Source organism: Kribbella ginsengisoli, from assembly GCF_039537185.1.
Classification (GTDB): domain Bacteria; phylum Actinomycetota; class Actinomycetes; order Propionibacteriales; family Kribbellaceae; genus Kribbella; species Kribbella koreensis.
The window spans coordinates 111,488-165,826 of record NZ_BAABAA010000002.1 but is presented as its reverse complement, the minus strand read 5'-3'; the positions used below and the strand labels follow the sequence as shown (position 1 = coordinate 165,826).

Annotated in this window: 61 protein-coding genes (2 of these 61 only partly in view); 33 read left to right on the top strand and 28 right to left on the bottom strand. The window is 67.8% G+C overall.

Annotation, left to right across the window (positions count from 1 at the left end; all coding sequences use genetic code 11):
• Window positions 1–521: the end of a serine/threonine-protein kinase gene (locus tag ABD768_RS08070; RefSeq protein WP_344839007.1), read on the top strand. It extends 1,549 nt beyond the left edge of the window; only the last 521 of its 2,070 coding nucleotides appear in the window; the start codon falls outside the window, past its left edge; it ends in the stop codon at window positions 519–521.
• Between the two features lie 92 nt (window positions 522–613).
• Window positions 614–1,762: a hypothetical protein gene (locus ABD768_RS08065; RefSeq protein ID WP_344839005.1), complete on the top strand. Its 1,149-nt coding sequence runs from the start codon at window positions 614–616 to the stop codon at window positions 1,760–1,762.
• On the opposite strand, the gene ABD768_RS08060 is transcribed toward ABD768_RS08065, so the two are convergent.
• Window positions 1,759–3,093: an MFS transporter gene (locus ABD768_RS08060; protein WP_344839003.1), complete on the bottom strand. Its 1,335-nt coding sequence runs from the start codon at window positions 3,091–3,093 to the stop codon at window positions 1,759–1,761. The two genes, ABD768_RS08065 and ABD768_RS08060, sit on opposite strands and share 4 nt — an antisense overlap.
• Before the next feature lie 156 nt (window positions 3,094–3,249).
• Between ABD768_RS08060 and ABD768_RS08055 the strand changes: the two genes are divergently transcribed.
• Together ABD768_RS08055 and ABD768_RS08050 are read left to right on the top strand one after the other, a co-directional pair.
• Window positions 3,250–4,272, top strand: coding sequence for an ATP-binding cassette domain-containing protein (locus ABD768_RS08055; protein WP_343982274.1), 1,023 nt, complete (start codon window positions 3,250–3,252; stop codon window positions 4,270–4,272).
• Window positions 4,269–5,108, top strand: a complete 840-nt coding sequence (locus ABD768_RS08050) for an ABC transporter permease (RefSeq protein ID WP_343982277.1) — start codon at window positions 4,269–4,271, stop codon at window positions 5,106–5,108. The genes ABD768_RS08055 and ABD768_RS08050 overlap by 4 nt, the downstream gene beginning before the upstream one ends.
• A 105-nt stretch (window positions 5,109–5,213) precedes the next feature.
• Here ABD768_RS08050 and greA read toward each other — a convergent pair whose 3' ends face one another.
• Window positions 5,214–5,726: a transcription elongation factor GreA gene (greA, locus tag ABD768_RS08045; RefSeq protein ID WP_343982280.1), complete on the bottom strand. Its 513-nt coding sequence runs from the start codon at window positions 5,724–5,726 to the stop codon at window positions 5,214–5,216.
• A gap of 191 nt (window positions 5,727–5,917) precedes the next feature.
• The gene (locus ABD768_RS08040; protein WP_344838999.1) at window positions 5,918–6,406 is read right to left on the bottom strand and encodes a DUF4307 domain-containing protein; all 489 of its coding nucleotides are present in this window, start codon (window positions 6,404–6,406) and stop codon (window positions 5,918–5,920) included.
• A 35-nt stretch (window positions 6,407–6,441) separates the two neighbouring features.
• On the opposite strand from ABD768_RS08040, the gene mca reads away from it, so the two are divergent.
• The 3 genes from mca (at window position 6,442) to ABD768_RS08025 (ending at window position 8,909) form a co-directional block, all read left to right on the top strand.
• Complete coding sequence (gene mca / locus ABD768_RS08035; RefSeq protein WP_344838997.1) at window positions 6,442–7,305, top strand: mycothiol conjugate amidase Mca; 864 nt, start codon at window positions 6,442–6,444, stop codon at window positions 7,303–7,305.
• A 40-nt stretch (window positions 7,306–7,345) separates the two neighbouring features.
• Entirely contained in the window at window positions 7,346–7,636 is a 291-nt protein-coding gene (locus tag ABD768_RS08030) for a hypothetical protein (protein WP_343982288.1), read from the top strand.
• 232 nt (window positions 7,637–7,868) lie between these two features.
• On the top strand, window positions 7,869–8,909 hold the full coding sequence (locus tag ABD768_RS08025; protein WP_343982290.1) for a copper resistance D family protein: 1,041 nt from the start codon (window positions 7,869–7,871) through the stop codon (window positions 8,907–8,909).
• A 14-nt stretch (window positions 8,910–8,923) separates the two neighbouring features.
• Here ABD768_RS08025 and ABD768_RS08020 read toward each other — a convergent pair whose 3' ends face one another.
• Window positions 8,924–9,463, bottom strand: coding sequence for a Uma2 family endonuclease (locus ABD768_RS08020; protein WP_344838995.1), 540 nt, complete (start codon window positions 9,461–9,463; stop codon window positions 8,924–8,926).
• Window positions 9,464–9,476: 13 nt separating this feature from the next.
• Between ABD768_RS08020 and ABD768_RS08015 the strand changes: the two genes are divergently transcribed.
• The 4 genes from ABD768_RS08015 to ABD768_RS08000 all read left to right on the top strand — a co-directional run bounded on the left by ABD768_RS08015 (window position 9,477) and on the right by ABD768_RS08000 (window position 17,071).
• Window positions 9,477–11,519 carry a thioredoxin domain-containing protein gene (locus ABD768_RS08015; protein WP_344838992.1) on the top strand — a complete coding sequence of 681 codons (2,043 nt, stop codon included), beginning with the start codon at window positions 9,477–9,479 and terminating at the stop codon, window positions 11,517–11,519.
• 225 nt (window positions 11,520–11,744) lie between these two features.
• Window positions 11,745–13,808 (top strand): M4 family metallopeptidase, encoded by a 2,064-nt coding sequence (locus ABD768_RS08010; protein ID WP_344838990.1) that lies wholly within the window; start codon window positions 11,745–11,747, stop codon window positions 13,806–13,808.
• A gap of 179 nt (window positions 13,809–13,987) precedes the next feature.
• Window positions 13,988–15,577 carry a M4 family metallopeptidase gene (locus ABD768_RS08005; RefSeq protein ID WP_344838987.1) on the top strand — a complete coding sequence of 530 codons (1,590 nt, stop codon included), beginning with the start codon at window positions 13,988–13,990 and terminating at the stop codon, window positions 15,575–15,577.
• A gap of 75 nt (window positions 15,578–15,652) precedes the next feature.
• Window positions 15,653–17,071 (top strand): M28 family peptidase, encoded by a 1,419-nt coding sequence (locus ABD768_RS08000; RefSeq protein ID WP_344838985.1) that lies wholly within the window; start codon window positions 15,653–15,655, stop codon window positions 17,069–17,071.
• 1 nt (window position 17,072) lies between these two features.
• Here the strand turns inward: ABD768_RS08000 and ABD768_RS07995 are convergent, their stop codons facing one another.
• On the bottom strand, window positions 17,073–17,579 hold the full coding sequence (locus tag ABD768_RS07995; RefSeq protein WP_343982305.1) for a hypothetical protein: 507 nt from the start codon (window positions 17,577–17,579) through the stop codon (window positions 17,073–17,075).
• A gap of 43 nt (window positions 17,580–17,622) precedes the next feature.
• On the opposite strand from ABD768_RS07995, the gene ABD768_RS07990 reads away from it, so the two are divergent.
• Complete coding sequence (locus ABD768_RS07990; protein ID WP_344838983.1) at window positions 17,623–18,096, top strand: nitroreductase family deazaflavin-dependent oxidoreductase; 474 nt, start codon at window positions 17,623–17,625, stop codon at window positions 18,094–18,096.
• On the opposite strand, the gene ABD768_RS07985 is transcribed toward ABD768_RS07990, so the two are convergent.
• The gene (locus ABD768_RS07985) at window positions 18,086–19,273 is read right to left on the bottom strand and encodes a phosphotransferase (RefSeq protein ID WP_344838981.1); all 1,188 of its coding nucleotides are present in this window, start codon (window positions 19,271–19,273) and stop codon (window positions 18,086–18,088) included. The genes ABD768_RS07990 and ABD768_RS07985 overlap by 11 nt on opposite strands.
• Before the next feature lie 121 nt (window positions 19,274–19,394).
• Between ABD768_RS07985 and ABD768_RS07980 the strand changes: the two genes are divergently transcribed.
• Window positions 19,395–19,880 carry a MarR family winged helix-turn-helix transcriptional regulator gene (locus ABD768_RS07980; RefSeq protein WP_343982311.1) on the top strand — a complete coding sequence of 162 codons (486 nt, stop codon included), beginning with the start codon at window positions 19,395–19,397 and terminating at the stop codon, window positions 19,878–19,880.
• Here the strand turns inward: ABD768_RS07980 and trhA are convergent, their stop codons facing one another.
• Window positions 19,881–20,594 (bottom strand): PAQR family membrane homeostasis protein TrhA, encoded by a 714-nt coding sequence (gene trhA, locus ABD768_RS07975; RefSeq protein ID WP_344838977.1) that lies wholly within the window; start codon window positions 20,592–20,594, stop codon window positions 19,881–19,883.
• 221 nt (window positions 20,595–20,815) lie between these two features.
• Here trhA and ABD768_RS07970 point away from each other — a divergent pair, with 221 nt between their 5' ends.
• Window positions 20,816–21,595, top strand: coding sequence for an isoprenyl transferase (locus ABD768_RS07970; RefSeq protein WP_343982315.1), 780 nt, complete (start codon window positions 20,816–20,818; stop codon window positions 21,593–21,595).
• Here ABD768_RS07970 and ABD768_RS07965 read toward each other — a convergent pair.
• A complete protein-coding gene (locus tag ABD768_RS07965; RefSeq protein WP_344838974.1) occupies window positions 21,552–22,637 on the bottom strand; it encodes an NYN domain-containing protein in 1,086 nt (361 codons plus the stop codon). The two genes, ABD768_RS07970 and ABD768_RS07965, sit on opposite strands and share 44 nt — an antisense overlap.
• A 399-nt stretch (window positions 22,638–23,036) precedes the next feature.
• Between ABD768_RS07965 and phoH2 the strand changes: the two genes are divergently transcribed.
• A complete protein-coding gene (gene phoH2 / locus ABD768_RS07960; RefSeq protein WP_328328195.1) occupies window positions 23,037–24,371 on the top strand; it encodes an RNA 5'-3' helicase PhoH2 in 1,335 nt (444 codons plus the stop codon).
• A 161-nt stretch (window positions 24,372–24,532) separates the two neighbouring features.
• Window positions 24,533–25,231, top strand: coding sequence for an aggregation-promoting factor C-terminal-like domain-containing protein (locus ABD768_RS07955; protein ID WP_343982321.1), 699 nt, complete (start codon window positions 24,533–24,535; stop codon window positions 25,229–25,231).
• Between the two features lie 27 nt (window positions 25,232–25,258).
• On the opposite strand, the gene ABD768_RS07950 is transcribed toward ABD768_RS07955, so the two are convergent.
• Window positions 25,259–26,260, bottom strand: a complete 1,002-nt coding sequence (locus tag ABD768_RS07950; protein ID WP_344838970.1) for a hypothetical protein — start codon at window positions 26,258–26,260, stop codon at window positions 25,259–25,261.
• A 140-nt stretch (window positions 26,261–26,400) separates the two neighbouring features.
• Between ABD768_RS07950 and ABD768_RS07945 the strand changes: the two genes are divergently transcribed.
• From ABD768_RS07945 to ABD768_RS07920, 6 genes are all read left to right on the top strand, one after another.
• On the top strand, window positions 26,401–27,045 hold the full coding sequence (locus tag ABD768_RS07945; RefSeq protein WP_344838967.1) for a spermine/spermidine synthase domain-containing protein: 645 nt from the start codon (window positions 26,401–26,403) through the stop codon (window positions 27,043–27,045).
• A 20-nt stretch (window positions 27,046–27,065) separates the two neighbouring features.
• On the top strand, window positions 27,066–28,469 hold the full coding sequence (locus ABD768_RS07940; RefSeq protein ID WP_343982330.1) for a class II fumarate hydratase: 1,404 nt from the start codon (window positions 27,066–27,068) through the stop codon (window positions 28,467–28,469).
• On the top strand, window positions 28,466–29,155 hold the full coding sequence (locus tag ABD768_RS07935; protein ID WP_344838964.1) for a ribonuclease FAU-1 family protein: 690 nt from the start codon (window positions 28,466–28,468) through the stop codon (window positions 29,153–29,155). Before ABD768_RS07940 ends, ABD768_RS07935 begins: the two co-directional genes overlap by 4 nt.
• 341 nt (window positions 29,156–29,496) lie before the next feature.
• A complete protein-coding gene (locus tag ABD768_RS07930; RefSeq protein ID WP_344838961.1) occupies window positions 29,497–30,345 on the top strand; it encodes an SAM-dependent methyltransferase in 849 nt (282 codons plus the stop codon).
• A 9-nt stretch (window positions 30,346–30,354) separates the two neighbouring features.
• The gene (locus ABD768_RS07925; RefSeq protein ID WP_343982338.1) at window positions 30,355–30,816 is read left to right on the top strand and encodes a hypothetical protein; all 462 of its coding nucleotides are present in this window, start codon (window positions 30,355–30,357) and stop codon (window positions 30,814–30,816) included.
• A gap of 72 nt (window positions 30,817–30,888) precedes the next feature.
• On the top strand, window positions 30,889–31,053 hold the full coding sequence (locus ABD768_RS07920) for a hypothetical protein (protein WP_328328179.1): 165 nt from the start codon (window positions 30,889–30,891) through the stop codon (window positions 31,051–31,053).
• A 68-nt stretch (window positions 31,054–31,121) separates the two neighbouring features.
• Here the strand turns inward: ABD768_RS07920 and ABD768_RS07915 are convergent, their stop codons facing one another.
• The 3 genes from ABD768_RS07915 to ABD768_RS07905 all read right to left on the bottom strand — a co-directional run bounded on the left by ABD768_RS07915 (window position 31,122) and on the right by ABD768_RS07905 (window position 33,602).
• Window positions 31,122–31,334: a helix-hairpin-helix domain-containing protein gene (locus ABD768_RS07915; RefSeq protein ID WP_344838956.1), complete on the bottom strand. Its 213-nt coding sequence runs from the start codon at window positions 31,332–31,334 to the stop codon at window positions 31,122–31,124.
• Between the two features lie 2 nt (window positions 31,335–31,336).
• Entirely contained in the window at window positions 31,337–33,007 is a 1,671-nt protein-coding gene (locus ABD768_RS07910) for a fumarate hydratase (protein ID WP_344838953.1), read from the bottom strand.
• A gap of 112 nt (window positions 33,008–33,119) precedes the next feature.
• Window positions 33,120–33,602, bottom strand: coding sequence for a hypothetical protein (locus ABD768_RS07905; RefSeq protein ID WP_343982346.1), 483 nt, complete (start codon window positions 33,600–33,602; stop codon window positions 33,120–33,122).
• Between the two features lie 175 nt (window positions 33,603–33,777).
• On the opposite strand from ABD768_RS07905, the gene ABD768_RS07900 reads away from it, so the two are divergent.
• Window positions 33,778–34,488 (top strand): DUF1707 SHOCT-like domain-containing protein, encoded by a 711-nt coding sequence (locus ABD768_RS07900; RefSeq protein ID WP_344838950.1) that lies wholly within the window; start codon window positions 33,778–33,780, stop codon window positions 34,486–34,488.
• Between the two features lie 75 nt (window positions 34,489–34,563).
• Window positions 34,564–35,052, top strand: coding sequence for a hypothetical protein (locus ABD768_RS07895; protein WP_344838947.1), 489 nt, complete (start codon window positions 34,564–34,566; stop codon window positions 35,050–35,052).
• Here ABD768_RS07895 and ABD768_RS07890 read toward each other — a convergent pair.
• From ABD768_RS07890 to glpX, 3 genes are read right to left on the bottom strand one after another with little or no spacing between them, the layout of a single operon-like run.
• Window positions 35,039–35,557, bottom strand: a complete 519-nt coding sequence (locus tag ABD768_RS07890; protein ID WP_344838944.1) for a hypothetical protein — start codon at window positions 35,555–35,557, stop codon at window positions 35,039–35,041. The genes ABD768_RS07895 and ABD768_RS07890 overlap by 14 nt on opposite strands.
• 4 nt (window positions 35,558–35,561) lie before the next feature.
• Window positions 35,562–36,512: a carbohydrate kinase family protein gene (locus ABD768_RS07885; protein WP_343982355.1), complete on the bottom strand. Its 951-nt coding sequence runs from the start codon at window positions 36,510–36,512 to the stop codon at window positions 35,562–35,564.
• Entirely contained in the window at window positions 36,509–37,543 is a 1,035-nt protein-coding gene (gene glpX, locus ABD768_RS07880) for a class II fructose-bisphosphatase (protein ID WP_344838941.1), read from the bottom strand. The genes ABD768_RS07885 and glpX overlap by 4 nt, the downstream gene beginning before the upstream one ends.
• Before the next feature lie 62 nt (window positions 37,544–37,605).
• On the opposite strand from glpX, the gene ABD768_RS07875 reads away from it, so the two are divergent.
• Together ABD768_RS07875 and ABD768_RS07870 are read left to right on the top strand one after the other, a co-directional pair.
• Window positions 37,606–38,223 carry a DUF4245 domain-containing protein gene (locus ABD768_RS07875; RefSeq protein ID WP_343982360.1) on the top strand — a complete coding sequence of 206 codons (618 nt, stop codon included), beginning with the start codon at window positions 37,606–37,608 and terminating at the stop codon, window positions 38,221–38,223.
• A gap of 120 nt (window positions 38,224–38,343) precedes the next feature.
• Complete coding sequence (locus ABD768_RS07870; RefSeq protein WP_343982363.1) at window positions 38,344–39,018, top strand: nucleotidyltransferase family protein; 675 nt, start codon at window positions 38,344–38,346, stop codon at window positions 39,016–39,018.
• 9 nt (window positions 39,019–39,027) lie between these two features.
• On the opposite strand, the gene ABD768_RS07865 is transcribed toward ABD768_RS07870, so the two are convergent.
• Together ABD768_RS07865 and ABD768_RS07860 are read right to left on the bottom strand one after the other, a co-directional pair.
• Window positions 39,028–39,348 (bottom strand): DMT family transporter, encoded by a 321-nt coding sequence (locus ABD768_RS07865; protein WP_344838938.1) that lies wholly within the window; start codon window positions 39,346–39,348, stop codon window positions 39,028–39,030.
• Complete coding sequence (locus ABD768_RS07860; RefSeq protein WP_343982370.1) at window positions 39,348–39,947, bottom strand: flavodoxin family protein; 600 nt, start codon at window positions 39,945–39,947, stop codon at window positions 39,348–39,350. Before ABD768_RS07860 ends, ABD768_RS07865 begins: the two co-directional genes overlap by 1 nt.
• A 41-nt stretch (window positions 39,948–39,988) precedes the next feature.
• Here ABD768_RS07860 and ABD768_RS07855 point away from each other — a divergent pair, with 41 nt between their 5' ends.
• On the top strand, window positions 39,989–40,615 hold the full coding sequence (locus ABD768_RS07855) for a TetR/AcrR family transcriptional regulator (protein ID WP_343982373.1): 627 nt from the start codon (window positions 39,989–39,991) through the stop codon (window positions 40,613–40,615).
• Here ABD768_RS07855 and ABD768_RS07850 read toward each other — a convergent pair.
• A complete protein-coding gene (locus tag ABD768_RS07850; RefSeq protein ID WP_343982376.1) occupies window positions 40,612–40,842 on the bottom strand; it encodes an exodeoxyribonuclease VII small subunit in 231 nt (76 codons plus the stop codon). The genes ABD768_RS07855 and ABD768_RS07850 overlap by 4 nt on opposite strands.
• Window positions 40,839–42,053: an exodeoxyribonuclease VII large subunit gene (gene xseA / locus ABD768_RS07845; protein ID WP_343982379.1), complete on the bottom strand. Its 1,215-nt coding sequence runs from the start codon at window positions 42,051–42,053 to the stop codon at window positions 40,839–40,841. The genes ABD768_RS07850 and xseA overlap by 4 nt, the downstream gene beginning before the upstream one ends.
• Before the next feature lie 59 nt (window positions 42,054–42,112).
• Here xseA and ABD768_RS07840 point away from each other — a divergent pair, with 59 nt between their 5' ends.
• From ABD768_RS07840 to ABD768_RS07820, 5 genes are all read left to right on the top strand, one after another.
• Complete coding sequence (locus ABD768_RS07840; protein ID WP_344838932.1) at window positions 42,113–42,619, top strand: HAD domain-containing protein; 507 nt, start codon at window positions 42,113–42,115, stop codon at window positions 42,617–42,619.
• 221 nt (window positions 42,620–42,840) lie between these two features.
• A complete protein-coding gene (locus tag ABD768_RS07835; RefSeq protein WP_344838929.1) occupies window positions 42,841–43,248 on the top strand; it encodes a hypothetical protein in 408 nt (135 codons plus the stop codon).
• Between the two features lie 10 nt (window positions 43,249–43,258).
• A complete protein-coding gene (locus tag ABD768_RS07830; protein WP_344838927.1) occupies window positions 43,259–44,488 on the top strand; it encodes a sensor histidine kinase in 1,230 nt (409 codons plus the stop codon).
• Window positions 44,485–45,120, top strand: a complete 636-nt coding sequence (locus tag ABD768_RS07825) for a response regulator (protein WP_344838924.1) — start codon at window positions 44,485–44,487, stop codon at window positions 45,118–45,120. Before ABD768_RS07830 ends, ABD768_RS07825 begins: the two co-directional genes overlap by 4 nt.
• A gap of 42 nt (window positions 45,121–45,162) precedes the next feature.
• Complete coding sequence (locus ABD768_RS07820; protein WP_344838922.1) at window positions 45,163–46,194, top strand: 4-hydroxy-3-methylbut-2-enyl diphosphate reductase; 1,032 nt, start codon at window positions 45,163–45,165, stop codon at window positions 46,192–46,194.
• Here the strand turns inward: ABD768_RS07820 and ABD768_RS07815 are convergent.
• The 3 genes from ABD768_RS07815 to ABD768_RS07805 all read right to left on the bottom strand — a co-directional run bounded on the left by ABD768_RS07815 (window position 46,191) and on the right by ABD768_RS07805 (window position 47,861).
• Window positions 46,191–46,820, bottom strand: coding sequence for a hypothetical protein (locus tag ABD768_RS07815; protein WP_343982398.1), 630 nt, complete (start codon window positions 46,818–46,820; stop codon window positions 46,191–46,193). The genes ABD768_RS07820 and ABD768_RS07815 overlap by 4 nt on opposite strands.
• Window positions 46,810–47,385 (bottom strand): SigE family RNA polymerase sigma factor, encoded by a 576-nt coding sequence (locus ABD768_RS07810; RefSeq protein ID WP_343982401.1) that lies wholly within the window; start codon window positions 47,383–47,385, stop codon window positions 46,810–46,812. The genes ABD768_RS07815 and ABD768_RS07810 overlap by 11 nt, the downstream gene beginning before the upstream one ends.
• Window positions 47,386–47,462: 77 nt before the next feature.
• Window positions 47,463–47,861 carry a winged helix-turn-helix transcriptional regulator gene (locus tag ABD768_RS07805; protein WP_343982404.1) on the bottom strand — a complete coding sequence of 133 codons (399 nt, stop codon included), beginning with the start codon at window positions 47,859–47,861 and terminating at the stop codon, window positions 47,463–47,465.
• Between the two features lie 89 nt (window positions 47,862–47,950).
• On the opposite strand from ABD768_RS07805, the gene ABD768_RS07800 reads away from it, so the two are divergent.
• On the top strand, window positions 47,951–48,559 hold the full coding sequence (locus ABD768_RS07800) for an NAD(P)-dependent oxidoreductase (protein ID WP_344838917.1): 609 nt from the start codon (window positions 47,951–47,953) through the stop codon (window positions 48,557–48,559).
• A gap of 10 nt (window positions 48,560–48,569) precedes the next feature.
• On the opposite strand, the gene ABD768_RS07795 is transcribed toward ABD768_RS07800, so the two are convergent.
• The 6 genes from ABD768_RS07795 to ABD768_RS07770 form a co-directional block, all read right to left on the bottom strand.
• Window positions 48,570–49,619: an aromatic ring-hydroxylating oxygenase subunit alpha gene (locus ABD768_RS07795; protein WP_343982410.1), complete on the bottom strand. Its 1,050-nt coding sequence runs from the start codon at window positions 49,617–49,619 to the stop codon at window positions 48,570–48,572.
• A 73-nt stretch (window positions 49,620–49,692) separates the two neighbouring features.
• The gene (locus ABD768_RS07790; protein ID WP_344838914.1) at window positions 49,693–50,130 is read right to left on the bottom strand and encodes an SRPBCC domain-containing protein; all 438 of its coding nucleotides are present in this window, start codon (window positions 50,128–50,130) and stop codon (window positions 49,693–49,695) included.
• Entirely contained in the window at window positions 50,127–50,453 is a 327-nt protein-coding gene (locus ABD768_RS07785; RefSeq protein WP_344838911.1) for an ArsR/SmtB family transcription factor, read from the bottom strand. The genes ABD768_RS07790 and ABD768_RS07785 overlap by 4 nt, the downstream gene beginning before the upstream one ends.
• Window positions 50,454–50,597: 144 nt before the next feature.
• Complete coding sequence (locus ABD768_RS07780) at window positions 50,598–51,788, bottom strand: glycoside hydrolase family 64 protein (protein ID WP_344838908.1); 1,191 nt, start codon at window positions 51,786–51,788, stop codon at window positions 50,598–50,600.
• Window positions 51,789–52,565: 777 nt separating this feature from the next.
• Window positions 52,566–53,789, bottom strand: coding sequence for a DNA recombination protein RmuC (locus ABD768_RS07775; protein WP_343982420.1), 1,224 nt, complete (start codon window positions 53,787–53,789; stop codon window positions 52,566–52,568).
• Window positions 53,790–53,851: 62 nt separating this feature from the next.
• Window positions 53,852–54,339: the end of an MFS transporter gene (locus tag ABD768_RS07770; RefSeq protein ID WP_344838905.1), read on the bottom strand. 928 nt of this gene lie beyond the right edge of the window; 488 of the gene's 1,416 nt are visible here — the last part of the coding sequence; its start codon lies beyond the right edge, outside the window; its stop codon occupies window positions 53,852–53,854.

Below are 54,339 nucleotides of genomic sequence, written 5' to 3'. Positions count from 1 at the left end.
CGAGCAGTGCGCCCTCGTCGACTTCGGTCCCGCCCAGCCGGTCCACGAAGGCGACCACCCAGCCGACTCGGTCGACGGGCGCTGCGGTACCGGCCGGCTTCGAGCGGCACACGGATTCGACGGGCTTCTCGGTGGCGATACCGAGCAACTGGACCGTGCAGCGCGACGGCGGGCGCGTGTACTTCCGCGAGCCCGGGGGATCGCGCTTCCTCCTCATCGACCAGAGCGATCAACCGAAGCCCGATCCGGTGGCCGACTGGCGTCAGCAGGAGAAGGCGCGACGCGGCGGCTATCCGGAGTACCGGCGGGTCCGGCTCGAGGCGGTCGACTACTTCGAGAAGGCTGCCGACTGGGAGTTCACCTATGCGGTTCGGGGCGGACGGCAGCACGTACTGAACCGCGGGGTCGTCACCAGCCCGCACCAGGCGTACGGGATCTATTGGTCGACCCCGGACGGTCAGTGGGCGTCCAGCCAGACCATGCTGCGCACGATCACCGCCAGCTTCCGTCCGGCCTCCTGACCCCCTGACCGGCACCCGCTCAGGGGGTGGGCGGGGGAGTTGGGGGCGATCCCCGATTGGTTTCGGACCTTCCGGGTGCTGGACTGGGGTACATGAGCGATCAGAGCAGTCAGAGCGACTACGACCGACGGGTCCGAACCATCCTCGACCGAGTCGCCGCCGGCCACCTCACCACCGAAGAAGCCGCGACCCTGATCGCTGCCCTCCCCAGCAACACAGCTCCCACCACTTCCGCGCCCGCCGCCGACTCAGCTCCGAGCGACTCGGCTCCGGCTGACGGGAGTTTCGCCGGCCCAACGGCGGATTCCGCTCCCACCGACTCGGCGGCCGCTGATTCGACTGCTGCGGATGACTCGCCCTCGCCGTCGGTCTGGGCCGAGGTCGTCGACACTCCGACCCCCAACGGGTCGCCGAAGCACGCGGCTGAGCCGGCTGCCGACGCCACTGAGGGCGAGGGCAGTGTGGTGGACGAAGCTGCCGTAGTACCGGATCCCGCACCGGCCGCCGCCGAGCCTGCGCCCGCCGGGCCGTCGGCTGCTTCAGAGCCGGTGCGTGCTCCTGCCGCCGAGCCGGTGGCTGAGGAGGATGTGCTCCACAGTGATCTCGTGGTGCCTTCGGGGGTGCGGCGGGTGACTATTCGTGCGATCGGGCGGCGGGTGCGGTTGATCGGGGAGCCTGCGGTGACCGGGGTTGCTGTTGATGGGCCGCATGTGATCAAGCGCGACGGGGACACCCTGGCGATCAACAGCGAGGGCGACATGGGGGTCTCGATCGACGGGCTGAGCATGTTGCGCAACCCGACGGACCTCAAGTCGCACGTGAACGGCTTCGCCAAGGAGCTGTCGATCCGGGTGAACCCGATGCTCCAGGTGGAGATCGAGGTGACCGGCGGAAGCGTCACCGCCGAGCGTCTGCCGGGTCTGTCCCGGGTCCGCGTCACCGCCGGTACTGCGAAGGTGACCGACGTCGACGGCCCGATCGACCTGCTCGTCCAGGCAGGTACCGCCACCCTCGACGCTCAGATCACCAAGGGCCGCTCCCGCGTCCGGGTCGAGTCCGGCTCCGCCAACGTCACCCTCCGCCGGGGCTCCGACGTCCGCGTCCACACCGAAGCCCAACTCGGCCGGGTCTCCTGGACCGGCGCAGTCTCCGGCCAATCCAAAGACGTCGAGATCGGCCGAGGCCGAGCAGCTCTGGACGTAGAGGTCCTGGTCGGCTCAGCTCAGATCACCTCCGATTAACCGCGTCGCCCCGCCCTCCGGGCGGGACGTATGCGGGCTGCCGCAGCAGCAGGCGCGGAGCGCGGAGCGAGCTGTCGCCGGCTTGGAGCTAGCTGGTGGAGTGGGCGGGGGCTGGGAACGAGCGGAGTCTGCGTAGGGGGAAGTAGCCAGCTTGCGCCGAGCAGGGTGGCTAGGCCGGCTGCGAGGAGGGTGGTGCGTAGGCCGACGGCGGTTGCGGTTAGGCCGCCTAGGAGGCTGCCTATGGGGGCTGCGCCCCAGCTGACGAAGGACATGGTGGCGCTTACTCGGCCTTGAAGGTCCGGTGGGCAGAGGCGTTGGCGGGCGCTGATGGCGACGATGTAGCTGACGATGATGCCGATGGCTGCCAGGAGAGTGCCCAGGACGTACCAAGCCAGGCCCCAGCCAGGAGTGGTCAGCGCCTGCAGGGTGAAGGCGACTCCGATGGCTGCCGAGCCGAGTACTAGCGCCCGGGCGTCGCCGATCCGGGTGCTGAGGCGTTCGGTGAACCAGGAGGCGGCCAGGGCGCCCAGTAGGCCGGTCATGCTGAGTACGCCGATCAGGCTGGGCGACAAGTGGATCTCCCGGACCAGGAACACGATCATCACCGCACCGCTGGCCGCCTGGAACAGCATCGTCGTGGTCTGGTTCAACGCGATCGGCCGCAGCAGCGGATGCGTGAACACGTACCGCAGCCCCTCACCGATCTCGCGCCGCAGGTTCGGCCGCTCAGCCGGGGCCGGCCGCGGTTCCGGCGTACGGATCGAGCGGAGCCAGATCGCCGACCACACGAAGCTGAGCGCGTCGAGCCCGAGTGTGACGGCCGCACTCAACCACTGGACGAGGAACCCGCCCGCACCCGCTCCCAACACCGCAGCGACCGAGTGATTCGCGGCCAGCTTCGCATTGCCCGGCAGCAGCTGCTCAGGCGCGAGCAACCGCGGTGGATACGAGCTGTGCGCAACATCGAACAGCACCGTCAAGAGTCCGGTCAGCGCTAGTACGACGTACAGCTGGGCAAGAGTCAGTACTCCGAACCAGGCAGCGACCGGAATCGACCCGAGCAACACCGCCCGCCCCAAGTCCGCAGCGACAAGCACTGGCAGGCAGCGGACGCGGTCGACCCAGGCGCCGGCGAACAGCCCGAGTACTAGCCAGGCGGCCGTCTCGCTGGTGCGCAGGAGGGAGACCTGGAGCGTGGAGGCGTTCAGGGTGAGGACGGCCAGCAGGGGAGCGGCCATCATGCCGAGGCGGCTGCCGAGCTGGCTCAGCAGGTCCGCGATCCAGAGGCGGCGGAAGTCGGGGTGGCTGAGGATGCCTGGGCTGGAGCTCATCTGGCGACGGTAGAACGCAGACTTGAGCCTTGTCGACTCAATGTCAACAAAGTTGAGTCCCTCAGACTCAAGGTTATGCCAGGCGCTAAACCTCTCGAAATTTGTCGGCCGGCTCCGACAGGATGACCTGCATCACATCTGGAAGGAGCGGCTGCGATGGCTGCAATCGAGGCGACCGGCCTCGTGAAGACGTTCAAATCCCGCAAGAACACGGTCAAAGCGCTCGACGGTATCGACCTCGAGGTCCCCGAAGGCAGCGTGCTCGGCCTGCTCGGGCCGAACGGCGCGGGCAAGACGACGACGGTCCGCGTGCTCACCACCCTGATGCGGCCGGACGCGGGCAGCGCGCGGGTGCTCGGCCATGACGTGGTGAAGGAGGCCGACACCGTCCGCGGCCTGGTCGGGCTCTCGGGGCAGTACGCCGCTGTCGACGAGCTGCTCACCGGCCGGGAGAACCTGTGGATGTTCGGCCGGCTGTACCGGCTGAGCAGTGAGCAGGCCAAGCGGCGGGCCGAGGAGCTGCTCGAGATCTTCGACCTGACCGAGGCGGCCGACCGGATCCTGAAGACGTACTCCGGCGGGATGCGGCGCCGGCTGGACCTGGCCGGGTCGCTGATCGCGCATCCCAAGGTGCTGTTCCTGGACGAGCCGACGACCGGGCTCGATCCGCGCAGCCGGCTCGACCTGTGGCAGATCATCCGCGACCGGGTCAGCGAAGGGGTGACGATCCTGCTGACCACGCAGTACCTGGAAGAGGCCGACGAACTGGCCGACAGCATCGCGGTGGTCGACCACGGCTCGGTGATCGCCCGCGGGACGGCCGACGAGCTGAAGGCGAAGGTGGGCGGCGAGCGGATCGAGGTCGTCGTGCACGAGCCGGACGAGACCTACCGGGCGCTCGAGTTGCTGACGGCGGCGCTGGAGATCACCGATCCGGAGTCGACCACGCTCGACAAGCACAGCAAGCGGCTGACGATGCCGGCGCCGGGTGGTTCGGAGGCGCTGGTCGGGGTGATCCGCACGCTCGACGGGGCCGGGATCCGGATCGCCGACATCGGGCTGCGCCGGCCGACGCTGGACGACGTGTTCCTCAGCCTGACCGGGCACGCGACCGAAGAGGACGGCCGGCCCACGGACGAGGCAGTCGGCAGTACCGATCCGAAGAAGGTGAAGGCATGAGCACGACCGGTACGCCGGTGAAGGTGAGCTCGATCGGACGGGCGGTGACGGACGCGGGCATCCTCGCCTGGCGCAGCCTGAAGCGGATCCCGCGGACGCCGGACATGCTGATCTACGCGACCATCCAGCCGATCATGTTCGTGCTGCTGTTCGCGTACGTCTTCGGCAACGCGATCCCGATCCCGGGCTTCCCCGGGGCGCGGGCGTATCGCGAGTTCCTGATGTCCGGGATCTTCGCCCAGACGATGGCGTTCGCGGTCGCCTCGGCGAGCGTCGGGCTGGCCGACGACATGTCGAAGGGGCTGATCGACCGGTTCCGGTCGCTGCCGATGGCGCGCTCCGGGGTGATCGCCGGGCGGGTGATCGGTGACGTCGTCTTCAACGCGTTCGTCATGCTGGTGATGGTGATCTGCGGCTTCATCGTCGGTTGGCGCTGGCACAACGGGATCGGCAACGCCCTTGCTGCGTTCGCGATCCTGCTGCTGTTCGCCTTCGCCATGCTGTGGGTGGGCGCCTTGATCGGATTGTCGGTGGGCGGTCCGGAGGTCGCCGCCTCGGCCGGCCTGATCTGGCTCTTCCCGCTGACGTTCCTGTCGAACGCCTTCGTCCCCACGCCCAACCTGCCCAGCGGCCTGCAACCGGTCGCCGAGTGGAACCCGATCTCCTCGATCGTGGCCGCCTGCCGTCACCTCTTCGGCAACCCCAGCCCCTTCGCCAGCCCCGACGGCTTCCCGGCCCAGCACCCGGTCTGGCTCTCCCTGATCTGGTGCACCGCCATCATCGCCGTCTTCGCCCCACTGGCGGTCAACAAATACCGCCGGGCCACCGGCCACTGACCCGCCAGAACTGGCGACCTTGAACACGAAACGGCGACCTTGAACAAGCAATACGGTGTTCAAGGTCGCCGCTGGGTGTTCGAGGTCGCTACAGGTGGATCAGGGTCAGCCCTTGAAGGGGACCGCGGCGACGATCTCTACTGTGACCGGCTTGCCGTTGGGGGCTTCGTAGGTGGCTTTTTCGCCCTTTTTCTTGCCCAGGATGGCTGAGCCGAGGGGGGACTGCGGTGAGTAGACGTCGATGTCCACCGAGGAGTCCAGGGCGAGGAGTTCGCGGGAGCCTAGCAGGAACGTCTCGACGTCGTCGTCACCGGCGAACTTGATCGAGACCTTCATGCCGGGCTCGACCTTGCCGCCGGCCTTCGGGGTCTCGCCGACCCGGGCGCGGCGCAGCATGTCCTCGAGCTGGCGGATCCGGGCCTCCATCTTGCCCTGCTCGTCCTTGGCGGCGTGGTAGCCGCCGTTCTCCTTCAGGTCGCCTTCGTCGCGGGCGTCGCTGATCCGCTGGGTGATCTCGGTCCGGCCGGGACCCTTCAGCTCCTCCAGCTCCGCCTTCAGCTGGTCGTAACCATCCTGTGTCAGCCAGACAACGCTGTCCTCGTCGATCTTCTGCGTCATGGCTGCTCCTTTGTCGATGGGATGGGGTGAGAAAAGGCTGAGGCCGCCGTCGTCGACGGCGACCAATCCACTGAGCGTAGCAAGACAGCGCTCAGAACCCCACAGTTCTTCGCTTTCTCAAACACTTGGCAAACGCTTACCGACGCCGGCGAGGCAATCGTTTACCTCGCCTGTGAAACGGGTATACGGGATTAATTCGGCCGATGTGCGTCAGCGGTCGTGCAACCGACCAGTACGACGGCCGTCGCGGCCCGCTGCGTCGTCACTGTGGCGTCGATCGTCTGCTGCCGCGCGGAGTCCGGCGCGACCGTCACGGTCAGCTCGCCGACGATGGAGAAGTCGGCCGCCTTGGCCTGCAACCGGCACTGCGCCTCGACCGATTTGCTCCGGTCGACCTGGAACGTCGCCGTCGCCGTCGTCGCCGACTCGATCTTGAAACCGATCATCCGCGACGAGACCGGCGGGTTCGACGCGATGAAGGCGGCCCACAGCAACCACGCCAGCCCGGCCAGCGCCAGCACACCGACCACGGTGAAGACCAGCACCCGGCGACTGCGCCCGGTCCGGCCGTACCGGGCGTCCAGTGCGGCCAAGGTGCCGGCGTCCGTACCAGTGCCCGTACTGGCCTTCGCGCTGGCGTCGGTACCGGCGGTTCGGACGGCTGGGTGTGGGTCGGTCACTGGTTCTCCTCGGGCTTGGAGGACCATTGTGTCTTGTGACTGAAGATCTTCGCCTACTGCATGTCCACGCACACCCCGACGACGAGTCCAGCAAGGGCGCCGCCTCGACCGCCAAGTACGTCGCCGAGGGCGTCGACGTGATGGTGGCCACCTGTACCGGCGGGGAGCGCGGCTCGATCCTCAACGCCAAGATGGATCGACCCGAAGTACTGGCGAACATCACCGAGATCCGCCGCCAGGAGATGGACGCGGCCCGCGAGATCCTCGGCATCCGGCAGGACTGGCTGGGCTGGGTCGACTCGGGCTTCCCCGAGGGCGACCCGCTGCCGCCGCTGCCGGAGGGCTGCTTCGCCTCGCTCAAGGTCGAGGACGCCGCGGCGCCGCTGGTGAAGCTGATCCGCGAGTTCCGCCCGCAGGTCGTCACGACGTACGACGAGAACGGCGGCTACCCGCACCCCGACCACGTGATGTGCCACCAGATCACGGTGGCCGCGTTCGAGGCGGCCGGCGACCCGGACGCGTACCCGGAGCTCGGTGCGCCGTACCAGCCGCTGAAGCTCTACTACCACCACACCTTCCACCGCGAGCGGATGAAGGCGCTGCACGACGCGATGGTCGCCCGCGGCCTCGAGTCGCCATACGCCGACCGGCTGAAGGACTGGAAGCCGGACCCGGAGAACGAGAAGCGGATCACCACCCGGGTGGAGTGCGCCGAGTACTTCGCGATCCGCGACCGCGCCCTGCTCGCGCACGCGACCCAGATCGACCCCGACGGCGGCTGGTTCACCGTACCGTTGGAGGTGCACCAGCAGGCCTGGCCGACCGAGGACTACGAGCTGGCCCGCAGCCTGGTGGACTCCGAAGTGCCCGAGGACGACCTCTTCGCGGGGTTGCGCTGAGGGCGGGGACAGCCGGTGAGAGACTACAGAGGTGACAGCGATGACCCGACTTCTGACCATCAGCCCGCCGATGACCGAGATCGATCCGAACTCGGTCAAGCCCGGCTGGGTCGCGCTGCTGATCGTCCTGGTGCTTGGTGGCGCCACCGTCCTGCTCTGGCGCAACATGGGCAAACAGCTGAAGAAGATCGACTTCGACCCGGACGCGGGTGCGCGCGACCGAGCACCGTCCGACGTCCCGCCGACCACGGGCAGCTCAGCGGACCGGGCTGGCGCTGCCGGGCCGGCGGCGGCGACGACGAATGCTGCGGCCGAGACGCCGGATAAGTAGGCGCGCCGCAGCCGATCGGTGACGTGGGGTGAGGGGCCTCACGGGTAGATGCCTCTGGCAACGGGTTGGCTGCTGCGCGGGGTGGCGGCGGGAGTCGAGATCGCCGAAAGTCACGGCTGGGCAACCGTTTGGACCCGGCTGGTCACGAGATGGTGTCATGCGGGGACTCTGTTAGATAGCTCACCTATAGTGTGCGCGTGTCCATCCATGAGGCCGAGGGCGGGAACGCTCGGTGACGACGACCCGCGCCACGCGCGTCGCCCGGCATCGCGTGCCTGGCGGCCGGCTGGTCGCGGGAGGCACGCTCGCGGTCGGCGTCGCGGCCGTGACGATGGTGATCGCCCTGTACTCCGCCGGCAGCGAACCGAAAACCGCCGATGACGGGCTCGGCGGTCCGGGCCTGCTGGTCGAGTGGCTGCTGCCGTTCTTCCGGTTGCTCGCCACGATGGCGACCGTCGGCTGCGCCGGTGCGCTGCTGGCCGCGGTCGTGTTGCTGCGTACTGACGGCGGCCCGCTCGGATTGCAGGGCAGACGGGCGATCCGCGACGCCAGCAACTCCGCGGTCATCTGGGCCGTCAGCTCCTTCGTCGGCGCGGTCCTCACCGCGGCGATCCTGCTGGCCACCCCGGTCAACCTGCTCCGCCTGCGGTTGGACGACGCGCTCGCCGTCCCCGAGGTGAAGTCGCTGCTGATCACCGGCATCCTCGTCGTCGCGCTGGCCATAGGCATCCGCCGCGCCGAGACCGCCTCCGCCGCAGGACTCGGCGTACTGGTCGCGATCGCAGCCCTGGTCCCCAATGCGCTGACAGCCTTCCCGCGCAACGAGTCGTACGTCGTTCTCGCGGGCGCGGCCCTGGTCATCCACGTCATCGCCGCAACCACCTGGGTAGGCGGCCTCGCAGGCCTGGTCCGCTACGGCCGAGCCAGCCGCACCGGCCTCCCGCTGGTCCTCGAACGCTTCAGCCAGGTAGCCCTGCTGTCGTCGATCGCAGTCCTCCTCAGCGGCCTCATCAGCGCCGCCGGCCGCCTGGCAGCCAAAGGCGGTGGCTTCGACAAAGCCCTCGACGTCCTCACCTCAGACGCCTACGGCGCCTTACTCCTCGCCAAAACCGTCGCCTTCCTCATCCTCATCACCGCCGGCTGGTTCCACCGCCGCCACACCATCGCCGACCTGGACACCCCCGGCACCCGCTTCTGGCAGTTGGTAGCCGGCGAACTCCTCCTCATGGCCATAGCCATAGGCCTCTCCATCGCCCTGGCCCAGACCATCTAGCACCGCTGGTGGAATCAGAGCGTGCTGAGGTCGATCTCCACGTGGAACGGGACAGAGGCCTTGATGTTTTCGGTGAAGACCTCGCCGTCGCGGTATGAGCCGCTGGCGGGATCGAGCACGTAGGTGTACACCAACGGGATCCCGGTGGCGGCCTGCTCGACTCGCCAGTAGAAGGCGATTCCGGCCTTCGCGTACTGGTCCAGCTTGACGATCCGATCGGTCGTCTCGGACCCGGGCGACACCACCTCGACGACAAGCAGCACATGCTCCGGCCGGGTGGGTGCGATATCGATCGTATCCGCCCGGTAGACAACGACATCCGGTCGGCGATTGGTCAACGGGACGTCCTGGAACCGGACGTTGAAGTTGGTATCGGCCTTCCACCCCGTACCCGCGGCGAGATCAAGTCCGTTCGCGACGAAGCGAGCCAGTCGGTTGTGCCGGATGGAGGTGCTGGGGTGACTATGACGATCCCGTCTACGACCTCGATGCCGGAGGATTGCTCGGCGGACCAGGAGTCGTACTGCCCTGCGGTGACCTGTGTGTGCATCCACCTAGTGTGGAGTCATGGCCTCCAACGAGCTCGGTAAGTCCACTTCGCCCTATCTGCGGCAGCATGCTGACAATCCTGTGCACTGGCGGGAGTGGTCCGAGGGGGTTTTCGCGGAGGCTGGTGAGCGGGATGTGCCGGTGTTCTTGTCGGTGGGGTATTCGGCTTGTCATTGGTGTCATGTGATGGCGCACGAGTCGTTCGAGGACGAGGTGACGGCTGCTTATCTGAACGAGAACTTCGTTTGTGTGAAGGTGGATCGGGAAGAGCGGCCGGATGTGGATGCGATCTACATGCAGGCGACGGTGGCGATGACCGGGCAGGGTGGGTGGCCGATGTCGGTGTTTCTGACGCCGGCGGGGGAGCCGTTCTTTTGTGGGACGTACTTTCCGAGTGAGCCGCGGCATGGGATGGCGACCTTCAGGCAGGTGCTGGAGTCGCTGGTCGGTGCTTGGCGGACCAAGCGCGAGGACATCGACAAGGTCGGGCGGTCGGTGGTCGAGCAGTTGGGGGCTCGTGGGGCGGTGGCCGAGGGGGCCATGGATGAGGCGACGCTGGAGCGGGCCGTTGCCTTGCTGAAGGTGGATTTCGATCCGGTGGATGCCGGGTTCGGGCGGGCGCCGAAGTTTCCGCCGTCGATGGTGCTCGACTTCTTGTTGCGGAACCATCGGCGGACTGGTTCCACGGAGGCGCTGGAGATGGTGGCGCAGACGTGTGAGCGGATGGCGCGGGGTGGCATGTACGACCAGTTGGCGGGCGGGTTCGCGCGGTACAGCGTCGACGGGCAGTGGGTCATCCCGCACTTCGAGAAGATGCTCTACGACAACGCGCTGCTGCTGGACGTCTACACGCAATGGTGGGCGATCACCGAGGAGCCGCTGGCTGAGCGGATCGCTGTCGAGACGGCTGACTTCCTGCTGGCTGAGTTGCGGACGCCGGAGGGCGGGTTCGCTTCGGCGCTCGACGCTGACACCGAGGGGGAAGAGGGCCGGTACTACGTATGGTCGGCCGCCGAGTTGCATGACTTGCTCGGTGAGGATGCCGACTGGGTTGTAGACCTCTGCGACGTCACCGGGACTTTTGAGCATGGGACGTCGGTGCTGCAGCTCCGTCGGGACCCGGATGATCTGGGTCGGTGGCAGAAGGTTCAGGCGGTACTACGGGACGCGCGGCGCGGTCGGACGTATCCCGGCCGCGACGACAAGGTGGTGGCCGCGTGGAACGGGTTGGCGATCACTGGGCTTGCGCGGGCGGGCGTCGTACTGGACAAGCCGGAGTACGTCGAGGCAGCTGCCGCCGCGGCTGAATTGGTCCGGGATGTGCACCTGGACGGCAACGGGATCTTGCGCCGGACGTCGCGGGATGGAGTGGCCGGGTCGGCGCATGGGGTGCTGGAGGACTACGCGGCGTACGCGCAGGCGTGTCTGACGTTGCTGGGTGTCACGGGGGAGCCGTCGTGGTTGGAGCTCGCGCAAACCCTGCTGGACCGGGTGCTGGAGCAGTTTGTTGCCGATGGCATCTTCTACGACACGGCGGCGGATGCCGAGACGCTGATCTGGCGCCCGCAAGACGCCACTGACAACGCCAGCCCCTCCGGAGTCTCCCTGGCCGCCGAGGCTTTCACCACCCTCGCCTCCCTGACCGGATCGACCCGCTACGAAGCTGCAGCCCAGCAAGCACTACAACTGTCCGCGGCCATCGCAGCTCGAGCTCCCCGCTTCGCGGGGCGAGCTCTGGCAGTAGCCGAAACCATCGCGGCCGGTCCGCTCGAGATCGCCATCATCCGCGGCCCCGCGGGCCGCGTCGATGGAAGTGAAGGCGAGGTGTCGCGAGGTGCGGGGGGAGGCGGGGATTTCGCTGGGCTGTTGCGGGTTGCGGTGAAGGAGTCGCCTTGGGGGACCGCTGTGGCTACTGGTCTGCCTGGGTCTCGGGTGCCGTTGCTCGAAGGGCGCGGGCTGGTGGATGGGCGATCTGCGGCGTTCGTGTGTCAGCGGTTTACCTGCCGGTTGCCGGTTGTGTTGCCGGAAGACCTTCGGGGTGAGTTGAAGACCACGCTCTGAGCCCTTGCAGAAGTGCGGGTTTTCCCTGTCATTTCGGCAGAATCGCTTGACTCCTGCTCCGGCGGAGGACAGAGTCCTCCCTCAGTCGGATGTAACAGAACTCGCATGTACTGACACACAGTGTCACAAGTAGGCAGTGGCACTGCTGGGCCAGAACATCCGGCGTCCCCCCAATGAATTGGTCGTTGCGCCCAAACAGCGACCACACCGTGAGGAGATGTTGTCTTGAAACGACTGACATCAGCAGGGGCGGTGGTCATCGTCGCGGCAGCGGGGCTGGCGATGTCGCCCGCAGGAGCCGCCAACCGTACGGCCCCGCTTCCGGCATCCGGCTTCAACCAGCCGGCCGCTGTCCAGGCAGAGTCGGCGCTGACCGCGCAGACCGCCACCGCTCTCGGTCTGGCCGGCGGTGAGGTACTCAAGGTTCGCGACGTCGTCAAGGACGCCGACGGGAGCGAGTACGTCCGCTACGACCGGACCTTCAACGGCCTCAAGGTGGTCGGCGGCGACCTGATCGTGAAGCGCGACGGCTCCGCGATCAGCCACGTCACCTACAACCGTGGCGCGAAGGCCGTCGGGGTCACCTCGACCAAGCCGACGCTGTCCCAGGCCGCCGCCCTGGCCAAGGGTGCGAAGTCCGCCGACTTCAAGGCCACCAGCAACAAGGGGACGCTGGTCGTCTTCGTCACGCCGACCAAGCCGGTGCTCGCCTACGAGGTCGTCACCACCGGGGTCAAGGCCGACCAGACCCCGTCGGTCCTGCACTCCTTCGTCGACGCCAAGACCGGCGCGGTGCTGGACTCCGACGACGAGATCAAGACCGGTACCGGTAACTCGATGTACTCCGGCACCGTCACCATCGGTACGTCCGGCAGCTCGGGCAACTACTCGATGACCGACACCGGCCGTGGCGGCAACTGGACGACGGACCTCAACGGTGCGACGTCGGGCAACGGCACCACCTTCACCGACCCCGACGACACCTGGGGTAGCGGCACCACCGCGAACCGCCAGACCGCCGGCGTCGACGCCCACTACGGCACGCAGCTGACCTGGGACTACTACAAGAACGTCTACGGCCGGAACGGCATCTTCAACAACGGCCAGGGTTCGCGCTCCCGGGTCCACTACGGCAACGCGTACGTGAACGCGTTCTGGGACGGCACCCAGATGACGTACGGCGACGGCTCGGGCAACACCCGGCCGCTGACCTCGATCGACGTGGCCGGCCACGAGATGAGCCACGGTGTCACCGAGGCGACCGCCAACCTGAACTACTCCGGCGACGCGGGCGGCCTGAACGAGGCGACCTCCGACATCTTCGGCACCTCGGTCGAGTTCTACGCCAACAACGCCTCCGACGTCGGTGACTACCTCATCGGCGAGAAGATCAACATCAACGGCAACGGCACCCCGCTGCGCTACATGGACAAGCCGTCGAAGGACGGTGCCAGCAAGGACTGCTGGACCACCAGCACCGGTGGGCTCGACCCGCACTACTCCTCCGGCCCGCTGAACCACTGGTTCTACCTGGCCTCCGAGGGTTCCGGCGCCAAGACGATCAACGGCGTCTCGTACAACAGCACCACCTGCGACGGCGGGACCGTCACCGGTGTCACCCGCGAGGTGGCGGCCAAGGTCTGGTACCAGACCCTGACCACCAAGCTGACCTCGGGCAGCACCTACAAGGACGCCCGTGAAGGCGCGATCTCGGTCGCCAAGGCCCTCTACGGCGCCAACTCGTCGCAGTGCCTCGGCATCCAGGCCGCGTTCAACGGCATCACCGTCCCGGCCGGTGCCGAGACCTGTGGCGCGGTCATCCCGCCGACCGGTTCCGAGCGCCTCGTGAACGGTGGCTTCGAGTCCGGCACCGCGAGCTGGACCGGTACCTCCGGTGTCATCGTCAACGGTGGCGCCAAGCCGGCTCACGGTGGTACCTGGAAGGCTGTGCTCGGCAACAAGGGCACCACGTCGACCGCGAACATCGGCCAGTCGGTCGCCATCCCGGCCGGCAACTCCTCGGCGCAGCTGTCGCTGTGGCTGCGGATCGACACCGCTGAGACCACCACCTCGACGGTGTACGACAAGCTCCAGGTGCAGATCGTGGACGGCTCGACCATCACGACGCTGGCGACGTACTCGAACCTGAACAAGAACACGACCTACACGCAGAAGACCTTCAATGTCGGCGCCTACTCCGGCAAGACGGTCACCGTGAAGTTCCTCGAGAACGAGGACTCCTCGCTGCAGACCAGCTTCGTCGTCGACGACGTGTCGCTGATCGGCTAGTCAGCACCCTGCTGGTCCCGAATCACCGGTCCGGGGGTGGGCCGCCGCCCTGGTCTGCCCCCGGATCGATCCCAGTTTCCTCCCGTTGCGCGGGAGTGATCCCTGCCGCGAAAGCACGTGTACCAAGCGAAAAACGATCGCTGCGCCCATTCAGCGACGAAACCGTGAGGAGTGCTGTTGTGAAGAGATTGACATCTGTAGGGGCAGTCGCCGTTCTGGCGGCCGCGGGCCTGGCCATCGCGCCGGCCGGCGCGTCTGTCCGCTCCGCCCCGTTGCCCGCGTCCGGCTTCGACCAGCCGGCCGCCGTCCAGTCCGAGCAGACGCTGTCCGCGAAGACCGCGGCCGCGCTCGGCCTGGGCAAGGGTGAGGTGCTCCAGGTCAAGGACGTGGTGAAAGATGCCGACGGCACCGAGTTCGTCCGGTACGAGCGGACCTACAACGGCCTGAAGGTCGCCGGCGGCGACATGATCGTGAAGCGCACTGGTGACGGCGCGATCAGCGGTGTCACCTACAACCGCAACGCGACCGGGGTGGGCGTCAAGTCGACCAAGCCCACGCTGTCGCAGTCGGCGGCGCTGGCCAAGGGTGCGAAGGCGGCCGGCTTCAAGGCCACCGGCAACCAGGGCACGCTGGTCGTGTACGTGACGCCGGCCAAGCCGGTACTGGCCTACGAGGTCGTCACCACCGGGGTCAAGGCCGACCAGACCCCGTCGGTGCTGCACTCGTTCATCGACGCGAACACCGGCGCGCTGCTGGCCTCCGACGACGAGGTCAAGACAGGCACCGGCAAGTCGATGTACGCCGGCACGGTGACGATCGGTACGTCGGGCAGCGCGCCCAACTTCGTCATGAAGGACACCTCCCGTGGCGGCAACTACACCACGGACCTGAACGGCGGCTCGTCCGGCGCCGGCACCACCTTCACCGACGCGGACAACATCTGGGGCACCGGTGCGGCCTCGAACCGGCAGACCGCCGGCGTCGACGCCCACTACGGGTCCCAGCTGACCTGGGACTACTACAAGAATGTCCACGGCCGGAACGGCATCTTCAACAACGGCCAGGGCGCCCGCTCCCGGGTGCACTACGGCAACGCGTACGTGAACGCGTTCTGGGACGGCACCCAGATGACGTACGGCGACGGCTCCGGCAACACGCACCCGCTGACCGCCATCGACGTGGCCGGCCACGAGATGAGCCACGGTGTCACCGAGGCGACCGCCAACCTGAACTACTCCGGCGACGCGGGCGGCCTGAACGAGGCGACCAGCGACATCTTCGGCACCATGGTCGAGTTCTACGCCAACAACGCGAACGACGTCGGCGACTACCTGATCGGCGAGAAGATCAACATCAACGGCAACGGCACGCCGCTGCGCTACATGGACAAGCCGTCCAAGGACGGTCGCAGCAAGGACTGCTGGACCACCAGCACCGGCGGTCTGGACCCGCACTACTCCTCCGGCCCGCTGAACCACTGGTTCTACCTGGCCTCCGAGGGCACCGGCGCCAAGACGATCAACGGCGTCAACTACAACAGCACCTCGTGCAACGGCACCACGTTCGCCGGCGTCGGCCGGGACGTGGCCGCCAAGGTCTGGTACCGCACGCTGAGCACCAAGCTCAGCTCGGGCTCGACCTACAAGGATGCCCGCAACGGAGCGATCAACTCCGCCAAGGAGCTGTACGGCGCTGGATCCGCACAGTGCAAGGGCATTCAGGCCGCGTTCAGCGGCATCTCGGTTCCGGCAGGCTCAGCAGTCTGCTGACACTTGGTCCCGGCGCGGGTCTCATCAGGGCCCGCGCCGGGACCGTTCCTTTGTGAGGCAAAGGAGTATCCGCCCATGCTCAAGTCCCCCCTGTACGGCGTACTCGGCACCGCTCTGGTCGCCACCGCCGTCCTCGTCCCCGGCAGCCCCGCCCAGGCCGTCGACTCACCCGACATCTCCGTCACCAACACCAAGGCGCACCTGGACCAGCTCCAGTCGATCGCCACCGCCAACAGCGGCAACCGCTACACCGGCCGCCCCGGCTACCTCGCCTCGGCCAACTGGGTGAAGTCGAAGCTCGACGCGGCCGGCTTCACTACCACGCTGCAGTCGTTCTCGACCTCGGCCGGTACGTCGTACAACGTGATCGCCGAGTGGCCGCAAGGCGACGCGAACCACGTCGTGATGACCGGCTCGCACCTCGACAGCGTCAGCGCCGGCCCTGGCATCAACGACAACGGCAGCGGCAGCGCGGGTGTCCTGGAGACCGCACTGGCGTACGCCGCGAGCGGCCAGGTGCCCAAGAACCGCCTGCGTTTCGGCTTCTGGGGAGCTGAGGAACTGGGCCTGCTCGGGTCGAAGTACTACGTCAACAACCTGCCGTCGGCCGAGCGCGCCAAGATCGAGTTGTACATGAACTACGACATGATCGCGTCGCCGAACCCGGGTTACTTCATCTACGACGACAACCCGGCCGGCAACGGAGCGCGGGACGATCTGAAGAGCTACTTCACCGGGAAGAGCATCCAGACCGAGTACATCGACGTACAGGGCCGGTCCGACCACGCGGCGTTCCGGTCGCTCGGCATCCCGACCGCCGGGACCTTCTCCGGCGCCGAGGAGATCAAGACGTCGGCCCAGGCGACCAAGTGGGGCGGTACTGCGAACACCGCGTTCGACGCCTGCTACCACCGCTCGTGCGACACCATCAACAACCTCAACCTGACGTCGCTCGACCGGCAGATCGACGCGATCGGCCACATGGTCTGGAACTACGCGCAGAAGGACTACGGCGGCACCGTACCGCCGACCGGCCCGAACCTTATCCAGAACCCCGGCTTCGAGTCGGGCGCGGTGAACTGGACCGGTACGAGCGGGGTCGTCACCAACAGCAGCAGCAAGCCCGCGCACGCCGGCACCTACAAGGCCTGGCTGCAGGGCAACGGCAACACCAGCACCGAGAACATCGGCCAGTCGGTGGCCATCCCGTCGACTGCGACCGCGGCAGCGCTGTCGTTGTGGATCCGGATCGACACCGCCGAGACGACCAGTTCGACGGTGTACGACACGGTGAAGGTGCAGGTGGTCGACGGATCGACGACGACCACGCTGGCGACGTACTCGAACCTGAACAAGAACACGACGTACACCCAGAAGACGTTCGACGTCCTTGCCTACAAGGGCAAAACGGTGACCGTCAAGTTCCTCGGCAACGAGGACTCGTCGCTGCAGACGAGCTTCGTGATCGACGACGTGGCCCTCACCACCGGCTGAGCTAGACCGGCTTGCACAGACCGCCGGGTTTGGTGGCTTCGGTGAGCAACGTGCCCACCGGGGCCACCAGCGGCTTCAGCTTCGGGTCGTCGAGCCGGGCCAGGCCGCCGCTCGCGGAGACCGCGATGATCATGTCGTCGGGGTGCCGGACGGTCGGCTTGGTGACGCCGACGGAGGCCCAGTCGACCTGTTTCACCGCGTCGGTCAGCGTGTTGAGGAAGCCGGTTTCCAGCTTGCACTTGCCGGGCGCCTTGCCCATCGAGCTGACGCTCGCGACGCCGTCGGTGCCGACCACGACCTGATCGTTGAAGCCGGCGAAACCACCTGTCCGGCTGACTGTCAGCGGGAGTCCGTTGCCGGTGGTGGTACTCGGCGATGGCAAGCTCGCGATCGGCGTGCTCGGGTTGGTGGAGGCGGACGGTGTGCCGCCCGCGCTGGAGTCGTCACCGCATCCAGTCATGATCAGACCGGCGGCGGCTGCCAGTAGTACGAACCGAATGTTTTTCACACCCCATGCATACCCAACTTCGGGGTGACGGCAGACTTCGTGCATGGGCTGGTACACGAATGTCATCCGCTCGTTAGGGCATCGGCAGTGGTTCGCGGTGGCAGGCCGCAATTTGGTACCAATAGACCGCTGGCTGCAACGAAAGACGAACGGCCGAATCACCATCCTCGGCCGATCCGCCTTGCCTACTTTGCTTCTGACGACGCGCGGGCGGAAGTCGGGGCTGCCCCGAACCGTCCCGCTGATCTATGCGCCGGACGGCGACGGCTTCGTCGTCACCGCGTCGAACTGGGGCCAGGAGCACCATCCGGCCTGGTCCGCAAACCTGCTCGCCTCCAGCGAGGCGACCATCTCCCTGGAAGGCGGTCGCGACGTCCCGGTCCGCGCCGCCCTCGCGGAAGGAGCGGAGCGGGACCGGGTCTGGCCACTCGTCACCAAGGTCTGGCCTGCTTACGACACGTACGTCGAACGCAGCGGCCGGGCGATCCGCGTCTTCGTGCTGACCCCTACTGGTTGATCGTCGACACCAGGTTGACCAGAGTGCGGGTCAACCGGACCCGTTCCTCGAAGAGCTCGAGCCCGCACTCGCTGTACTTGCCGAGCTCCTCCAACGGCAACGCGGTGAAGGTCGCGCGCGCCATCAGCGAGCCGAGGTAGCCGTACAGGACCTCTTCCTCCGACACAGTCATCCCCTCCGCGGCCACTCCCTCCATGAACGCCGAGACGATGACCGTATGGATGGTCGGCAGCTCCTCCGGCGCGAGCTCGCCGGCGTGCGCGAGGCCGACCAGGAGCTGGCCGAGGTCGAACCCGATCGCCTGCGGGCAGTCGAAGCCCCAGTCGATCACGACGAACTCGTCCTGCTTGTCCTCCGGCACCAGCAGGTTCTGCGGACTCGCATCTCCGTGCTGATACGTCTGCGGCAGCGTGTCCAAGCGATCCAGTACGCCGGGCAGCCGGTTCGCCAGCTCGAGTAGCTCGTCCCGCAGCCCGTGGTCGCCGGTCGAGCAGATCGCCTGGGCCAGCAACGGGTGCTGCCAGGTCTGGTCGTCGGCGAGCAGCGGGACCGCTCCGTTCAGCACGCGGCCGCCCGTGTAGTACCGGAGTCCGATGCCGGGGATCTGGACGTTGCCGCGCGGGAACAGCGGCTCGACCAGGTGCATCTGCCGTCGGGCCGACAGCTGGCCGAGCAGGTACGCGGCGTGCTCGAAACGGCCGAGCGGCCAGCAGCCCGGCGCCTGGTGGACGTTTTCCATCCACAGGGTCGCGCGATCGTCGTCGTACTCGTCGGCCCGGTACAGCGTCGGCAACCGGAGGCCGTCCGGGAGCACGGCCGCGATGTCGCTGCGGTGGACTTTGAGTTCGAGCTGCCAGGGGAGGTTCTGGATGAATGCCTCCTGGAACTCCTCCGGGACCACGTGGAGCATCGGCCAGTGCCGGACCGACGCGAGCTTCTTGACGAAGACGGACCACTCGACGGTCTCGCCGGAGTGCAGCTCGGCGGTGCCGAGGACGCGCAGCAGGGCCTCGGTGCTCGGCGTACCGATCTCGTAGTCGACCGGCTCGACCCGGGCCGAGGTCGGCACGGCGCCGGGCAGGCCGGTGAGGTCGCGGATCAGGCAGGTCAGCGCGCGCTCGTCGGGTGCGTCCCGGCCGAGCTCGCTCAGTCCGTCGCTGACGATGGTGGTGTTCATGGGTCCCCCCGGAGTGTTCGGTTCTCCTTCGAATGCTGCCGTCGACCCTTCAGCTCACCTTAAGATCGCGCCGCGCCGAAGAAGTAAAGCAGCCTTACTACCGAGATAGTAAAGTTGCCTTATGACTTCCGTCAACGCCCTTTCGGGCCACGCTGAGGGCCTTCGTGGGCTGCACATCGCCGGGTTGCTCGGGCTCGCGCTCAAGCGGCTGCGCGAGGAGATCCTGGTCGACGGAGAGCAGCAGTTCCCGGGATTGCGGGTGTCCCACTTCCGGTTGCTGGAGCTGATTCCGGACAGTGGGGCGCGGATCACCGACCTGGCCGAGATCGCCGGCATGACCAAGCAGGGGCTCGGGCAGCACGTCGACTACCTGCAGGAGCGCGGGTACGCCGAATCCGAGCGGGTGGCCGGGGATCGGCGGGTCCGGCTGGTCCGGCGTACCGCTGAAGGGGACCGGGCGATGGAGTTCAGCCGGGCGTCGATCGACCGGGTCGAGCAGGAGTGGAAGCGGCGGCTGGGCGCGGAGAAGTTCGAACTGCTCCGCGAGACGCTGGTCGAGGTCTGCGGGCCCCTCGATGAAGAACTCGAGTGGCTTTCGAGGCCCTAGTCAGCTCCGGTACGTCGCGATGCTGACCGCGACGTAGTGGCAGATGAAGGCCGCCACCGTGCAGGCGTGGAAGATCTCGTGGAAGCCGAACCACAGGGGTGACGGGTTCGGCCGCTTGGTGCCGTAGATGACCGCGCCGATCGAGTAGAGCCCGCCGCCGATCGCCAGCAACGCCACCACGGACGCGCCGCCCAGGTGGTAGAAGTCGCCCATCCAGAAGATCGCGACCCAGCCCAGGGCCAGGTAGATCGGGGTGTAGAGCCAGCGCGGGGCGCCCACCCAGAAGATCCGGAACAGGATGCCGATCAGCGCGCCACCCCAGGCCAGGCTGAGCAGCAGGATCCGGTCGTCGCCACGCAGCAGCACCACGCCCAGTGGGGTGTAGGTGCCGGCGATCAGCAAGAAGATGTTGCTGTGGTCGAGCCGGCGCAGGATCGCCTCGCCGGTCGGGCCCCAGTAGAACCGGTGGTACAGCGCGGAGATGCCGAACAGCAACATCGAGCCGAGCGTGTAGACGGCGGCGGCCCAGCGAGCGCTCGCGCTCGGCGCGAGGCAGATCAGCACGATGCCGGCCGCGGTCGCGAACGGGAAGGTGCCGGCGTGCAGCCAGCCGCGCAGTTTCGGCTTCAGCGGCGCGAGTTTGTCCGCCAGCTTGTGCCCGAGCTCGTGGGAGGCGGCTTCCGTCGGGGTGCTGATCGCAGGCTTGGCCGTCATCGCCATCCTCTCGTGCGGGCGGAGTTGTACCTACGCAACCGTAACCTACGGAACCGTAGGTTCAATCGTCCGGAAGGATGAATGTAGGCCAGATCACCGGCCTTCAGCAGGTGCCCGGAGTGTCCGACGCGCAAACTCCGGTAAAAGTTCGATCACTCTACGGCAGCGGAAATGTCGGCTAGCCTCAGAAGCCGGAGAGCTTTTGAGGAGAGCACCTGCCCATGCGGACACCTGGCAAGGCAAAGCTGCGCGACGTGGTCTACGGGCTGTACGAGCGCCGGCTGGCGCGCTCGCTGTCACCGGACCGGATGCCCCGCCACATCGGCGTGATCATCGACGGCAACCGGCGCTGGGCCCGGGCGACGGGTGATCCGGTGTCGCGCGGCCACGAGGCGGGTGCGACCAAGATCACCGAGTTCCTGCACTGGTGCGACGAGGTCGGCGTCAAGGTCGTCACGGTCTGGATGCTGTCCACCGACAACCTGACCCGGCCGGCCGAGGAGCTCGAGCCGCTGCTGCGGATCATCGAGTCGACGGTCGAGGAGCTGACCACGATCGGCCAGTGGCGGATCCACCCGGTCGGCGCCCTCGACCTGCTGCCGGCCGCGACGGCCGAAGTGCTGAAGGGCGCCGAGACCGCGACCCAGAACGTCGACGGCATGCTGGTCAACGTCGCGGTCGGGTACGGCGGCCGGCGCGAGCTGGCCGACGCGGTCCGGTCGTTGCTGCTCGAGGAAGCCGCGAAGGGCATCTCGATCGAGGAGCTGGCCGAGCGGGTCGACGTCGAGCACATCGCCGAGCACCTCTACACGAAGGGCCAGCCCGACCCGGACCTGGTGATCAGGACATCGGGGGAGCAGCGGCTGGGCGGCTTCCTGCTCTGGCAGAGCGCGCTGAGCGAGTTCTACTTCTGCGAGGCGCTCTGGCCGGACTTCCGGCACGTCGACTTCCTCCGCGCTATTCGGAGCTACGCCCAACGAGAGCGCCGCTTCGGGACGTGAGTACCGCGGCCTCTGGCGCACCCCGGCCGCACCGGCGGCACGTAGTACGGCGTCTGAGGTAGTACGCGTAGGTAGCTGCGCCTAGGGCTGCGCCCCAGACGACCCAGAGGGTGCCGGGGAGTGCCAGGCCCCACTCGGAGCCTGCGTTGTCGCCGGGGAGGCGGATGTTCATCAGGCCGGCTGGGATCAGGACGACCGCGACGATCGACGCGGGGATGATGGCCAGCAGGGGTGGGACGCGGCGGCCGGCCTTGAACCAGATCCAGCGGGGGTAGACCTCGCCCCAGCGGTGGACCAGGCCGTGGGTGAGGATGCTGCCGCCGATGCCTAGCGCGGCCATGGCGAGGCCCATCTCGAGCATGCCGGGCGTGTCGACCATCATCTGGTGGAACTCGTGGGTGATGCCGAGTTCCCAGCCGAAGTACCAGGCGACGCGGGTGAACTCGTAGGGGATGTTGGCGACGACGGCGATCAGTGCAGCGCGGCGTCCCCAGCGCAGGGCGCCCTCGGGGGTCTGCCAGGCCCTGGGTGGCCTGTCGTCGCGTCCGCAGCTGGCGCAGGCGTTACGGAGCCGCCGGTGGTAGCTGACGGCCGTAGCGGCCCACAGGAGGCCGCCGACGAAGATGATCAGGATGTTCACCCGGTGCCAGTACAGGATGTCCCCGACGCCGTCCTGCGCTCCGGGCACACCGGTGAACGCGAACACGACCAACGCCGGGGACAGGGCAAGCATCGCCAACGGCGTGTAGTCCGGAATGACCAGCGCCAGCAGTACGGCCATCGTCACGGCAAACCCCAGGAACACCCGCCCACTGCTCCGCCTCGTCATCAGAACAGCTACGACCGCACCGAGCAGGCCTAGGACAACCATTCCTGGGCCAACAACACCCACAGGAGCGCCCTCCAGCAGGGACGCGGTGCGGTGGTCGTCGTCGACCGGGGCGAAGGGGTAGCTGGAGCCGCCTGCGGTCCAGTAGATGCCCAGGGCTCCGTAGGTCAGCGACCACAGTGCGGTGGCGTAACCGAGCGTGGTTTTCAGCATGCGAACAGCGTGCGGCGGCGGGCCGCAGTACCGGCTCACCCGGCGGGGTGAACGGCGTCGCCCGGTAGGGGGAAACGTGTAACAAGCCGTTAACCCCGTGGCCGGGCGTGTCGGGCTGCGGGGTTTGCGCGACAGACCTACAGTCCTTAGTGACGGTCGGAGGGGAAGCCGGCTGTCCGGGAGGCCCGATCAGATGAGACGTAATTGCTCGCCGGTAGCCCCATGAGGCGCCGAACGGAGTGCCCGAGACCCACGGTCTCACCCTCACTGATTTCCGGTTCCGCGCGTGCTGCGGGACGGAGGGGGTCTGCACCAGACCTCCGGGTCCGGACCCGGTCCAACACCTAACCACTGGTGGGCCGGGCGTGGTGCACGCTGCGGTCCGAGAGGACGTGCGACATGGCTGCCACCCACGCCAAGGCGTCAAACCCCTCATCCACGCCGGACCAGCGCACTTTCGTGCTGGACACCTCCGTGCTTCTGTCCGACCCGCACGCGATGCTGCGGTTCGACGAGCACGAGGTGGTCATCCCGGTTGTCGTCGTCACCGAACTGGAGGCAAAACGGCATCACCCTGAGCTCGGCTACTTCGCTCGCACCGCGTTGCGCTTGATGGACGAGCTCCGGATCCAGCACGGACGATTGGACGCCCCCCTGCCAGTGGGGGAGAAGGGTGGAATGCTCCGGGTCGAGCTGAATCACACCGATCCCGAGAGCCTGCCGGCCGGTTTCCGGCTCGGCGACAACGACAGCCGGATCCTCGCGGTGGCCTGCAACTTCCAGGCCGAGGGCCGCGACGTCACACTGGTCTCCAAGGACCTGCCGATGCGGGTCAAGGCCTCGGCCTGCGGCCTGGACGCGGAGGAGTACCGCGCCGAGCTGACGCTGGAGTCCGGCTGGACCGGGATGGACGAGATCGAGGTGCCGACCAGCGACGTCGACTCGCTCTACGAGGACGGCGTACTGGACATCCCCGAGGGGCGGGACTTCCCCACCCACACGGGACTGGTGCTGCTGTCGGAGCGTGGCAGCGCGCTGGGCCGGGTGATGCCGGACAAGCGGATCCGGCTGGTCCGCGGCGACCGGGAGGCCTTCGGGCTCCGGGGCCGCTCGGCCGAGCAGCGGGTCGCACTGGATCTGCTGCTGGACCCGGACGTCGGGATCATCTCGCTCGGCGGCCGCGCCGGTACCGGTAAGTCTGCGCTGGCCCTGTGTGCCGGACTGGAAGCGGTGATGGAGCGGCGCCAGCACAAGAAGGTCGTCGTCTTCCGGCCGCTGTTCGCGGTCGGCGGGCAGGAGCTCGGTTACCTGCCCGGCTCGGAGTCGGAGAAGATGGCGCCCTGGGCGCAGGCGGTGCACGACACGCTGGGCGCGCTGACGAGTCCGGACGTGATCGACGAGGTGATGGACCGCGGCATGCTCGAAGTGATGCCGCTGACCCACATCCGCGGCCGGTCGCTGCACGACGCGTTCGTGATCGTCGACGAGGCCCAGTCGCTGGAGCGCAACGTGCTGCTCACGGTGCTGTCCCGGATCGGCGCGAACTCGCGGGTGGTGCTCACCCACGACGTCGCGCAGCGCGACAACCTGCGGGTCGGCCGGCACGACGGCGTGGTCGCGGTGGTGGAGAAGCTGAAGGGTCACCCACTTTTCGCGCACGTCACGTTGACCCGGTCGGAGCGCTCGCCGATCGCCGCGCTGGTGACCGAGATGCTGGAGGACGTCCAGCTCTAGCGGCCGGTCTGTAAAACAGAAGTAAGACTTTCGCGCTACCCGGTGCGGCCACACGCCATGTGGCCGCACCGTTCATTGTGACGTTGTTGTGATCACGCTCTGATTAGGCCAGAGTATGTTCCTGTTGCAGCCGACGGGGGTCGGGTAACTCGGAAGGACAGATGAAAGCCAAGCGCTCCGTCGCGATCCTCGCGGTCAGTGGGATCGTCGTCGTCTCCGTTGTCGCAGGCCTCGACCTCTTCGCCTCCCCCGGGAGCGCGACCGCGTCCGACCCGGTCTCCGGGCGCGCCGAGATGGCCGTGCTGAACAGTGAGCGGGCCCAGGCGGCCAAGTCGCCGAAGCCGAAGGAACTGAGTCCCGCGGAGCAGGCCCAGGAGGTCATTCAGCTCCGCAACCAGATCGAGGCCGTCGAGTCGGCCCGCAAGGCCGCGCAGGACCAGTCGGACCTGCGGCAGAAGGCCAAGAACACCGCGATGGCCCGGTACAAGGCGCTGCAGAAGACCCAGCGCAGCTCGAGCGAGGAGCGCGCCAGCCGCGACGCCGAGCGGAAGAAGTTCGAGGGCACGCCGAAGCAGATCGCGAAGAACCTGCTCGCCGACCACGGCTGGAAGGACAGTCAGTTCGGCTGCCTGGAGAGCCTGTGGAACAAAGAGTCGCGCTGGCGCGTCGACGCCGACAACCCGAGCTCCACGGCGTACGGCATCCCGCAGGCGCTGCCCGGCAACCGGATGGCGGCGTACGGCAAGGACTGGCGCACCAACCCGGTCACCCAGATCAAGTGGGGCCTGGACTACATCGACAACACCTACGGCTCCCCCTGCAGCGCCTGGGCGCACTCGCAGAACAAGGGCTGGTACTAACCGCCCTGAATCCTTACGTCCGAAGAACTAGTGGGACGTCTGCTCCACTTCTTCGGACGTAGCGGGGCCACGCCATCCTCGGGCGAGGAGGGCGGTGCGGATCTGGGTGACGAACCTGGCGGGCTCGGTGCGAAGCGCCAGGACCGGGATTCTCAGGACGGTCGAGCGGTTGTTGGTGAGGTCGTTCTGGCGCAACGCGTCGGCGATCAAGGCCGGTGCCTCGGCATGATGGATTCCGTCGATCTCGACGATCAGTCCGTACTCCGTCCACTCGGCATCGACGAACGCCTTGCCGTGCGGTCGATCGTGCAGCACCTGGCGGTCGGGCTCGGGCAATCCGGCGTCCCGGCACAACCGGGCGAAGTCCAGTTCACCGAGGGACTCGGCTCCATCGCGGAGGTCGCGCAGTACCGTCAGCAGAAGCGGCCGGCGGCGATGTCTCTTCACATCGTCCATCGCTGTCGTCAAAGCATCTACCTTGACCAGCCGTTGCTGCACGGCCATTACCAGCACCAGTGCCGCCTGACGGTCGGAAACGGCCCACAAGGCGCCGCGCACGGCAGCGATCGCAGGCCTGGTGCGGGGGAGTCCGGCCCCAGTCAGATCCCCTGGCCGCCGCCTCCTGGTTTCGTGGATCCGGGCACCCGGCCAGCTCCTCGGCCTTCCGGATTTCGGCATCGACACATGGAGCACAGGTTCGTCGAATCCTTTGAGACCAGCAGCCTGTAAGGCAGTCACGCCATCCAGCGCGGCCTGCGAGCCAACCTCGAGTACGGCGGTCCACCACAGCCCTCGCTGGTCGAGAGTGCCGGTCTTGCTGCTGACCGTCTGTGGGCCGGTCAGGCGCCAGCGCCCAGCCTTCACTTCTGCCCGCACGTCCCAGCGGCTGAGGCCGGCGGCGTACAACTGGCGCCTGCTCGCCACGCCGTACTGGTCCGCGAACAGCTGTCTCGTCAGGCGCGCCCGCTCCGCGCGGGCAGCTCGCGCAACCTCCCCCGGCTTCCGCCGCCCCTCCCAGTCACTCCCCATCCCCAGAGCATCCCTCCCGCCCCCCTCCCCCCACCACCCCCACCCTCTCCCTTCTGTGGACAGCCCTTCTCTTACGTCCGAAGAAGTGGAGTGGACGTACCTCCAGTTCTTCGGACGTAAGCGTGCGGGAGGATGTTGGGGTGAGCGAGGTGGCGCGGGCGGTCAGTGAGCGGGGCGAGTTGTTACTGCGGCGGCGCGGAGACGGGGCCCTGGAGTTGCGGGTCAACGGCGTCTTCGTGATGGACGACGTCGAGACGTCGAGCGAGGAGTTGCTGGCGTCTGCGGCGCTGGATGCGGTACTGCGGCCTGCGCGGGTGCTGGTGGGTGGGCTGGGGCTCGGGTACACCGTGCGTTCTCTGTTGGCCGACTCGCGGGTGTCGTCTGTCCTGGTCGCCGAGATCGAGCCGGCTGTGGTCGAGTGGATGCGGTCGGGGCTGGTGCCGTCGGTGCTCGACGATGCGCGGGTCTCGGTGGTGGTGGGGGATGTGCGGGACGTCGTACTGGCTCAGCCCGCGGCGTCGTTGGACGGGGTGCTGCTCGATGTGGACAATGGGCCGGACTTCCTTGTCCACAACGAGAATTCGGCGCTCTACGAGAGTGAATTCCTGGCTGAGTGCCGCGGTCGGCTGGCCCCCGGCGGGGTGTTGACGGTGTGGTCGTCGTCGGCCTCTGCCGCTTTGGAAGCGGTGATGCGCGAGGTCTTCGGTGCGTGCTCCGTGCGGCCTGTTCCCGTTGTTCTGCAGGGACGAGACGAGAAGTACTACGTCTATCAGGGTGGCTCCTAGCCTCGACGTACTCTGCAGGTATGGGAGACAACGTGGAATTCAGGATCGAGCACGACACGATGGGCGAGGTCAAGGTGCCCCGCGACGCGTTGTGGCGGGCGCAGACCCAGCGCGCGGTGGAGAACTTCCCGATCTCCGGCCAGCCGCTGGCGCCGGCCCTCGTGCACGCGCTCGCCCAGATCAAGGCCTCGGCCGCGGTGGTGAACGCGGAGCTCGGCGTGGTGGACGGCAAGCTTGCCGACGGCATCGTCGCGGCGGCCGACCGGGTGACGGCCGGCGAGTTCGACGCCGAGTTCCCGATCGATGTGTTCCAGACGGGGTCCGGCACGTCGACCAATATGAACGTGAACGAGGTGCTGGCCACGCTCGCGACCCGGGCGCTGGACGCCGAGGTGCACCCGAACGATCACGTGAACGCCAGCCAGTCGAGTAACGACACCTTCCCGTCGGCGATCCACGTCGCGGCGACGGCCGGGGTCGTGCAGGATCTGTTGCCGGCGCTGGAGCACTTGGTGGAATCCCTGTCTCGTAAGGGATCTGAGTTCGCGTCGGTGGTGAAGTCCGGGCGGACGCACTTGATGGACGCGACGCCGGTGACGCTGGGGCAGGAGTTCAACGGGTATGCGGCGCAGATCAGCCGGGGTGCGGACCGGGTTCGGGCGACGCTGCCCCGGGTGACCGAGTTGCCGCTTGGTGGGACTGCGGTCGGGACGGGCATCAACACGCCGGCCGGTTTTGCGGGGAAGGTGATCGCCGAGCTCAATCGGCGTACCGGGCTCGAGCTTCGTGAGGCTGCTGACCACTTCGAGGCGCAGGGGGCTCGCGACGGGCTGGTGGAGTTGTCGGGGCAGCTGAAGACGATCGCGGTCAGCTTGACGAAGATCTGCAACGACCTGCGCTGGATGGGGTCCGGGCCGCGCGCGGGGCTCGGTGAGATCGCGCTGCCGGATCTGCAGCCGGGGTCGAGCATCATGCCGGGCAAGGTGAATCCGGTGATCTGCGAGGCGACGCTGATGGTGGCCGCGCAGGTGATCGGCAACGACACCACGATCACGGTGGCCGGGGCCGGCGGCAACTTCGAGCTGAACGTGATGCTGCCGGTGATCGCGCGCAACCTGCTCGAGTCGATCCAGCTGCTGAGCAATGCGTCCCGGCTGCTTGCCGACCGGTGCGTCGACGGCATCACCGCTCACGTTGAGCATGCCCGCGCGCTGGCCGAGTCGTCGCCGTCGATCGTCACGCCGCTGAACAAGTACATCGGGTACGAGAACGCGGCTGCGGTGGCGAAGAGCGCGCTCAAGCAGGGCAAGTCGATCCGGGAGGTCGTGATCGAGAACGGTCACGTCAGCAACGGCGACCTGACCGAGGAGCAGCTCGACGCCGCGCTCGACGTGCTCTCGATGACCCGGCCGGCCGGGTCGTGACGGCGGAGACGACGACCGGGGTCGAGCTGTACTGGGCGCCCGGCACGAGGATCGAGTGGGTCTACGAGGAGCAGGGCCGGTTCAGCGCGTTGCCGAACGTGCGGCCCATGACAGTGGTGCGGGATGACGAGGACGGGCTGGTCGCGTGGCTAGCGCCTGGTACGCCGGTGATCAAGCCCGTGTTGCTCGACGGGCGCGAGATGCGGCATGCGGGTCCGTTCGGGATGTTCACCGAGGAGCGGGTGCTCAAGCTCGACATCTGGCACGGCACCGGGATCCTGCTGGTGTCCCCGACCGGTAAGCCGTGGTCGGTCTGGCACTTCTGGTCCGCCGACCAGACGTTCCTCGGCTGGTACGTGAACCTCGAGTCCGAGCACGTCCGCGACATCGAGGCCAAGCGCACCACTTCCGAGGACTACGTCCTCGACCTGTGGATCCACCCCGACCGCCGGATCGAGTGGAAAGACGAAGACGAGTTGGAGGGCGCCGTCGCCGCCGGCCGCTACACCCAGGCGGAGGCCGACCGCATCACCGCGAGCGCCCACACCGCCATCCAGGACATCGAAGCCTGGACCACCCCCTTCTCCGAAGACTGGCAATCCTGGCGCCCAGACCCCCACCTACGCCTCCCCGAAGCCCCCACCGGCCACGCCGTAACCCACATAGCCAAGGAGCTCCTGGGCTGACCCCCGAGCCACCGGCGAGTGCGTGGCGCGCGCAAGCCGGCTGTCGTTGGGCGACGCGCGCGCCTGCTCGTGTGCTTCGTGCGTGCCTGTGGGGTTGTCGAAGCTCGGCCGGATTTGGTTGCTGACGGCAACCGGTGATTGCCGGCGCATGCCTAACTCGGACGGGCAATCGCTTACCCCGGCGTGTCGAGGCTGATCCCGGGAGTTGTGCGTGCGTGGCGGTCCGCCGATTCCCTCTGTCGCGTGACAGTCGTTGGGCAGGGCGCGACCGCCTGCGGGACGGCTGGGGGGAGGGCTGAAACCCGTTGGAGTTCGACCGCGGTAGGTGCTGGAGTGGGCGGGTGGAGAGCGATGGGGTTCGGCGGGCCGATGGATCGGCGACGGCGCATGCGGAGCGGTTGGGGCGGGTTTATGGGCCGGTGACTTGGGATGTGTACGAGCAGTTGGATCGGAGTTTGGGGCCGCGTGGGCCCGAGTGGTTGGTGGAGCGGGCGGCTGGGTGGTTGAGGGCTGGGGATGCCGTGCTCGATGCGGGGTGCCGGGATGGGGCTCAGCTCATTCGGTTGGTGGGGGAGCGGGATGTCACGGGGTACGGGATCGATCCGGTGGAGCTTCATGTGCGGCAGGCTCGGGAGGCGGTGGAGGCTGCTGGGCTGGAGGAGCGGATCAGCGTTGAGCGGCTCGGGATGGAGGAGCTGGCCGGGAGTGAGCGGCGGTTCGATCTGATCTGGTGTCGTGAGGTGGTGCCGCAATTGGAGGATTTGGCTGGGGCGTTGGCGGGGGCTGCGTCTGTGCTCAAGGCGGATGGGCGGATGGTGGTGTTCACCCAGACGGCGACGGAGCTGCTGACTGCCGGTGAGGCCGACATGATGAGTCGGCATCTGGGCAATGTGATCGCCAACCTGGACGAAGCGACGCTCGAGACGGCCTTTGCTGGCGCCGGGCTGGTGGTCGACGAGAAGGACGTGATCGGGACGGAGTGGCGGGAGTACGGCGAGGAGCGCACGCAACCCGTCTCGCGGGCGCTGCTGCGGCTGGCGCGGCTTCGGCGTACCAGGGAAGCGATGGTCGCCGAGCATGGTGCGGACGTCTATCAGCATGTGGAGGCGAACCTGCACTGGGAGGTGTATCAGTTCCTCGGGAAACTTCGGCCGACGGTTTATGTCCTCAAACGCGGTGATCGCTCCTAACCTGGACAGATGGCGATCATGGACACCGGCTGCCGGGCGTTGTTGATCAACGGCGGCGGGGGAGCCGGTAAGACGGCGGTCGGGCAGGCGATCGGGCGGATCCTCACCGACCGGATGCTGCCGACGGCCGTGATCGACCTGGACGCGCTCGCGCAGTACGGGCCGGCGCCGGCGCATCAACGGGGATTCCACGACCGGCTGAAGGTGCGCAACCTCAAGGCCGTCTGGGCGACCTACCGGGCGGCGGGTGCGCGGTTCGTGCTGGTCAGCGGGGTGATCGAGACGGCTGAGCTGCGGGAGGGTTACACGGCCAGCCTGACCGGGTGCGACGTACAGATGGTGCGGCTGGAGCGGGCGCGGGTGGAGTACGACGGGCATGCCGCGGTCGAGGACTTCACCGTGGTGAACGACCGCAAGCTGCCGAAGGTCGCCAACGAGATCCTGGAGATCGCCGGCTGGCCCACCAGCTGACCGCGGCCGCCCGACGCAACGGCTCGATCACGACCGGCGCTTTCTGGCGGCGGCGGGTTTACCGTGAAAAACATGCACACCATCGAACTGAACGACGAGGAGCTCCGGCTGCTGCGATCCGCCCTGCGCTCCTACCTCCAGGCATTCGGTCACAACGAAGCCGACCTGCTCCGTGCCGCCAAGCACCTGATGATCAAACTCCCCGACCCGGCGACAACCGCCGCCAACGCCAGCTAGCCAGCCGGCCGACGGCCGGCCGGCCGGCGCGCTGCGAGGGCGCCTCCGGGCGAACACCTTCGCCGGTATCAATCGGCGAAGGTCGAGCCGATTTCCGCCAGGGCGCCTTCGAGAAGGCGGACGGCCTTCGGCCCGATGCCGTGCATGGCGAGCAGTTCCCGGCGGCTCAGCCCGGCGACCTGTGCCAGGCTGGTGACCCCGGCGGCCATCAGCGCGCTGGTCGCCGGCCGGCCGATCGCCGGCAGGTCGCCGACCTGGGCCGGGCCGTCCTCGGTGCTCATCCTCAGCTGCGGGGGCGGACGGTCAGCGGGACCGGCTTGCGGGTGTCGGTGAAGAAGTCGTTGCCCTTGTCATCGACCACGACGAAGGCGGGGAAGTCCTCGACCTCGATCTTCCAGACGGCTTCCATCCCGAGTTCGGCGTACTCGATCACGTCGACGGACTTGATGCAGTCCTGCGCCAGCCGGGCCGCGGGCCCGCCGATCGAGCCGAGGTAGAAGCCGCCGTGTTCCTTGCAGGCCTTGGTGACCTGGGCCGAGCGGTTGCCCTTGGCAAGCATCACGAAGGAGCCGCCGGCGGCCTGGAACTGGTCGACGTACGCGTCCATCCGGCCGGCCGTGGTCGGGCCGAAGGAGCCGGAGGCGTAGCCCTCGGGGGTCTTCGCGGGGCCGGCGTAGTACACGGCATGGTCCTTCAGGTACTGCGGCATCGGCTCGCCGGCGTCGAGGCGCTCCTTGATCTTGGCGTGCGCGATGTCGCGGGCGACGACGAGCGGCCCGTTCAGCGACAGCCGGGTCTTCACCGGCAGCTTCGACAGCTCGGCGCGGATCTCCGCCATCGGCCGGTTCAGGTCGATCCGTACGACGTCGGAATCGTCGGAGAGATGCTCGTCGGTCGTGTCCGGCAGGAAGCGGGCCGGGTCGCGCTCGAGCTGCTCCAGGAAGACGCCCTCCGGGGTGATCTTGGCCAGCGCCTGCCGGTCCGCCGAACAGGAGACCGCGATCGCGACCGGGCAGGACGCGCCGTGCCGCGGCAGCCGGATCACCCGGACGTCGTGGCAGAAGTACTTGCCGCCGAACTGCGCGCCGATCCCGAACTCCTGGGTCAGCTCGAAGACCTTCTGCTCCAGTTCCAGGTCGCGGAACCCGTTGCCCAGCGGCGATCCGGTCGTCGGCAGCGCGTCGAGGTAGTGCGCCGACGCGTACTTCGCCGTCTTCAGCGCGTACTCCGCGGAGGTGCCGCCGACCACGATCGCCAGGTGGTACGGCGGGCAGGCGGCGGTACCGAGCGAGCGGATCTTCTCGTCCAGGAACTTCATCATCCCGTCCGGGTTGAGCACCGCCTTGGTCTCCTGGAACAGGAACGACTTGTTCGCCGAGCCGCCGCCCTTGGCCATGAAGAGGAACTTGTACGCCGGGTCCGCGGCGGCCGAGCCGGGCGTCGAGTACAGCTCGATCTGGGCCGGCAGGTTCGAGCCGGTGTTCTTCTCGTCCCACATGGTCAGCGGCGCCATCTGCGAGTAGCGCAGGTTGAGCTTGGTGTACGCGTCGTACACGCCGCGGCTGATCCACTCCTCGTCGACCGCGCCGGTCAGCACGCCCTCGGACTTCTTGCCCATCACGATCGCGGTGCCGGTGTCCTGGCACATCGGCAGCACGCCGCCGGCCGAGATGTTCGCGTTCTTCAGCAGGTCGAGCGCGACGAACCGGTCGTTGCCGGACGCTTCCGGGTCGTCGATGATGCGCCGGAGCTGGGTGAGGTGCGCGGTACGGAGGTAGTGCGAGATGTCGTGCATCGCCTCGGCGGTGAGCTGCTGCAGCACCTCGGGCTCCACCTGCAGGAAGGTGCGCCCGCCCGCGGTGAACGTGCTGACCCCCTCGGTGGTGAGGAGCCGGTACTCCGTGTCGTCGGCACCCAGCGGGAGCAGTTCGGAGTAGTTGAAGTCGGCGGACACCGGTCGTACCTCCAGGGCAAGTGGTCTCAGAACCCCATAAGCCTAGTTCCGTGCCCTGGAGACCGCAGCGACGGGCCGGTACCGGAGTACCGGCCCGTCTTGTGACCGGGGCTCAGTACCAGTCGGTGCTGGCGACGAGGTTGCCGCTGGTGGCCGTGTTGCAGACCAGCAGCGCGCGGGCGAGCCGGCCGTTCAGGTTGTTGGCGATCCGGGTGTAGGCGAAGTTGTCACCGGGGTCGACGGTCTCCCACATCCGTCCCTCCTCGCGGCGGTCGCCGTTGGCATCGCGCTGGATCGTCGCCTGGCAGCTGCCGGGCGCGTTGCTGATCCGCGCGTAGGCGCCACAGCGGCTGGAGTAGTAGAACTCCAGCTTCACGTGGTGGCCTTCCCAGTCGCCGTACTGCACGGGGCCGCCGGGCATATCGGACGGGAGCGAGAAGGTGCCGGAGCAACCGGCCACGGTCGGATAGGAGTTCTCGTTCGGGTAGGCGCCGAAGTCGCCTTGGACGAAGGGCGCCGCCTGGGCGGCGGTCGGGGTCAGGAGAACGATGAAGGCCGCGCTCGCCGCGACGAGCGCCGTCAGAAGTCGCTTCAAGAAACTGCTCCTCGTTGCCGGGGTCAGGATCGCCATCCACGGTGGTTGTGGTCGCGCTGCGTTGTCAACGATTTACTTTCGGTCTAAGTGTTCAGGCGGGTCAGGGGCGTGATCAGGGTCGATTCGGGGATTTGACGTATCCGCGGCGGACCGGTGCCGCGCGTAGAGTTTTGGTGTGGCCGACAATGAGTTCTCGCAGCCGAACCGTCCGCAGGACACGCCTCGCCAAGACAGCGTGCCGGCGCCGACCGGGGACGAGCTGGCGCTGCGCAGACGGGTGTCGGATCTCGAGCGGGAAGAGGTCGCCGACGTACTGCGGGAAGCCGCGGGCGAGGGCCGGCTGAGCTACACCGAGCTCGAGGACCGGCTGGAGACGTTGTACTCCGCCAAGACGTACGGCGAGCTGGTCGAGATCGCCTCCGATCTCCCCAACGGCCCGACGCTGGCAGCCGGCGCGGCCGCCGTCGCGCCGATCAGCCACACCAGCCCGGGCCCCGGGATGACGGTGCACGCCCCGGTCATCAACGTCTTCCTGTCCGACCAGAAGCGCATCGGCAACTGGATCGCACCCGAGCGCCAGGAGGTCAACGCGGTCCTCGGCGACGTCACCCTCGACTACACCGAGGCGCACGTCCCGTACAACGAGATCTTCATCGACGTGAAGTCGATCCTCGCCGACGTGAAGATCCGCGTCCCCCGCAACGCGATCGTCCACCTCGACAGCAACCCGATCCTCGGCTCGGTCTCCGAGCAGGACTCCGCCCTGGGCGCCGTCGAGGAACCGCAGTCGGCCCCCAAGGTCTTCCACATCCGCGGCACCGCCATCCTCGGCGAAATCAAAATCAAACGAGGCCCCCGCCTCACCAAACGCCTCGGCCTGACCTGACCCAGCCGAGGGCGGTTGAGCTGGGCTGCTGTGCGGCAATGCCGGCTGGACCCGGAGGGGTAGACACTTCGGGGTATGAGGCGTTGGGGCGCTGGGCGGCAGGGGGTGCTGGGGAGGCATGCTGCCACGGGCGCCGGTGGGGCGGTGGTGGCGTTCTTTGGGTTGATGCTGTTGTTTTTCGGGGTGCTGGCGGGGCATCAGTGGCAGGTGTCGCGTGGTTGGGATGAGACGACTGCTGTCGTTGACGGGGTAGTGGTCGGGGTGTGTGAGCCGGGCTGGTATGACAACGGGTCGGGGAGTGTGGAGATCCGGTATGTCGTCGGCGGAGCGGAGTACCGGTTCGAGACGGACCGGGACCCGGGCGACTACTTCTTCCGGGTGAACGACATGTTGCCGGTCGAGTATGCGGTCGCGCGGCCGGAGCGAGGGCGTGCGGTATGGGCGGTGGAGGCGGCGCGTGACGATCTGAGGTTCTGGGGCGGGCTGACCGGCCTCTGCGCAGTACTCGGGGTCGCCTCCGGCGTCGCCTGGCTGGTCGGACGCAGGCGGGTCAGTCGTCGGTAGGCTGCGTTTGCCTGGTGTGGAGGGTGCGGAGCCAGGTTGAGAGTTCGTCCAGGTCCACGACGTTGTCGTGGGTGATGCCGAGGGCGGTCGAGTGGTGGCGGTCGACCGGTTGGACCTGGACGCTGCGCAGACCTAGACCGCCGGTGAGGCCGAAAACGCCCGAGGGGTCGTCGATGCTGGCGATCTGCTGCCAGGTGTAGCCGCTCTTGGTGTTCTTGCCACGGCGGATGCCGGTGTGGTCGACGGTCAGTGTCGGGCGCCGGGTGATGAGCTGCCAGATGGTGATGGCGAGCAGGTAGACGAAGGCGCTTAGGGACGTGATTCGGAGTACTGCGATCACGCCGGTCATGTCGTCGGCTTGGATGTGGGCGATGAGGGACCACAGGGAGTTACCGAAGAGGAGGGCTGCGATTGCGCCGCGGATCCAGAGGCGTTTGCGGCGTTGGGGGAAGACGACCTGGCCGGTGGATGCTAGTTCGGCCGACCAGGTGTCGGCGGTGCTCAAGTGGTCAGCCCCAGGTGGCGGTGTGTTCGGCGGCGGTCGGTGGGTCGGCGCCGTGGCGGGTGCAGGTGATGGCGGCGGCCTTCACGGCGTAGTCGACGACGTCGTGGAGGGTTTGCGCGTCCAGGCCGTTGAGGCGTACTTCGCCGAGCAGGCCGCGGGATTGCAGGCCGGCGATCAGGGCTGACATGAAGGAGTCGCCGGCGCCGACGGTGTCGACGACCTTGATCGCGGGGGCAGTCACCTCGACCCGCGCGGAGCGGCTGATACCGATCGCGCCTTCGCCGCCGCGAGTGATGACGACGCATTGAGTCCGGTCGACCGACAGCAGCTCGGCCGCGATCTCGTCCGGCGTCATCCCGGGTCGCAGGAACTCGCAGTCCTCGTCGCTCAGCTTCACCAGATCGGCCGACGCCGCCAGCACCCGTACGGCGGCCCACGTGCTCTCCGCGTCGGGAGTGATCGTCGGGCGCGCGTTCGGATCGAGCGTCACGGTGACGGGCTGGTCGGCCAGTGAGGCGAGGAACGTCCGGATCGCCGCCGCACCCGGTTCGAGCACCGTCGCGATCGAGCCGGTATGGACGGCAGGGCAGCCGCGTCGCAGCGACAGCGCCGGCGGCTCCCAGGCGATGTCGAACCGGTACGACGCAACCCCGGCCGCGTCGAGCGTGGCCGTCGCCGTACTGGTCCGGAACGTCGGGTCGACCGAGCCGGGGGAGAGCTGGACCCCGTTGCCGAACAGGTGAGCGCCGAGCTGATCGCCGTACGGGTCGGTGCCGAAGCGGGTCACCAGCTCGGTCGGCAGCCCGAGCCGCGCCAACCCGACCGCCACGTTGGCCGGCGACCCACCGGGCGTCGCCTTCGAGCCGTTCTTGCCGTTCCGCCCGGACCCGTTGCCGTTCCCGCTGGAGACGATGTCGACCAGAGCCTCGCCGATCACGAGGACGGGTGCCGTCATCGGGCGTGCTCGAAGTCGATGGCGGAGTAGGCGCGCAGCTTGGACAGCTGGTGTTCGCTCTCGATGCTGCGGATCGTGCCGCTGTGCGAGCGCATCACCAGCGAGTGGGTGCGGGCGATCGAGCTGCGGTAGCGGACGCCGCGGAGCAGTTCGCCGTCGGTGATGCCGGTGGCGACGAAGAAGCAGTCGTCGCCGCTGACCAGGTCGTCGGTCGACAGCACCCGGTCGAGGTCGTGGCCGGCGTCCAGAGCCTTCTGCCTTTCGTCGTCGTCCTTCGGCCAGAGCCTGCCCTGGATCATCCCGCCCATGCATTTCATCGCACAGGCGGCGATGATGCCTTCCGGCGTACCACCGATGCCGATCAGCATGTCGAGGCCGGTGTCCGGCCGCGCAGCCTCGACGGCGCCCGCGACGTCGCCGTCGCTGATGAACTTGATCCGCGCGCCGGTCGCCCGGATCTGCGCGGCCAGGTCGTCGTGCCGCGGCCGGTCGAGCAGTACGACGGTGACGTCGTCGACCGACGAGCCCTTCGCCTTCGCGACCAGCCGGATGTTCTCGGCGACGGGCAGCCGGATGTCGACCACGTCGGCGGCCTCGGGACCGACCACGAGCTTCTCCATGTAGAAGACCGCGGACGGGTCGTACATCGTGTTGCGCGGCGCCACCGCCATCACGGCGATCCCGTTCGCCATCCCCTTGGCGACCAGCGTCGTACCGTCGACCGGGTCGACCGCGACGTCGCACTCCGGGCCCTCGCCCGAACCGACCTGCTCGCCGTTGTAGAGCATCGGGGCGTTGTCCTTCTCGCCCTCGCCGATCACCACCACGCCGTTCATCCCGACGGTGCCGATCAGGGTCCGCATCGCGTTCACGGCCGCGCCGTCGGCGCCGTTCTTGTCACCGCGGCCGACCCACCGGCCCGCGGCCATCGCGGCCGCCTCGGTGACCCGGACCAGCTCCAGGGCCAGGTTGCGGTCGGGGGCGTGCTCGTCGACCTCGAGATGGGCAGGGGGAGTGGACGGGTCGTTCATGCCACGGATCGTAGCCAACGACCGGTGTCGGCCGGTTGGCGGTCTCGGGGGACACTGGTGCCATGAGTTCGACGAGTGACGGGCCGACGCGCGAGCAGGCACTGGCCCAGGCGGAGAAGGCGCTGGCCCGCGAGGAGGCGCTGGCCTACCGGGCGCAGAACAAGGTCGACCGGGCCAAGGCGCGGACGCTGACCAACATGTTCTGGGCGCTGCTGGCCTGCTTCATCGTGGTCGCGTTCCTGATGATCGTCACCTGGCGGCCGAAGGAGGAGAAGGTCCGCGAGGTCGAGTACACCGCGCAGCTGGCCGACGCCCGCAAGGTCGCCTCCTGGATCCGCGGGCCGGAGCCGATGCCGGCCGGCTGGAAGGCGACCAGCGTCGAATTCCGGGCGCCGCAGCAAAGCCCGATCAGCTGGCACCTCGGAATTGTCACCGATCAGCTGAAGTATGTCGGGCTGGAGCAGTCCAACGTGACCAGCAAAGGGTTTCCGGCCGACAAACTCGGCCGGACCGCCGACGACGGCACCTCGACGGTGAACGGCGTGGTCTGGCAGCGCAAAACGCTGACCGACCGCGAGGGCGAGCAGGCCCTGCTGCTGGTCGGCTCCGGGGTCACCACGATCGTCACCGGAAATGCCGGATATCAAGCACTTGAAACGTTCGCCGCGACCTTGAAGTGAATTCACCGAACTTATTCAGCCGTTGACACAGCGTTGTCCCGCGTTGTGAAATCGTCGGATTGGCGCCGGCGAAGGGACCTGGGATGAGTACGTCGTGCCAGGTCGAGGGTTGAGGCAGCCGTGTTCGTCACCGGTCTGGTGCTCGCCGCCGAAGGGTCGCCGCGGCTCGGCGTCCCCAAGCAACTGCTCGCGTACCAGGGTGAGACGCTGCTCGGTGCGTCGCTGGAGACGGCGCGGGAGTGTGGGTTCGACCAGCTGATCGTGACGCTGGGGACTGCTTCGGAGCAGGTACGTGAGCGCGTCGATCTGGAGGGCGCGCGGGTGGTCGAGTCGCCGCATGCAGACACGGGCAGCTCGTCGATCGTGCCGGCGCTGGACGTGGTGGACCGGCGTACCGACGGCCTGGTGATCATGCTCGGTGATCAACCCGGAGTGACATCGGCCACTGTCTGGTCGCTGGTCGCGGAGGTGGCCGGGCCGTCGACGCCGATCGGGGTCAGCCGGTACGAGAACGGCCGCGGCAATCCGTGCTGGTTCGGGCGGGAGCTGTTCGGCGAGCTGCGGCAGCTGCGCCACGACCAGGACATCTGGTCGGTGATCGGCACCGGCAACCATCCGGTCACCGATGTCGATGCCGTCGGCAACATTCCGCTGCGGGTGGACAGCTGGGACGACTACCAGTCCCTGGTCGCCCAGCCGGACTCCCTCGGCGTCGATCCCCCGGTCGTCCCACCCGCCGCCGTCCCCACCCGAGGCCGGATCACCCGCCGCTCCCTCCGCCGTCGCCGCGTCTAGTCGGCGCGTCTAGTCGGCGCCGGCCAGGCGGAGGCCTACGACGCCCGCCACGATCAGCGCGATGCAGGCGAGGCGGGTCGGGGTGATTGATTCGTGGAAGAACAAGACGCTGAGGGTGACTACGCCGATCGAGCCGAGGCCGGTCCAGACGGCGTACGCCGTGCCGACCGGTAGCCGGTCCAGGGTCTTGGAGAGCAGGACGACCGAGATGACTCCGAAGACGAGGACGCCGGCCGTCGGCCAGAACCGGCTGAACCCGTCGCTCGGCTTCAGGCTCAATGCGAAAGCGATCTCGAACGCGGCCGCCGCGATCAGTACGAGCCAAGCCATCAGGCCGCCAGCGATCCGCGCTGGTGCCGCAAGGTGACGGTGGCGACCCGGGCGCCGAGCGCTGCGGCGGTACGGAGGTCCGTCTCCGGCGGCGCCTTCTCCGCGGACAGGTCGGCGTCGGACTGCGCCATCGCGCCCAGCCAGCTGCCGAGCCGGTTGAGATCCTCGATGCTCGCGGTCGACTCGGCCCAGCCCGGGTAGATGTCCAGGCCGACCCAGATCATCCCGTGCTGGGCGGCGAACACGGCCAGGTCGACGATGCTGTTCAGCTTGTCGCCCGACATCGCCTTCGAGTTGGTGAAGCCGGCGGCGATCTTGTCCCGCCAGCCCAGGTCGGCGGCCCAGACCTTCACGCTGGCCTCGGCGAACGCCTTGAAGACGGCGCTCGGGCTGCCCATGTACGTCGGGGTGCCGAAGATGATCGCGTCGGCGGCTTCGAGCCGCTCCCACACGTCATCGGTCAGCTCGTCGAGCGGTACGAGCTCGGCGACGGCTCCCGGTACTGCGGCCGCGCCCGCCGCGACGGCCTCGGCCTGCCGAGCGGTGTGGCCCATGCCGGAGTGGTACGCGACCGCGATCCGGGCGGTGGTGTTGCTCATGGTGCTTCCTCCAAGGTCTTGAGCGGACTACAGTCCGTCTTATGAACGACCATAACGGACCACGGTCCGTTTCTCAAGGAAGTCTGCCGATCGTCGGTGAGCCGCGCCCGGAGCGGGCCGACGCCCGGCGCAACCGGCTGAAGGTGCTGGAGGCGGCGGAGCGGCTGTTCGCCGAGCACGGGGTGAAGAACGTGTCGTTGGATGCGATCGCGCTCGAGGCGGGCGTCGGCAAGGGCACCGTGTTCCGGCGCTTCGGAGACCGGGCGGGGTTGGCGGTGGCGCTGCTCGACGAGCGGGAGGTCGAGCTGCAGGGCAAGTTGCTGAGCGGTCCGCCGCCGCTCGGGCCGGGAGCGCCGGCCATCGAGCGGGTGACCGCGTTCCTGACGGCGTACACGGAGCTGCTCGATCGGCACGTCGAACTGTTCGCCGACAGCGAGAACGCTTCAGACGGCGCGCGGTACCGGATCGGGTCGTACCGGTTGTGGCATCGGCATGTCGCGATGCTGGTCGAGGAGGCGCGGCCGGAGCTGGATGCCGACTACACGGCGCATTTCATCCTCGCTCCGCTGGCCGCCGACCTCCACCAAGCCCTGCGCTCGGAAGGCTTTGACCTCCCGCGCATGCAGGCAGGTCTGGTCGCTGCGGCCACCGCCTTGTTAACGGCCTAGTTGGGCTTTTCTTCGTGGGCGGCCTGGGCTTCGGCGAGGCGTTTGCGGGCGCCGTCGAGCCATTGCTGGCAGGTGGTGGCGAGGGTTTCGCCGCGTTCCCACAGGGCCAGGGACTCTTCGAGGGTGGTGCCGCCGGCTTCGAGTTTGCGGACCACCTCGACCAGTTCCTCGCGGGCCTGCTCGTAGGAGAGCTCGGGGCGGGCTGCCGGCTCGGCGTTCTTGGTCATTTGCTGTCCTTTACCTCTACGTCGAAACGGCCGTCGCTGACCCGGGCGTTGAGGACATCGCCGGCCGATACCTGCGCGATCTCCCGTACTGCGGTGCCGTCGGCCAGTTGGAGCACGGAGTACCCGCGCTCGAGAGTTGCCTTGGGGGACAGGGCCCGTACGCTCGCCAGGCGGTGAGCCAGGTCGTCGCCGGCGCGGTCCAGCCGATGGGTGAGCGTGCGGCGGCTGCGGTCGACCAGGGCGGCGATCTCGTCGGCCCGGCGTTGCAGGTCCGTCGTCGGTGCGGCGAGCGATGGGCGACTGCGGATGGCGGCCAGCGCGTGGGTCTCACGGTCGAGCCAGCCGCGGATGGCGCGCAGACCGCGCTCGCGCAGGAGCCGTACGCCGTCGAGCTCTTCGCGGACGTCCGGGACGATCCGTTTGGCGGCGTCGGTCGGGGTCGATGCGCGGAGGTCGGCGACCAGGTCGAGCAGCGGCGAGTCGGGCTCGTGGCCGATGGCGCTGACGATCGGAGTACTGGCCTGGGAGACCGCCCTGATCAGACCCTCGTCGGAGAACGGCAGCAGGTCTTCGAGCGAGCCGCCGCCGCGGGCGATCACGATCACCTCGACCGACTCGTCGCCGTCGAGCTTGCGGAGCGCGTTCATCACCTCGCCGGCCGCTGCCGGACCCTGCACCGACGCATACTCGATCCGGAAGGCGACGGCCGGCCAGCGGCGCTTCGCGTTCTCCAATACGTCGCGCTCGGCGGCCGAGTCGCGGCCGCAGATCAGGCCGATCGTGTGGGGGAGGAACGGCAGCTTCTTCTTCCGGTACGACTCGAAGAGGCCTTCGGCGGCGAGCAACTGCTTCAGCCGCTCGATCCGGGCGAGCAGCTCGCCGATGCCGACGTGCCGGATCTCGCTGACCGCGAGCGCGAGGGTGCCGCGGCGGGCGAAGAAGTTGGGCTTGGCGTTCACCACTACGCGGGAGCCGTCGGTGACGGGCGGGTCGACCGCCTCGAAGACGCGCCGGTTGCAGGTGAAGCGCAGCGAGATGTCGGCGTCGGTGTCCCGCAGGGTGCCGAACACGGTCGTCGTCCCGCGCCCGATCGAGACGTCCGTCAGCTGCCCCTCGACCCAGACGGCGCCGAGCTGGTTGATCCAGCCGGCAATGCCGTTCGCGATCGTGCGAACGGCTGCAGGCGCTTCCGGCGAGGTCTCCAATGCCACCCGGCGACTCTACGGTGCCCGACCGACAATCCCCGCCAACCCCCAGTACATTGCGTGACATGCTCCGCCCGTACCTCCTCCTGGACGTAGACGGCCCCCTCAACCCGTACCGCGCGAAGACGGTCCCGCCGGGTTACCGCCTGGAGGAGATCGAGGAGGGCGAGAAGACTTGGCGGCTGTTGCTCAATCAGCAGCACGGGGCCGAGCTGACCGCACTGGCCGACACCTTCGAACTGGTCTGGGCGACGACCTGGGAGGACGGCGCCAATCGGCTCATCGCACCGAGGATCGGGCTGCCGGCAGACCTGCCGGTCATCCGCTGGCCGGCGGGTGCACGAGAGGGCGCAGAGCGCAGTCGGCGTTCGTGGAAGACCCCACATGTCGCGCGCTGGGTCGGCAGCCGGCCGTTCGTCTGGATCGACGACGAGATCAACCGGTACGACCGGATGTTCCTCGAGTCGACGCCAGGGCTGGGGTCCTTCCGGGTGCATCGGGTCGAGGCCAACCGTGGACTGGCACCGGCGGACTTCGCCGTGCTCAGGGCGTGGGGCGAGGCGAACGTCTGAGCGGCGTAAATCCTTTGCGGAGAAGGTTGACGAGGCGCATTCTTGAGGGGTGTGAACACCTCCTTGAAAGGAGTCGCCCGGATAGGGCGGGCGACTCCTTTTGCTTGCTGTAGGCAATGAACCGACCGATCGGCTGATCCGGACCCTCAGCTGGTCGGTTGGCCTGCGTTACGGCGATTTGGCCGATGTGCTGGGCAGGCGTTGGCTGCCAGGCTCGGGGTATGGATACAGAGCTTGCGGCGACGCACAGCGCCGCGTTCCGGGTTGTCAGGGCGTTGGTCGGTGGGTATCTGGCGTTGAGTGTGGCGACCGTGGTGGCGGTGTTCGTTCTTCGGCATCACGCGTCGGTTGTGACTGATGCGGTCTGGGTGCGGACGGTCATCGTCGTGGCGAGTGCGGCGGTGATGACGAGCTTTGCGGCGAGGGCGGCTCGGGGGCATGGGCGGTCGTTTCTGCGGTTGCGGATCGTTTCGGCCGTCATGCTGGTGGCGATCGCGGTCATCATCGCGATCCCTGGGGACTTCCCGGTGTGGTTGAAGGTCGAGCAAGGTGTTTGCGGACTGCTGCTGCTCGGGGTCGCGCTTGTTGTCAATGGCAAGCACCTGCGCAGCGCCTTCGACCGCGGGTAAGGTGCGAAGGGTGGAGGAGCGTCGCTGGCCAGCGTTGGTCACCGTCGTGCCGTATGTCCTACTGGGCGTTCTGGCGGTCGGCACCGCGATCATCAAGCACGATGAGCCGCGCTCGCTCGCGATCGACCTGGGCCTCTGCGCCCTGGCCGCGCTCTGGATGCTGGGCGTCTTCACCCTGCACCCGCAGTGGCGGGACCGCACGCCGCACATGCTGGTCTTCGTCGCCGGACTGCTGGTCGTCATCGCGATCCTCGTCCATCGCGACCCGTGGTTCGGGTTCTTCAGTCCGGCCGCCTACTTCTACGCCTTCGGCGTCCTGCCCTGGCCCTGGGAGTTGCCTGGCGTCGCGGCGGTGGCAGCAGTCGCCGGCAGCGCGCAAGCCTCCACGGTCGACAAGACGACAGCGGCCGGCCTCGCGATCTTCTTCGCCGTGCTGCTCGCCAACATCTTGCCGATGACCGGGTTCGCCTGGATCAACCGGCAGCGGGATCAACGCAACGACGCCCGCAAGCACGCCCTGCAAGACGTCAGCGAGGCCAACCGCAAACTCGAGGCGACGCTGGCCGAGAACGCGAAACTCCACCAGCAACTACTCGACCAGGCCCGCGAGGCGGGCGTACAGGATGAGCGGCAGCGGATGGCGCGCGAGATCCACGACACCCTCGCGCAGGGTCTGACCGGGATCATCACCCAACTACAGGCGGCAGAGAACGAAACCGCCGACGGCGATCAACAAGCGAGGAACCGTCACGTCGGGGCCGCGATCACCCTGGCCAGGGAAAGCCTCAACGAGGCAAGGCGATCCGTGCACGCGCTCCGCCCCGGCTCGCTCGACAGCGCCCGCCTCAGCGACGCACTGGCTGACGTCGCCAAGCGATGGACAGCACTGCACGACATCGAAGTACAGGTCACTACAACCGGTACTACGCTCCCGCTTCCGCCCGACGCCGAGTTGGCCCTGCTCCGTACTGCGCAGGAGGCGCTCGCCAACGTCGCCAAACACGCGCAGGCGAGCAGGGTCGGCCTGACACTGTCGTACCTGGAGGACAAGATCGCCTTGGACGTCCGCGATGATGGCAGGGGATTCGTGGCTGGTGAGGTCGACGGGGAAGGCGGGTTCGGGTTGATCGCGATGCGGCAGCGGATCGAGGCCCTGGACGGCCGTCTCCAGATCGAGTCGGAGCCGGGCGCCGGTACTGCGATCTCCGCGAGCATCCCGGTGCTGGCGGGCGACCGATGAGCGGGCCGATCAAGCTGCTCATCGCCGACGATCACCCGGTCGTACGCGACGGGTTGAGCGGGATGTTCGCGCGTGATCCCGATTTCGAAGTACTGGGTGAGGCTGCTGACGGTGCCGAGGCGCTCGCACTGGCCAAGGAGCTGCGGCCGGACGTGATCCTGATGGATCTGCGGATGCCGGGGATGGACGGGCTGACCGCGATCACCGAGCTTGCCAAGCAGGGGAGTGCGGCGCGGGTTCTGGTGCTGACGACGTATGACACCGACACGTACGTAGTACCGGCTATCGAGGCCGGGGCGACCGGGTATCTGCTGAAGGATGCGCCTCGGGATGAGCTGCTGCGCGCTGTGCGGGCGGCTGCGGCGGGGGAGTCCGTGCTGTCGCCGAGTGTGGCGAGCAGGTTGGTCAGCCGGGTCCGTACGCCGGATGCAGGGCCGCTCACCCAGCGTGAGATCGAGGTGCTGGAGCTGGTTGCGGCGGGCAACACGAACCGCGAAACGGCGGTCAGATTGTTCATCAGCGAGGCGACCGTGAAGAGTCATCTGCTGAATCTGTACCTCAAGCTCGGCGTGAACGACCGGGCCGCCGCGGTCGCCGAGGGCTTCAAGCGGGGCCTGCTGTCAGGACCGTGACGTCCACCACGGCGGGTGGGGTGTTCAGCTACGCCCCGTACGATGGGGGTCGTGACTGCCCAGCCTGAGACGACCGGTACGCCCACTTCCCTGAAGACCAAGCGGGTGCTGCTCGCGGCGCCGCGCGGGTACTGCGCGGGTGTGGACCGGGCCGTGGTGGCGGTCGAGAAGGCACTCGATCTGTACGGGCCGCCGGTCTACGTGCGCAAGGAGATCGTGCACAACAAGCACGTCGTCTCCACGCTGCAGGCGCGCGGCGCGATCTTCGTCGACGAGACCGACGAGGTGCCCGAGGGCGAGACGGTGATCTTCTCCGCGCACGGCGTCGCGCCGATCGTGCACGAGGAGGCGGCCGCGCGGCAGCTCAAGACGATCGACGCGACCTGTCCGCTGGTCACCAAGGTGCACCACGAGGCGAAGCGGTTCGCCGCGATCGACTACGACATCCTGCTGATCGGCCACGACGGGCACGAAGAAGTGATCGGTACCGCCGGTGAGGCGCCCGAGCACGTGCACCTCGTGGACGGCCCGGGCGACGTGCCGAACATCGAGGTCCGCGACCCGGAGAAGGTCGTCTGGCTGTCGCAGACCACGCTCTCGGTCGACGAGACGATGGAGACCGTACGCCGGTTGCGCGAGCGGTTCCCGAAACTGCAGAACCCGCCGAGTGACGACATCTGCTACGCCACCCAGAACCGCCAGGTCGCGGTCAAGAAGATGGCGCCGGACGTCGACCTGATGATCGTGGTCGGGTCGCGCAACTCCTCGAACTCGGTCCGGCTGGTCGAGGTCGCGCTCGAGCACGGCGCCCGCGACGGTCACCTGGTCGACTTCGCCACCGAGATCGACGAGGCCTGGCTGGTCGGCGTCGACACGGTCGGCGTGACGAGCGGCGCGAGCGTGCCGGAGATCCTGGTCCGCGACGTGCTGAGCTGGCTGGCCGAGCGTGGCTACGGCGAGGTGCAGGAGGTCACGACGGCGGAGGAGAGCCTGGTGTTCTCACTGCCGCGCGAGCTGCGTACCGACCTCAAGGCCGCCGGGATGGCGACGACGGGCACCTCCGACCACGCTTAACCAACGACGATCGGCATGCTTTTCTCGACCTTGAAAACGGCGCCGTTCGAGCCGCAGTAACGGATCCGGTAGAGGAAGGTGAAGGTCCCGGCCTTCTGGTAGGTGTGCGGATCGAGTAGCTGGTAGGTCTCGGTGCCGGTCCGGCGCGTCTTCGCGCCGGCGCAGGTCATCCCACCGCCGTCCGATCCGCCACGCTGGGAGCCGTCGCCGTAGCCTTCCTCGGTTCCGAGGCTCAGGTTGACGAAGCTCGTGTCCTTGGGTGCGTCGGTGCCGGTCTCGGGGTCCTTGGGGGCGAGGACGGTGCCGGAGACGGTCACCTTCATCGTCAGGGTGCGGCCCTTGAGGGTCGGGACGAGGACGATGGTCGCGCCGATCGGGGCGATCGCCGGGGCGGTGATCGTGGGGCTCGGCGGGTTCGAGATCGGCGGGTTGGAGTGAATGTCGGTCAGGTTCCCGGCGACGACTGCGACGACGGCGACCGCTGCGGCGGCGAGTACGGCGACTCCCGTCGTACGGCGGCGGCGGACCGTACGGACCCGGGCGAAGACTGCCTCGCTCGGTACCGCGGTCGGGGGCGGCGGGTCGGCGACCAGTTGCTGGAAGCGTTCCTTGAGTTCATCGGTCATTGGTCAGCCCTCCTCGCAGGCCGGGGCGGTCAGGGGATGTGGCGATCAGGGGGTCGGTGAAGAGGCGGTGTTCGCGCAGCTTGGTCAGGCCGCGGGAGATGTTGCTCTTCACCGTGCCGAGCGAGCAGCCCATGATCTGGGCGATCTCGGCTTCGGGCAGGTCTTCGAAGTACCGCAGGACCAGCGTCGCGCGGGTTCTTCGCGGGAGTGTGGCGAGGGCGCGGAGCAGCAGGTCGCGGTCGTCGATGGTGCCGAACTCCGAGGTGGTGCTCTTCTCCGTCGCGGCGGCTGCGGCCGGTTCGGGGAGTTCTTCGGTGGGGGTCTCGCCCTTCCACTTGCGGCGCCACCATTGGGAGCTCGTGTTCACCATCGTGGTCCGGGTGTACGACTCCAGCGCGGCGCTGTTGCGCAGGGACTTGCGGTGGAACCAGACCTTGGTGAGTGAGGTCTGCACCAGGTCCTCGGCCAGGTGCCACTCGCCGGTCAGCAGGTAGCCGAACCTCTGCAGAGCGGTGAACCGCCCGTCCACGAATGCGGCGAACTCCGCGTCCAGCCCTGGATCCATCGTCTCGCCCCCAGCGAAGGTTTTCTTACTCGGTCAGCATTGTGATGACCGAGTGGGGGCGAAAGGTTGAGTCGAGATCAGGCGTTGTCGAGGTCGTAACTGTTCTGCGCGGCGCTGATGGCCGGTACGTGCTCCTCGGCCCAGTCGCTGACCGCCCGGATCGGGGTGATCAGGGACTCGCCCATCGGGGTCAGCGTGTAGACGACGCGGGGCGGGACCTCGGCGAAGACCTCGCGGCTGATCAGGCCGTCGCGCTCGAGTCTTCTGAGGGTCTGGGTCAGGACCTTGGGCGCCACCCGGCCGATGCCGTCGCGGAGCTCGGTGAATCTGAGTGGGCCTTTGCTGAGCAGCAGCAGCGCCAGCACCGTCCACTTGTCGCCGATCCGGTCCAGGATCAGCCGGGTCGGGCAGTCCGGATCGAACACGTCGCCACGGTCGAAGAACTTGGCGGCCAGGTGTTCTCCATTAGTAACCACAAGGTACTTATAGCACGTTGAAGTAGCCAGTTACCAATGGTTACTGTCGGCGGTGTCGAGATTGCTGCCGAGGGTTTGGAGAGTTCGTCGTGAAGATCGCGGTTTATGGTGCGAGCGGGATGATCGGGAGCCGGATCGCCGCCGAGGCGGCCGGGCGTGGGCATGAGGTTGTCGGTATCACCCGGTTCGGCGGTTCGACGCCGGCCGGTGTGCAGGCTGTCACCGGGTCGGCGAACGATGCCGCGTCGGTGAAGGAGATCGCGTCCTCGGTCGACGTCGTGGTGTCGGCGATGGGGCCGAGCCGGACCGGCGGGGATCCGCAGGACTTCGTGGACGCGATCGACACGCTGATCGCGTCGGCCGGTGGGACCCGGCTGGTGGTGGTCGGTGGCGCGGGCAGCCTGCTCGCCGGTGGTCAGCGGCTGGTGGACTCACCGGACTTCCCGGAGATCTACAAGCCCGAGGCGCTGGTCGTTGCCGGGGTGCTCGACACTCTGCGTGCGACGCCGGCCGATGTCGACTGGACGCTGCTGTCGCCGGCTCCGGTGATCGCGCCGGGCGAGCGCACTGGGGTGTTCAAGCTGGGCACGGATGAGCCAGTCGGTGACCAGGTTTCTGCTGAGGACTACGCCGTCGCGCTGGTGGACGAACTCGAGCAGCCGGCCCACCGTCGTGGCCGGTTCACGGTCGCCAACTGACTCCTTTCCTTTACTGAGTAAGACTTTTGCCCAGGTAACCCCTGGCGAGCATGGTGACCCACTGGTAGACGGCGTCCTCGGCCGGCGCCAGGGGGCCGGGGCGGAAGTGCGGGGAGTCGGCGCCACGCTGGACCGACTCGCAGGCCGACCAGTCCTCGCGGTTGGTGATGTCCCAGAAGTCGACGGCGTACGACGGGTCGTCTACCTCCGCGGGGAAGTACCAGGAGCACTCGATCGCCGTCAGGCGCGGAGTACGGGGTTCGAGGCGGTGCGTCATCACGTAGTCGGGGTGCAGGGAGATCAGCAGGTTGGGGAACAGGCCGACGTAGTTGACGGTCCGTGGATCGACGCCTGGCAAGGGGATTCCGTGGGACTTGCCGTCGAGGGACATCGTCTCGGCGTCGGGCCGGAGGTCCATCAGGCCGCCGACCCAGGCGCCGGGCAGGTTCCAGTTGTCGCCTGAGGTCGGGGGCGAGACCTTGCAGAGCTCGGGGTGGATCAGTGGGCAGTGGTAGCACTCGTGGTAGTTCTCCACGATCGTCTTCCAGTTCGACGCGACGTCGTAGCTGTGCCGCGCCTTGAGGGTCAACGCCTCCGGCCGGTACGGCGCGACCAGGTCCTCGAGGCCGCCGACGTGCTCGCTGAACGGTGGGGCGGTACCGAGTGCGTTGACGAACAGCCAGCCTTGCCAGACCTCGGTAGGGAGCTCTGTGAGTCCGTACGGGCTCGGGTCGAAGGTGTCGCCCATGCGTGGGGCTGCCTTGACTGCGCCGTCCAGGTCGTAGGACCAGCCGTGGTACGGGCAGACGACGGCTCTGCGCTCACTGGAGTCGCCTTGCGGGAGTAGCTCGTGGCCGCGATGCCTGCAGGTGTTGGCGAAGGCGCGGGGCTTGTCGCTGAACGTCAGTAGTACTCCGATGTCGCCCACGGTCGTCGCGAAGTGCGTAGTACCGGCTGCTAGTTCTTCTGCTCGGCCCAGGCAGGTCCAGGTGCCGGCGAAGAAGTTGCGGCGCTCCCAGGCCAGTACTGCAGGGTCTGTGTACGCCGCCTGCGGCAGCATCACAGACTCCCCGTGAGGGCGGAGAGAGGCGGCTAGGGCAGTGGGGTCGACCGGAGCGTTCGCCATCCGCCCACTATCGGCTGTGGCTCACGTAGAAGTCGAGCACGTAGTCCCAGCCGGTGTTGTAGTTCTCGCGGGCTTCGGCGCCGTCGGGGCGACGGTCCCAGCCGCTGTGGACCAGTTCGACCGCTGTGCCGTCGTCCAGTGGGGTGAAGCTGACGGTGATGCTGCCGGCTTCCTTCGGGTCGCTGCCGGGGTGCCAGGTGAACGAGAGGCTGTTCGGCGGGTCCCAGTCCGACACTGTGCCCCAGTAGCCGAGTGGGCCGTCTTCGCCGTACTCGACGATGCGGCCGCCGACGGCGCCTTCGAGCTCGACAGTGGTCGCCTTGTCCGCGCCGATGGAGTGGGTCTTCAGTGGCCACCAGGCGCCGAGATGCTTGGTGAACAACTCGAAAGCGCGTTCCTGGGTGGTCATGACGACCACCTGCTTCACCAGCGGCGCGATGCTCATCGTTGCTCCTCCTCGGTCTTTCGGACGTACTCCGCGAACGCGTCCAGCGCATCGCCCCAGAACTGGTCGAGCCAGTCCCGTACTTCGTCGAGGCCGGCGCGGTCGAGGCGGTAGATGTTGCGGGTGCCCTGTGCCTCGTGGTCGACGAGGCCGGCTTTGCCCAGGACCTTGAGGTGCTGGGAGATGGCGGGGCGGCTGACCGGGACACGTTCGGCGAGGCCGGCGACCGAGCTGGGGCCGGTGCGGCGCAGGGTCTCCAGGATGGTGCGCCTGGTCGGATCGCCGAGGGCGTCGAGGACGGCGCCGGCTTGGTAAGTACCCACGAACGGTAAGTTGCCACTAACCATTGACGATGTCAAGACGTGGAACACCCCGGGTCCCCCGCGGGCAGCTGCGGGGACCCGGGGCGGGTCGGTGGCGATCGGTGGGCCGGGGGAGCGGGCTCGCCCGGCGTACCGGCGTACCGGTTAGTTGAAGGGGTCGAGGGTGATGTAGGCCTGCTGCGGGTTGCCGTCGTGGACGAGGGCCTCGTGGTTGCCGACGTCGTCGAAGGCGAAGCCGTACGCCTTGCCGTCGGCCATCTGCGCGTGGATCTTGCGGGAGTAGTGGTTGGTGACGTTGTCGAGGTAGAAGCCGGAGTCGTTCGGGTCGGGCTGGTTCGGGTTGCTGATCAGCGTCGACCGGTTGTAGCCGGCGCACAGGGTGCGCGAGATCGGGCCGCGGACCAGGTCGTTCGGGGCGTCGAGCAGGCCGGCGCAGCCGAAGATGCTGGCCGAGTTGGGCTTCTGGAAGCTGGTGACGACCTGGCCGGAGGTGTTGGTGAAGTTCATGACGTTGCCGGAGACGCGGCCGAAGTACTTGATGTTCGGCTGGTCGCCGAACGGGGTGACGGTGAGCGTCTGCGAGCTGTACTTCGACCAGACCCGGTTGACGTAGTCGTCCATCACGTTCGACGGCAGTGCGCCGGTCTCGACGCCGTAGGTGGGCGCGAGCGCGCGGAGTACGGTGCCGTTCGGTGCTGTCTGGATCAGGTTCGCCCAGCCGCCGGGCTGGCCGCGGAGCGCGTTGAAGAAGTTGTTGTAGCCGCCTGGCTTGAGGTGGCCGGTGGTCAGTACGGTGCCGTTGCCCTGCTGGACGCCGACCGCGTACGGGACCGAGAACATGTCGACCTGGGTGCTGTTGATCCACAGGCCGGAGTCGTTCAGCGTGTACTCGGTCCAGCTGAACAAGATGTTGCGGTTGGGGTCGCTCGGGTTCTGGACCGCGGGCTGCACCAGGCCGCCGGTGGTCAGCTTGAAGACCAGCTTCTGCCCGTACGAGAAGTAGACCCGGCCCGAGAACTTCGGCATCCGGATGGTGATCGACCCGCCGTTGCCGGGGCCGGCGATGGAGGCGTCGGGTGCCGGGGTCGGCGGGTTGCCGCCGGCCGGCCAGGCGTGGAAGTTGCCTGCCGCGTCGGCCCAGCCCTGTTGGCCGGTCTGCAGGTTGGTACCGAGGTTGTAGATGTAGACCGCGTCGCCGCGGCCGGAACTGTTGGTGATCTTCAGCGGAATGGTCGCCGGCACCGCTTGGGCCGGCATCGCGACGCTCGCGACCAGCCCGGCGGCGACGGTACTCGCGGCGGCCAGAACCGCCAGCAGTTTGTGTTTGATGCGCACAACTCCTCCTCAGGTTTGTCCCGTGCGAGAGAAGGCGGAGCACCGGACGACCACGAAGAGACTGCGATACCAGGACACAGTCACCGCTGGGGGCGAGCGGTACCCACTGCTCATCCGACGAGGGACGGTGGATCACCGGATGAGTGAGAGCGCTCTCATACTTGGCCGCCCCACCACCCCTGTCAACACCCAACCCCTGTCGGCTTTCCGACGCTTGATATGCCCACCCACCCCAGACATGCCAACCAAGCCAGCCATCCACCAACTGCCATCGGACCCAGGAAGCAAGAGCAAGAGCAAGAGCAAGAACGAGAACAAGAGGGAGCCGGCTGCCGCTGTGGTCGCCGCGGTGCCGGCGCTCAGGTTGGGCAGGGCGTGGACAGACGACGCAGAGGCAGTCACCGTCAGAGCAAACGTTGCGGCTGACGTGGGCTTTCCGGCGGTGGGTGGTTAGCCGCTTGGGTGTCGAAAGCCTGGGAGTGGGGGTGGTTCTCGGTGGGTTGGTCGAGGTCGGGGGGCCAGCGGTGGGTGTCTAGGGCTTCGTCCAGGCGCGGCGTCCTCGTCAGTCGCGCCCGAGGTCGGCAGGCTGTAGGTCGGACGGTCAGCTCGGCGAAGCAGGCCGGGTTTGTCTTGCCATGGCATGCGGCGCTAGACGGGATGCGGTCGCCTAAGCAGGCGACGGTGGAGCCTGCGCCCGGGGTGGGCGGGAGCCTGCGAACGCGGAACGCGACGACGGAGCGGACGGGCGGAGCAGGCGTGGGGTCTTTGGTTGGGTGGTTAGCCGGTTTGGGTGTCGAAGCCGGGGAGGGGTGGGGGTTCTCGGTGGGTTTTGTCGATGGTGGGGCCGGGGAGCCAGCGGTGGGTGTCGGGGGTGTCTTCGACGGCCAGGAATTCGGGGGCGGTCAGGGGGCGGGCGGAGGCTTCGATTGATTCCATGGCGGTTAGTTCGGCTTCGGTGACGTGGAGGTCCCGGAGTTTGCGGGCGGTGGTGAAGACTCGGCGTTCGAAGGAGCCGACGGTGCTGTTGTAGGCGTCTACGGCCGAGGTCAGGGAGCGGCCTACCTTGTTGAGGTGGTCGCCCATGGTGCTCAGGCGTTCATAGAGTTCCCGGCCCAGTTCGAAGACCTGTTGGGCTGATTCCGTCAGGGCGGATTGGTTCCAGGCGTAGGCGGCGGCGCGCAACGTCGCGATCAGGGTGGTGGGGGTCGCCAGGATGACGCGGCGCTCGGCGGCGTACTCGAGGAGGGACGGCTCGATGTCCAGGGCGGCGGAGAGGAAGGACTCGCCGGGGACGAAGAGGATGACGAACTCGGGGGTCGAGGGCAGTCGTGACCAGTAGGCCTTGGCGGAGAGTTGGTCCACGTGGGTGCGGAGATGGCGGGCGTGCGCGCGCAGACGTTCCTCGCGAAAGTCGGCGTCGTCGCTCTCGGCGGCTTCCAGGAAGGCGGCCAGCGGGACCTTCGAGTCGACGACCAGGTTCTTGCCCTCGGCAAGTCTCACCACCATGTCGGGGCGTAGCAGGCCGTCGTCGCCGACCGTCGTGGTCTGCTCGGTGAAGTCGCAGTGGGCGACCATGCCGGCCAGTTCGACCGTACGCCGCAAGTGCAGCTCACCCCATCGCCCCCGCACCTGCGGTTTGCGCAGCGCGGTCGACAGCGAGGCGGTCTCCCGCCGCAGTGCCTCGCCGCTCATGCGCACCTCGTTAACCTGTTGATGCAACTGGCTCTGCCAGGCAGCGCGGCCCTTCTCCAATTGGTTGAGCTGGGCATGCAATCGGTCGAGCGACTCCTTCACGACCGCCTGCCCGGACATCTGTTGCCCGACCGTCGTCCGCTCCTGCGTCAGCTCGACCACCCGGTCCTCGGCCGCGTCGCGCTCAGCGGTGATCCGCGCGAGCGACGCGCCGTCGCGTCCCCGCGACCAGAGCAGGCCGAAGACCCAGCCGAGCCCGAGCCCGACCAGCAGGAAAACCAAGAGCAGCAGAACCGCGGTACCGGTCATGTCACAGACAGTCGCAGACCCCGCCGACAATTTCCGCGCGACAAGCCCGGTACCCCCGAACCTCAGTGTGTGAGCTGCGGCGCGTCGGCCTTCCGGGCCACCCCGGACCGAACGATCCGCCAGGCGGGGAAGGCGCCGAGAAGGGCAACAATGGCGAAGACCGACAGCAGCAAATGAGCGGACGACAAGGCCGAGGGCTCGCCGAGCTTGACCAGTACGCCGGCCAAGGCCGCACTGAACGCACTAGCCATCAAGAAGACCGTGTTGATCCCCGCCGAGGCCTTGGCAGCCTCCTCCGCGTCCTCGACGCTACTGAAGGCCGCGACGGCCAGATGGGGAAAGGCGACCCCGATCCCCGCCCCGGCCGCGAACAACGTCACGAACCACAAAGCCACCACCCAAGCGGCCGGCCCATCAACCTGCAAGGCGGAGTACGCCGCAAGCCCGACAGCCAGCAATACCGGCCCACCCACGATCAGCCGGCGTATGACCGCAACCCGCGTCGCGTTGGCGCTGACCGTCTGACTCAGCGACCACCCGAGCGACAAAG

What these genes read in the sequence shown, in the direction of transcription:
- ABD768_RS07940 (WP_343982330.1), top strand. Translation starts at nt 27,066, where the DNA reads ATGGGAGACAACGTGGAATTCAGGATCGAGCACGACACGATGGGCGAG.
- ABD768_RS07955 (WP_343982321.1), top strand. Translation starts at nt 24,533, where the DNA reads ATGAAAGCCAAGCGCTCCGTCGCGATCCTCGCGGTCAGTGGGATCGTC.
- ABD768_RS07855 (WP_343982373.1), top strand. Translation starts at nt 39,989, where the DNA reads ATGAACGACCATAACGGACCACGGTCCGTTTCTCAAGGAAGTCTGCCG.
- ABD768_RS07815 (WP_343982398.1), bottom strand. Translation starts at nt 46,820, where the DNA reads ATGACCGATGAACTCAAGGAACGCTTCCAGCAACTGGTCGCCGACCCG.
- ABD768_RS07885 (WP_343982355.1), bottom strand. Translation starts at nt 36,512, where the DNA reads ATGACGGCACCCGTCCTCGTGATCGGCGAGGCTCTGGTCGACATCGTC.
- ABD768_RS07825 (WP_344838924.1), top strand. Translation starts at nt 44,485, where the DNA reads ATGAGCGGGCCGATCAAGCTGCTCATCGCCGACGATCACCCGGTCGTA.
- ABD768_RS07970 (WP_343982315.1), top strand. Translation starts at nt 20,816, where the DNA reads ATGCGGACACCTGGCAAGGCAAAGCTGCGCGACGTGGTCTACGGGCTG.
- ABD768_RS07835 (WP_344838929.1), top strand. Translation starts at nt 42,841, where the DNA reads ATGGATACAGAGCTTGCGGCGACGCACAGCGCCGCGTTCCGGGTTGTC.
- ABD768_RS07915 (WP_344838956.1), bottom strand. Translation starts at nt 31,334, where the DNA reads ATGAGCACCGAGGACGGCCCGGCCCAGGTCGGCGACCTGCCGGCGATC.
- ABD768_RS08065 (WP_344839005.1), top strand. Translation starts at nt 614, where the DNA reads ATGAGCGATCAGAGCAGTCAGAGCGACTACGACCGACGGGTCCGAACC.
- ABD768_RS07985 (WP_344838981.1), bottom strand. Translation starts at nt 19,273, where the DNA reads ATGAACACCACCATCGTCAGCGACGGACTGAGCGAGCTCGGCCGGGAC.
- ABD768_RS07980 (WP_343982311.1), top strand. Translation starts at nt 19,395, where the DNA reads ATGACTTCCGTCAACGCCCTTTCGGGCCACGCTGAGGGCCTTCGTGGG.
- ABD768_RS07795 (WP_343982410.1), bottom strand. Translation starts at nt 49,619, where the DNA reads ATGCTGCCGCAGGCGGCGTACACAGACCCTGCAGTACTGGCCTGGGAG.
- ABD768_RS08015 (WP_344838992.1), top strand. Translation starts at nt 9,477, where the DNA reads ATGGCCTCCAACGAGCTCGGTAAGTCCACTTCGCCCTATCTGCGGCAG.
- ABD768_RS07875 (WP_343982360.1), top strand. Translation starts at nt 37,606, where the DNA reads ATGAGTTCGACGAGTGACGGGCCGACGCGCGAGCAGGCACTGGCCCAG.
- ABD768_RS08030 (WP_343982288.1), top strand. Translation starts at nt 7,346, where the DNA reads ATGACCCGACTTCTGACCATCAGCCCGCCGATGACCGAGATCGATCCG.
- ABD768_RS07990 (WP_344838983.1), top strand. Translation starts at nt 17,623, where the DNA reads ATGGGCTGGTACACGAATGTCATCCGCTCGTTAGGGCATCGGCAGTGG.
- phoH2 (WP_328328195.1), top strand. Translation starts at nt 23,037, where the DNA reads ATGGCTGCCACCCACGCCAAGGCGTCAAACCCCTCATCCACGCCGGAC.
- ABD768_RS07820 (WP_344838922.1), top strand. Translation starts at nt 45,163, where the DNA reads ATGGGGGTCGTGACTGCCCAGCCTGAGACGACCGGTACGCCCACTTCC.
- ABD768_RS07865 (WP_344838938.1), bottom strand. Translation starts at nt 39,348, where the DNA reads ATGGCTTGGCTCGTACTGATCGCGGCGGCCGCGTTCGAGATCGCTTTC.
- ABD768_RS08055 (WP_343982274.1), top strand. Translation starts at nt 3,250, where the DNA reads ATGGCTGCAATCGAGGCGACCGGCCTCGTGAAGACGTTCAAATCCCGC.
- ABD768_RS07895 (WP_344838947.1), top strand. Translation starts at nt 34,564, where the DNA reads ATGAGGCGTTGGGGCGCTGGGCGGCAGGGGGTGCTGGGGAGGCATGCT.
- ABD768_RS07840 (WP_344838932.1), top strand. Translation starts at nt 42,113, where the DNA reads ATGCTCCGCCCGTACCTCCTCCTGGACGTAGACGGCCCCCTCAACCCG.
- trhA (WP_344838977.1), bottom strand. Translation starts at nt 20,594, where the DNA reads ATGACGGCCAAGCCTGCGATCAGCACCCCGACGGAAGCCGCCTCCCAC.
- glpX (WP_344838941.1), bottom strand. Translation starts at nt 37,543, where the DNA reads ATGAACGACCCGTCCACTCCCCCTGCCCATCTCGAGGTCGACGAGCAC.
- greA (WP_343982280.1), bottom strand. Translation starts at nt 5,726, where the DNA reads ATGACGCAGAAGATCGACGAGGACAGCGTTGTCTGGCTGACACAGGAT.
- ABD768_RS08050 (WP_343982277.1), top strand. Translation starts at nt 4,269, where the DNA reads ATGAGCACGACCGGTACGCCGGTGAAGGTGAGCTCGATCGGACGGGCG.
- ABD768_RS07925 (WP_343982338.1), top strand. Translation starts at nt 30,355, where the DNA reads ATGGCGATCATGGACACCGGCTGCCGGGCGTTGTTGATCAACGGCGGC.
- ABD768_RS07790 (WP_344838914.1), bottom strand. Translation starts at nt 50,130, where the DNA reads ATGAGCATCGCGCCGCTGGTGAAGCAGGTGGTCGTCATGACCACCCAG.
- ABD768_RS07850 (WP_343982376.1), bottom strand. Translation starts at nt 40,842, where the DNA reads ATGACCAAGAACGCCGAGCCGGCAGCCCGCCCCGAGCTCTCCTACGAG.
- ABD768_RS07775 (WP_343982420.1), bottom strand. Translation starts at nt 53,789, where the DNA reads ATGACCGGTACCGCGGTTCTGCTGCTCTTGGTTTTCCTGCTGGTCGGG.
- ABD768_RS07810 (WP_343982401.1), bottom strand. Translation starts at nt 47,385, where the DNA reads ATGGATCCAGGGCTGGACGCGGAGTTCGCCGCATTCGTGGACGGGCGG.
- ABD768_RS08000 (WP_344838985.1), top strand. Translation starts at nt 15,653, where the DNA reads ATGCTCAAGTCCCCCCTGTACGGCGTACTCGGCACCGCTCTGGTCGCC.
- ABD768_RS07860 (WP_343982370.1), bottom strand. Translation starts at nt 39,947, where the DNA reads ATGAGCAACACCACCGCCCGGATCGCGGTCGCGTACCACTCCGGCATG.
- ABD768_RS08060 (WP_344839003.1), bottom strand. Translation starts at nt 3,093, where the DNA reads ATGAGCTCCAGCCCAGGCATCCTCAGCCACCCCGACTTCCGCCGCCTC.
- ABD768_RS07965 (WP_344838974.1), bottom strand. Translation starts at nt 22,637, where the DNA reads ATGCTGAAAACCACGCTCGGTTACGCCACCGCACTGTGGTCGCTGACC.
- ABD768_RS07950 (WP_344838970.1), bottom strand. Translation starts at nt 26,260, where the DNA reads ATGGGGAGTGACTGGGAGGGGCGGCGGAAGCCGGGGGAGGTTGCGCGA.
- ABD768_RS07920 (WP_328328179.1), top strand. Translation starts at nt 30,889, where the DNA reads ATGCACACCATCGAACTGAACGACGAGGAGCTCCGGCTGCTGCGATCC.